The organism is Mycolicibacterium canariasense (assembly GCF_002101555.1).
GTDB lineage: Bacteria > Actinomycetota > Actinomycetes > Mycobacteriales > Mycobacteriaceae > Mycobacterium > Mycobacterium canariasense.
The window spans coordinates 55,386-112,313 of sequence record NZ_LQOL01000099.1; the positions used below are offsets into that span (position 1 = coordinate 55,386).

At 69.1% G+C, this 56,928-nt stretch carries 54 protein-coding genes (2 of these 54 running past the window's edge); 33 read left to right on the plus strand and 21 right to left on the minus strand.

What is annotated here, in order from left to right:
• On the plus strand, positions 1-483 hold the final stretch of the coding sequence (locus AWB94_RS31630) for a SulP family inorganic anion transporter (protein ID WP_062656995.1). It extends 1,113 nt beyond the left edge of the window; 483 of the gene's 1,596 nt are visible here — the last part of the coding sequence; the start codon falls outside the window, past its left edge; its stop codon occupies positions 481-483.
• Positions 484-531: 48 nt separating this feature from the next.
• Here AWB94_RS31630 and AWB94_RS31635 read toward each other — a convergent pair whose 3' ends face one another.
• On the minus strand, positions 532-957 hold the full coding sequence (locus AWB94_RS31635; protein ID WP_420092933.1) for a cupin domain-containing protein: 426 nt from the start codon (positions 955-957) through the stop codon (positions 532-534).
• Between the two features lie 48 nt (positions 958-1,005).
• Here AWB94_RS31635 and AWB94_RS31640 point away from each other — a divergent pair, with 48 nt between their 5' ends.
• The 7 genes from AWB94_RS31640 to AWB94_RS31670 all read left to right on the plus strand — a co-directional run bounded on the left by AWB94_RS31640 (position 1,006) and on the right by AWB94_RS31670 (position 9,645).
• A complete protein-coding gene (locus AWB94_RS31640) occupies positions 1,006-2,688 on the plus strand; it encodes a tetratricopeptide repeat protein (protein WP_062657059.1) in 1,683 nt (560 codons plus the stop codon).
• 117 nt (positions 2,689-2,805) lie between these two features.
• The gene (locus AWB94_RS31645; RefSeq protein WP_081664638.1) at positions 2,806-3,006 is read left to right on the plus strand and encodes a hypothetical protein; all 201 of its coding nucleotides are present in this window, start codon (positions 2,806-2,808) and stop codon (positions 3,004-3,006) included.
• A 36-nt stretch (positions 3,007-3,042) separates the two neighbouring features.
• Positions 3,043-3,522: a nucleoside deaminase gene (locus AWB94_RS31650; protein WP_062656993.1), complete on the plus strand. Its 480-nt coding sequence runs from the start codon at positions 3,043-3,045 to the stop codon at positions 3,520-3,522.
• Positions 3,519-4,808: an alpha-amylase family glycosyl hydrolase gene (locus AWB94_RS31655; RefSeq protein WP_062656992.1), complete on the plus strand. Its 1,290-nt coding sequence runs from the start codon at positions 3,519-3,521 to the stop codon at positions 4,806-4,808. Before AWB94_RS31650 ends, AWB94_RS31655 begins: the two co-directional genes overlap by 4 nt.
• 65 nt (positions 4,809-4,873) lie before the next feature.
• A complete protein-coding gene (locus AWB94_RS31660; RefSeq protein ID WP_084395168.1) occupies positions 4,874-7,048 on the plus strand; it encodes an adenylate/guanylate cyclase domain-containing protein in 2,175 nt (724 codons plus the stop codon).
• Entirely contained in the window at positions 7,045-8,442 is a 1,398-nt protein-coding gene (locus tag AWB94_RS31665; protein WP_062657057.1) for a mechanosensitive ion channel domain-containing protein, read from the plus strand. The genes AWB94_RS31660 and AWB94_RS31665 overlap by 4 nt, the downstream gene beginning before the upstream one ends.
• Before the next feature lie 207 nt (positions 8,443-8,649).
• Entirely contained in the window at positions 8,650-9,645 is a 996-nt protein-coding gene (locus tag AWB94_RS31670; protein WP_024455880.1) for an esterase family protein, read from the plus strand.
• 67 nt (positions 9,646-9,712) lie between these two features.
• On the opposite strand, the gene AWB94_RS31675 is transcribed toward AWB94_RS31670, so the two are convergent.
• Complete coding sequence (locus AWB94_RS31675; RefSeq protein ID WP_062656991.1) at positions 9,713-11,671, minus strand: YhgE/Pip domain-containing protein; 1,959 nt, start codon at positions 11,669-11,671, stop codon at positions 9,713-9,715.
• Positions 11,671-12,378: a hypothetical protein gene (locus AWB94_RS31680; protein WP_062656990.1), complete on the minus strand. Its 708-nt coding sequence runs from the start codon at positions 12,376-12,378 to the stop codon at positions 11,671-11,673. Before AWB94_RS31680 ends, AWB94_RS31675 begins: the two co-directional genes overlap by 1 nt.
• Positions 12,379-12,425: 47 nt before the next feature.
• Between AWB94_RS31680 and AWB94_RS31685 the strand changes: the two genes are divergently transcribed.
• Positions 12,426-13,043: a TetR/AcrR family transcriptional regulator gene (locus AWB94_RS31685; protein WP_062656989.1), complete on the plus strand. Its 618-nt coding sequence runs from the start codon at positions 12,426-12,428 to the stop codon at positions 13,041-13,043.
• A 4-nt stretch (positions 13,044-13,047) separates the two neighbouring features.
• Here AWB94_RS31685 and AWB94_RS31690 read toward each other — a convergent pair whose 3' ends face one another.
• Together AWB94_RS31690 and AWB94_RS31695 are read right to left on the minus strand one after the other, a co-directional pair.
• Entirely contained in the window at positions 13,048-13,770 is a 723-nt protein-coding gene (locus AWB94_RS31690) for an SDR family oxidoreductase (RefSeq protein WP_062656988.1), read from the minus strand.
• The gene (locus AWB94_RS31695) at positions 13,767-14,708 is read right to left on the minus strand and encodes an NADP-dependent oxidoreductase (protein WP_062656987.1); all 942 of its coding nucleotides are present in this window, start codon (positions 14,706-14,708) and stop codon (positions 13,767-13,769) included. The genes AWB94_RS31690 and AWB94_RS31695 overlap by 4 nt, the downstream gene beginning before the upstream one ends.
• Before the next feature lie 299 nt (positions 14,709-15,007).
• Here AWB94_RS31695 and AWB94_RS31700 point away from each other — a divergent pair, with 299 nt between their 5' ends.
• The 8 genes from AWB94_RS31700 to AWB94_RS31735 all read left to right on the plus strand — a co-directional run bounded on the left by AWB94_RS31700 (position 15,008) and on the right by AWB94_RS31735 (position 22,406).
• Complete coding sequence (locus tag AWB94_RS31700; RefSeq protein WP_064961302.1) at positions 15,008-15,592, plus strand: VC0807 family protein; 585 nt, start codon at positions 15,008-15,010, stop codon at positions 15,590-15,592.
• A gap of 30 nt (positions 15,593-15,622) precedes the next feature.
• Complete coding sequence (gene lon, locus AWB94_RS31705) at positions 15,623-17,956, plus strand: endopeptidase La (protein ID WP_062656986.1); 2,334 nt, start codon at positions 15,623-15,625, stop codon at positions 17,954-17,956.
• A gap of 84 nt (positions 17,957-18,040) precedes the next feature.
• On the plus strand, positions 18,041-19,045 hold the full coding sequence (locus AWB94_RS31710) for an LLM class flavin-dependent oxidoreductase (RefSeq protein ID WP_062656985.1): 1,005 nt from the start codon (positions 18,041-18,043) through the stop codon (positions 19,043-19,045).
• Positions 19,042-19,782 (plus strand): DUF72 domain-containing protein, encoded by a 741-nt coding sequence (locus AWB94_RS31715; protein WP_062656984.1) that lies wholly within the window; start codon positions 19,042-19,044, stop codon positions 19,780-19,782. Before AWB94_RS31710 ends, AWB94_RS31715 begins: the two co-directional genes overlap by 4 nt.
• Positions 19,783-19,792: 10 nt before the next feature.
• Entirely contained in the window at positions 19,793-20,179 is a 387-nt protein-coding gene (locus AWB94_RS31720) for a nitroreductase/quinone reductase family protein (RefSeq protein ID WP_062656983.1), read from the plus strand.
• 1 nt (position 20,180) lies between these two features.
• Positions 20,181-20,522 (plus strand): TfoX/Sxy family protein, encoded by a 342-nt coding sequence (locus tag AWB94_RS31725; protein WP_062656982.1) that lies wholly within the window; start codon positions 20,181-20,183, stop codon positions 20,520-20,522.
• A 30-nt stretch (positions 20,523-20,552) separates the two neighbouring features.
• Positions 20,553-21,188, plus strand: coding sequence for a hypothetical protein (locus AWB94_RS31730; RefSeq protein ID WP_062656981.1), 636 nt, complete (start codon positions 20,553-20,555; stop codon positions 21,186-21,188).
• Between the two features lie 27 nt (positions 21,189-21,215).
• Entirely contained in the window at positions 21,216-22,406 is a 1,191-nt protein-coding gene (locus AWB94_RS31735; RefSeq protein ID WP_062656980.1) for an NAD(P)/FAD-dependent oxidoreductase, read from the plus strand.
• A gap of 1 nt (position 22,407) precedes the next feature.
• Here the strand turns inward: AWB94_RS31735 and AWB94_RS31740 are convergent, their stop codons facing one another.
• Positions 22,408-23,883 carry an acetyl-CoA acetyltransferase gene (locus tag AWB94_RS31740; protein WP_062656979.1) on the minus strand — a complete coding sequence of 492 codons (1,476 nt, stop codon included), beginning with the start codon at positions 23,881-23,883 and terminating at the stop codon, positions 22,408-22,410.
• Positions 23,884-23,930: 47 nt separating this feature from the next.
• Here AWB94_RS31740 and AWB94_RS31745 point away from each other — a divergent pair, with 47 nt between their 5' ends.
• Complete coding sequence (locus AWB94_RS31745) at positions 23,931-24,707, plus strand: CPBP family intramembrane glutamic endopeptidase (RefSeq protein WP_062656978.1); 777 nt, start codon at positions 23,931-23,933, stop codon at positions 24,705-24,707.
• On the opposite strand, the gene AWB94_RS31750 is transcribed toward AWB94_RS31745, so the two are convergent.
• Positions 24,704-25,270: a CGNR zinc finger domain-containing protein gene (locus AWB94_RS31750; protein ID WP_062656977.1), complete on the minus strand. Its 567-nt coding sequence runs from the start codon at positions 25,268-25,270 to the stop codon at positions 24,704-24,706. The two genes, AWB94_RS31745 and AWB94_RS31750, sit on opposite strands and share 4 nt — an antisense overlap.
• A gap of 102 nt (positions 25,271-25,372) precedes the next feature.
• Between AWB94_RS31750 and AWB94_RS31755 the strand changes: the two genes are divergently transcribed.
• Complete coding sequence (locus AWB94_RS31755; RefSeq protein ID WP_064961307.1) at positions 25,373-25,801, plus strand: hypothetical protein; 429 nt, start codon at positions 25,373-25,375, stop codon at positions 25,799-25,801.
• A gap of 6 nt (positions 25,802-25,807) precedes the next feature.
• On the opposite strand, the gene AWB94_RS31760 is transcribed toward AWB94_RS31755, so the two are convergent.
• The 4 genes from AWB94_RS31760 to AWB94_RS31775 form a co-directional block, all read right to left on the minus strand.
• A complete protein-coding gene (locus AWB94_RS31760) occupies positions 25,808-26,107 on the minus strand; it encodes a GlsB/YeaQ/YmgE family stress response membrane protein (protein WP_062656975.1) in 300 nt (99 codons plus the stop codon).
• A gap of 107 nt (positions 26,108-26,214) precedes the next feature.
• On the minus strand, positions 26,215-27,174 hold the full coding sequence (locus AWB94_RS31765) for an APA family fibronectin-binding glycoprotein (protein WP_062656974.1): 960 nt from the start codon (positions 27,172-27,174) through the stop codon (positions 26,215-26,217).
• A 199-nt stretch (positions 27,175-27,373) separates the two neighbouring features.
• The gene (locus tag AWB94_RS31770; RefSeq protein WP_062656973.1) at positions 27,374-28,456 is read right to left on the minus strand and encodes a sulfate/molybdate ABC transporter ATP-binding protein; all 1,083 of its coding nucleotides are present in this window, start codon (positions 28,454-28,456) and stop codon (positions 27,374-27,376) included.
• Positions 28,453-29,241 carry an ABC transporter permease gene (locus tag AWB94_RS31775; RefSeq protein ID WP_062656972.1) on the minus strand — a complete coding sequence of 263 codons (789 nt, stop codon included), beginning with the start codon at positions 29,239-29,241 and terminating at the stop codon, positions 28,453-28,455. Before AWB94_RS31775 ends, AWB94_RS31770 begins: the two co-directional genes overlap by 4 nt.
• A gap of 147 nt (positions 29,242-29,388) precedes the next feature.
• Here AWB94_RS31775 and AWB94_RS31780 point away from each other — a divergent pair, with 147 nt between their 5' ends.
• The 3 genes from AWB94_RS31780 (at position 29,389) to AWB94_RS31790 (ending at position 32,552) form a co-directional block, all read left to right on the plus strand.
• The gene (locus tag AWB94_RS31780) at positions 29,389-30,060 is read left to right on the plus strand and encodes an SDR family oxidoreductase (RefSeq protein ID WP_062656971.1); all 672 of its coding nucleotides are present in this window, start codon (positions 29,389-29,391) and stop codon (positions 30,058-30,060) included.
• 67 nt (positions 30,061-30,127) lie between these two features.
• Positions 30,128-31,054, plus strand: coding sequence for an LLM class F420-dependent oxidoreductase (locus tag AWB94_RS31785; protein ID WP_062656970.1), 927 nt, complete (start codon positions 30,128-30,130; stop codon positions 31,052-31,054).
• A 103-nt stretch (positions 31,055-31,157) separates the two neighbouring features.
• Positions 31,158-32,552 carry a type II NADH:quinone oxidoreductase Ndh gene (locus AWB94_RS31790; protein ID WP_062656969.1) on the plus strand — a complete coding sequence of 465 codons (1,395 nt, stop codon included), beginning with the start codon at positions 31,158-31,160 and terminating at the stop codon, positions 32,550-32,552.
• A gap of 4 nt (positions 32,553-32,556) precedes the next feature.
• Here AWB94_RS31790 and AWB94_RS31795 read toward each other — a convergent pair whose 3' ends face one another.
• The 8 genes from AWB94_RS31795 to AWB94_RS31830 all read right to left on the minus strand — a co-directional run bounded on the left by AWB94_RS31795 (position 32,557) and on the right by AWB94_RS31830 (position 38,439).
• Positions 32,557-33,183, minus strand: coding sequence for an urease accessory protein UreD (locus AWB94_RS31795; RefSeq protein WP_062656968.1), 627 nt, complete (start codon positions 33,181-33,183; stop codon positions 32,557-32,559).
• Between the two features lie 4 nt (positions 33,184-33,187).
• Positions 33,188-33,868, minus strand: a complete 681-nt coding sequence (ureG, locus tag AWB94_RS31800) for an urease accessory protein UreG (RefSeq protein WP_062656967.1) — start codon at positions 33,866-33,868, stop codon at positions 33,188-33,190.
• 24 nt (positions 33,869-33,892) lie between these two features.
• A complete protein-coding gene (locus tag AWB94_RS31805; RefSeq protein WP_062657055.1) occupies positions 33,893-34,519 on the minus strand; it encodes an urease accessory protein UreF in 627 nt (208 codons plus the stop codon).
• A gap of 98 nt (positions 34,520-34,617) precedes the next feature.
• Entirely contained in the window at positions 34,618-36,339 is a 1,722-nt protein-coding gene (locus AWB94_RS31810) for an urease subunit alpha (protein WP_062656966.1), read from the minus strand.
• Positions 36,336-36,653, minus strand: a complete 318-nt coding sequence (locus tag AWB94_RS31815; protein WP_062657054.1) for an urease subunit beta — start codon at positions 36,651-36,653, stop codon at positions 36,336-36,338. The genes AWB94_RS31810 and AWB94_RS31815 overlap by 4 nt, the downstream gene beginning before the upstream one ends.
• A gap of 43 nt (positions 36,654-36,696) precedes the next feature.
• Positions 36,697-36,999, minus strand: a complete 303-nt coding sequence (locus AWB94_RS31820; RefSeq protein WP_024453684.1) for an urease subunit gamma — start codon at positions 36,997-36,999, stop codon at positions 36,697-36,699.
• 103 nt (positions 37,000-37,102) lie between these two features.
• Positions 37,103-37,504, minus strand: a complete 402-nt coding sequence (locus AWB94_RS31825; protein WP_062656965.1) for a PaaI family thioesterase — start codon at positions 37,502-37,504, stop codon at positions 37,103-37,105.
• A gap of 155 nt (positions 37,505-37,659) precedes the next feature.
• Positions 37,660-38,439 (minus strand): hypothetical protein, encoded by a 780-nt coding sequence (locus AWB94_RS31830; RefSeq protein ID WP_062656964.1) that lies wholly within the window; start codon positions 38,437-38,439, stop codon positions 37,660-37,662.
• 214 nt (positions 38,440-38,653) lie between these two features.
• Here AWB94_RS31830 and AWB94_RS31835 point away from each other — a divergent pair, with 214 nt between their 5' ends.
• The 11 genes from AWB94_RS31835 to AWB94_RS31885 all read left to right on the plus strand — a co-directional run bounded on the left by AWB94_RS31835 (position 38,654) and on the right by AWB94_RS31885 (position 53,319).
• The gene (locus AWB94_RS31835; protein WP_062656963.1) at positions 38,654-39,070 is read left to right on the plus strand and encodes a BlaI/MecI/CopY family transcriptional regulator; all 417 of its coding nucleotides are present in this window, start codon (positions 38,654-38,656) and stop codon (positions 39,068-39,070) included.
• A 14-nt stretch (positions 39,071-39,084) separates the two neighbouring features.
• Positions 39,085-40,032 carry a M56 family metallopeptidase gene (locus tag AWB94_RS31840; RefSeq protein WP_062656962.1) on the plus strand — a complete coding sequence of 316 codons (948 nt, stop codon included), beginning with the start codon at positions 39,085-39,087 and terminating at the stop codon, positions 40,030-40,032.
• A gap of 66 nt (positions 40,033-40,098) precedes the next feature.
• A complete protein-coding gene (gndA, locus tag AWB94_RS31845; protein WP_062656961.1) occupies positions 40,099-41,574 on the plus strand; it encodes an NADP-dependent phosphogluconate dehydrogenase in 1,476 nt (491 codons plus the stop codon).
• A 25-nt stretch (positions 41,575-41,599) separates the two neighbouring features.
• Positions 41,600-43,036, plus strand: a complete 1,437-nt coding sequence (locus AWB94_RS31850; protein WP_062656960.1) for a GuaB1 family IMP dehydrogenase-related protein — start codon at positions 41,600-41,602, stop codon at positions 43,034-43,036.
• A 254-nt stretch (positions 43,037-43,290) separates the two neighbouring features.
• Positions 43,291-44,619, plus strand: a complete 1,329-nt coding sequence (locus tag AWB94_RS31855; RefSeq protein WP_062657053.1) for a hemolysin family protein — start codon at positions 43,291-43,293, stop codon at positions 44,617-44,619.
• Positions 44,612-45,661: a hemolysin family protein gene (locus tag AWB94_RS31860; protein ID WP_062657052.1), complete on the plus strand. Its 1,050-nt coding sequence runs from the start codon at positions 44,612-44,614 to the stop codon at positions 45,659-45,661. Before AWB94_RS31855 ends, AWB94_RS31860 begins: the two co-directional genes overlap by 8 nt.
• Positions 45,654-46,532, plus strand: coding sequence for a hypothetical protein (locus AWB94_RS31865; RefSeq protein ID WP_062656959.1), 879 nt, complete (start codon positions 45,654-45,656; stop codon positions 46,530-46,532). The genes AWB94_RS31860 and AWB94_RS31865 overlap by 8 nt, the downstream gene beginning before the upstream one ends.
• Complete coding sequence (locus AWB94_RS31870; RefSeq protein WP_165605329.1) at positions 46,529-47,713, plus strand: lipase family protein; 1,185 nt, start codon at positions 46,529-46,531, stop codon at positions 47,711-47,713. The genes AWB94_RS31865 and AWB94_RS31870 overlap by 4 nt, the downstream gene beginning before the upstream one ends.
• A 36-nt stretch (positions 47,714-47,749) precedes the next feature.
• Positions 47,750-49,117, plus strand: coding sequence for an alpha/beta hydrolase (locus tag AWB94_RS31875; RefSeq protein ID WP_062656957.1), 1,368 nt, complete (start codon positions 47,750-47,752; stop codon positions 49,115-49,117).
• A 61-nt stretch (positions 49,118-49,178) separates the two neighbouring features.
• The gene (locus AWB94_RS31880) at positions 49,179-51,374 is read left to right on the plus strand and encodes a malate synthase G (protein WP_062656956.1); all 2,196 of its coding nucleotides are present in this window, start codon (positions 49,179-49,181) and stop codon (positions 51,372-51,374) included.
• A 46-nt stretch (positions 51,375-51,420) separates the two neighbouring features.
• Positions 51,421-53,319 (plus strand): hypothetical protein, encoded by a 1,899-nt coding sequence (locus tag AWB94_RS31885; protein ID WP_062656955.1) that lies wholly within the window; start codon positions 51,421-51,423, stop codon positions 53,317-53,319.
• On the opposite strand, the gene AWB94_RS31890 is transcribed toward AWB94_RS31885, so the two are convergent.
• Together AWB94_RS31890 and gcvP are read right to left on the minus strand one after the other, a co-directional pair.
• Positions 53,316-54,182, minus strand: a complete 867-nt coding sequence (locus AWB94_RS31890; protein WP_062656954.1) for an alpha/beta fold hydrolase — start codon at positions 54,180-54,182, stop codon at positions 53,316-53,318. The two genes, AWB94_RS31885 and AWB94_RS31890, sit on opposite strands and share 4 nt — an antisense overlap.
• An 85-nt stretch (positions 54,183-54,267) precedes the next feature.
• On the minus strand, positions 54,268-56,928 hold the 3' portion of the coding sequence (gene gcvP / locus AWB94_RS31895; protein WP_062656953.1) for an aminomethyl-transferring glycine dehydrogenase. Its footprint extends 165 nt past the window's final position; 2,661 of the gene's 2,826 nt are visible here — the last part of the coding sequence; its start codon lies beyond the right edge, outside the window — the gene reads right to left on this strand; it ends in the stop codon at positions 54,268-54,270.

Here is a 56,928-nt window from a genome sequence, read left to right on the forward strand (position 1 = left end):
TACATCGGTCTGCTGATCGGGGCGCAGGCGTTCCAGGCGGTGCCGCGACTGCACGCCGTCGCCGTCGTCGCCGCCATCCTGCCCAACCTGGCGCAGTGGGCCAGCGGGCTGATCGACAACGCCTTGAACGCGGCGGGCACGTCTGCATCGAAGGTCGGATTGGAGGCACTCAACGGTGCGGGTGTGGTCTACGACGGCCTGTTGACCCTCGGCGAGGGTGCGGTGCTGGTGGGCCTGATCCTGGGCACCATGGTGACGTTCATCCTGGAGAAGAAGTTCCTCTACGCGGCGATCGCCTCGGTGGTCGGTGCCGCCCTGTCCTTCATCGGGCTGATCCACGCCCCCGAGGTGGCCTGGGCGGCCAATCCGCAAGTCGCCCTGGGCTATCTGTTCTTCGGGATCGTCTGCGCGGCCTATGCGCTGCTGCCCGGCTCGAAGGACCCGGTCGAGGTCGACGAGTCCGATATCGTCGCCGGCCACTAGCGATCTGTGCACGTTCTGTCACGCTCACCGTTACCGAACGTGCACAACTCACGCCGGGACGAAGGGAACCTCGGCGCCGGGGGCGAGCACGACGTACATCCGGCGCCAGGGGTCCGTGCCGACGAGTTCCCATTGGTGGCCCGTCCCGGTGGTGTCCTCGGCCAGCAACACGTCGCCGGGGTGCAGCGTGAACGTCTCGTGGTCACGGGTCGAGAACCGCAAGGTGCCGGCCAGGGTCACCACCAGTTGGCGCACCGGCGCGGTATGCCAGGCCAGCGATCCGCCGCCGGCGGTCTCCTCCACCGTGACATGGGCGGCCGACATCGCCACCGACACCAGGTCCGCGTTGCGGCCGGGCGTCATGTCCAGCGTGCCGACATCCACATGCGAGCCGCCGTCGTCACCGGTCCACAACCGCACACATCGGATCATGGGGCTCACCGTAGTCGCCGGCCCGTCGTTCGGCTCACGCATCTGCACAACGCTTCTCGCCGCGCCCGCCACTGAATTAACGTGCGTGCGGTGAGCACAGCAACCGAGCCCTATTACGACCTGGGGTCCTACCACCGGCCCGTCGAGACACCCGATCCGCAGGCACAGGCGTGGTTCGACCGCGGCATGGTCTGGGCGTACGCCTTCAATCACGAAGAAGCGGTGCGCTGTTTCGAGCGTGCGCTCGCCCTCGACCCCGACCTGGCCATCGCCCGCTGGGGCATCGCCTACTCGGTCGGCCCGAACTACAACAAGGCGTGGGAGGCGTTCGATCCGGTGGACCTGGCTGCGTCCCTGCACCGCGCCCGCGCCGAATTGGCCCGGGCGTCCAGCGGGCGCGCGTCGGTGCCGGAGCGGGCGCTGATCGACGCGCTGAGCGTCCGCTTCCCCACCGACGATCCCGGTGACGCCGCGGCGCTGGAGGCCGGGCACGGCGCCTACGCCGACGCGATGACGCGGGTCGCCGCGGAGCACCCCGGCGATGTCGACGTCGCCGCGCTGACGGCCGACGCGCTGCTCAACGTCACCGCGTGGGCGCTGTGGGACGGCGCGACCGGGCGGCCCGCCCCCGGTTCCCGGGTGCTGGCCGCGGTGCACATCCTGGACGACGCGCTGAGCACCGACGCCGGACGGAGGCACCCGGGCGTACTGCACCTGTATCTGCATGCCCTGGAGATGTCGGCGCACCCGGAGGACGCGCTGCCCGCCGCCGATCTGCTGCGGGGCCTGGTGCCCGACGCCGGTCACCTGCAGCACATGCCCAGTCATATCGACGTGCTGTGCGGCGACTACCGCTCCTCGATCCTGGCCAACCAGGCCGCGGTGCGCGCCGATCGTCGATTCGTGCGGCGCGAGGGGCCGCTGAACTTCTACTCGCTGTACCGGGCGCACGATCTGCACTTCGTGGTCTATTCGGCGATGTTCGAGGGACGGTCGCAGGTGGCGCTGGACGCCGCCGACGAGTTGTCCGGTCAGCTGAGCCCCGAGCTGCTGGCGATCGAATCCCCGCCGATGGCCGATTGGCTGGAGGCATTCGTGCCGCTGCGGGTGCACGTGTTGGTGCGGTTCGGGCGCTGGGACGAACTGATCACCACACCACTGCCGGACGACCAGCAGCTGTACTGCACCACCACCGCCACCATCCACTACGGCCGCGGCGTCGCGCACGCCGCCAAGGGGCAGCTCCCTCAGGCCCACGCCGAGCGGGCCGCACTGGCGGCCGCCCACGACCGCATCCCGGACACCCGGTACCTGTTCAACAACACCAGCCGCGACATCCTGGCCATCGCGGTGGCCATGCTGGACGGCGAAATCGCCTACCGGGAAGGGCGTTTCGACGACGCGTTCACCCACCTGCGGGCGGCCATCGCGCTCGACGACGCGCTGCCCTACGACGAGCCGTGGGGCTGGATGCAGCCCACCCGGCACGCCTACGGGGCGTTGCTGCTGGAGCAGGGCCGGGTCGAGGAGGCCGCCGCGGTGTACGCGGCGGACCTGGGACTGGACGGCACACTGCGCCGGTCCTGTCAGCATCCCGGCAACGTGTGGAGCCTGCACGGCTACCACGAGTGCCTGCAGCGTCTGGGCCGCGACGCCGAGGCGGCGATCATCGGTCAGCAACTCACCCTGGCCATCGCCCGCGCCGACGTACCGGTACTGGCATCGTGTGCCTGCCGGCTGGAAGTGGTCACCACCGCGAAAGGCTGTCACTAAGGGCGCGTCCGCTGCGCGAAGCGAGCGTGGCAGTACTAAGGTGTTGGCAGGCAGGGGTTTCGCGACTCGCAACGGGGCGACGCGCGAGGGCCCCTGGCCGTTGGGGGAACAGTGACCATGTCCACTACGCACCGACCGGACGCACCCTTGTCGGCGCTCGTCGACATCATCAAGTTCGCGGTCGCGGAGTCGGTCCGGTCGGCCGGCGGAAACCAGCTCGATATCGATCGGGTGGCGGTCGCGGCCGCCTACGCGGCATGGTGTTGGGGTTCGGCGTCGGCATTCGAGACCGTCCCCCAGGTATGTCATCAGACCTAGCGGGTGCCTCCACCGGCGGTGAGTAGGCTCGCCAGGGTGTCCATCAGTGCGCAAGACATCGAATATCTGCGCCGCTGCGTCGAACTGGCCGGGTCGGCACTCGACGACGGCGACGAGCCGTTCGGCTCCGTCCTGGTCGACGCGACCGGTCGGACCCGTTTCGAGGACCGCAACAGAGTTGCCGGGGGTGACGCCACGCGGCACCCCGAGTTCGCCATCGCCCGGTGGGCCGTCGAGCATCTGACGCCCGAGGAGCGCCGCGCGGCCACGGTGTACACCTCGGGCGAGCACTGCCCGATGTGCGCGGCGGCCCATGCGTGGGTGGGGCTCGGGCGCATCGTGTACGCGGCCTCCTCGGCGCAGCTGAGCCGGTGGTGCACCGAGTGGGGTGCCCCGCCGGCGCCCGTGGCCCCGTTGCCGATCGGCACCGTCGCGCCCGGCCTGCGCACCGACGGTCCGGCCGACGAGCTCACCGAGCGGATGCGCGCCCTCTACGAAGCGAAGTTCCGGCCATGACCGATCCGGACTGGGTCACCCATGCCATCTGGTGGCAGATCTATCCGCTGGGGTTCGTCGGCGCCTTCCCGGCCGATCCGCCACCCCAGCCGGGTGAGCACCGGCTGTTGCGCATCGTGGACTGGCTGGACCACGCGGTAGAACTCGGCTGCTCGGGTATCGCGCTCGGACCCATCTTCGCCTCCCGCACGCACGGGTACGACACCACCGACCACTACCGGATCGACCCCCGCCTCGGCGACGACGCGGACTTCGACCGGCTCGTCGACGAAGCGCGCCGGCGCGGCTTGCGGGTGCTGCTCGACGGTGTCTTCAACCACGTCGGCACCGATTTCGCACACTATCGCCAAGCCCTGGACACGCCGGAGGGCGGTGACGCCCGCTGGTTCCGCCGGTCGCGCGACGGATTTGCGACCTTCGAGGGCCACGGCGAGCTGATCGCGCTCAACCACGGCAATCCCGAAGTGGTCGACTACACCGTCGACGTGATGACGCACTGGCTGGACCGCGGCGCCGATGGCTGGCGGTTGGACGCGGCATACGCGGTACCGGAACGGTTCTGGGCCGTCGTGCTACCCGCCGTCCGGGAACGCCATCCGCAGGCCTGGTTCGTCGGCGAGGTGATCCACGGCGACTACCCGGCGCAGGTACGGGCGGCAGGCTTCGACTCGGTGACACAGTACGAACTGTGGAAAGCCGTCTGGAGCAGCCTCAACGACGGCAACTTCCACGAACTGGACTGGGCGTTGCAGCGCCACAACGACTTCCTGGACACCTTCGTTCCGCTCACCTTCGTCGGCAACCACGACGTGACGCGGATCGCCAGCCGGCTCGACGACCCGCGCCACCTGGAACACGCCCTGGTGCTGTTGCTCACCACCGGCGGCACGCCCAGCATCTATGCCGGCGACGAATGGGCGTGGCAGGCCGTCAAAGAGGAGCGAGCCGGCGGCGACGACGCCATCCGGCCCGAATTCGGCGGGCGGCCAACGGATCACAACGACACCCTGCAGTTGCACCAATACCTCATCGGCTTGCGGCGCCGGCACCCGTGGTTGCACACCGCACGCACCGAACCCGTCGCGGTCAGCAACACCGGGTACATGTACCGCACCGCGGCCGACGACGGTGAGCTGACCGTCGCGCTCAACGTCGGCGCCGAGCCGTTGCGGGCCACCCTGCCCCGGCCGGGGCAGATCATCGCCGGGTCAGGTGCGCCGCCGCCGGATCTCGTCTCCGACATCGTGGTGCCGCCACACGGCTGGGTGATCGTCGCGCCCCGGTGAACGGCACGGGTGAATATCGGCCAACAACGAAAATGGAATGGTCGAGCGCCTAAGCTCTCGAACCGATGATCACGACAATGGAAAGCCCGGCGGATTCCGATTCGGGTGATGCAGCGGCACCGCCGAAGTTGAGCCGCCGGTTCCTTTCCCGCGTGAGCATCCAATCCAAACTTTTGGTGATGCTGCTGGCCACCAGCATCCTGTCGGCCGCCGTGGTCGGGGCCATCGGATACCAGTCCGGCCGACAATCGCTGCGCAATTCGGTATTCGACCGATTGACCGAAATCCGGCAATCGCAGAGCAGGCAACTGAGCGCCCAGATTTCCGATCTGAAGAATTCACTGGTCATCTACACCCGGGGTTCCACGACCACGCAAGCCTTGCAGGCGTTCACCGCGGGATTCGACCAGCTGGCCAATGCGACCATCACCCCGCAGCAACAACAGGCGATGACGGATTACTACGACAACCAATTCGCCAAGGTGGAGGACAACCAGACCGGCGACGAGGTCGACGTGTCGGCGCTGCTGCCGACGTCGAACGCGCAGAAGTACCTGCAGGCCAATTACACGACGCCGTTCACGGATTGGAACAAGTCGATCCAATTCGACGACGCCCGCGACGGCAGCGCATGGTCGGCAGCCAACGCCAGGTACAACGACTTCTTCCGCGAGATCGTCACCCGGTTCGAGTTCGAGGACGCCCTGTTGCTGGACGCCCGGGGAAATGTGGTCTATTCGGCGTACAAGGGCGTCGACCTGGGCACCAACATCCTCAACGGCCCGTACCGCGCCGGCAATCTCACCGACGCCTATCTCAAGGCGATGGCGTCCAACGCCGTCGACTACGTGGCGATCACCGATTTCGGTGACTACCAACCTGCGTCATCGCCCACCGCATGGCTGGTCTCCCCCGTCGGCGACGTCGGGCAGGTGCAGGGCGTGCTGGCCCTGCAGTTCCCGATCTCCAAGATCAATCGGTTGATGACGATGGACAAGCGCTGGGAAGAATCCGGTATGGGCAAAACCGGCGAAACGTACATCGTCGGGCCGGACGATCTGATGCGCTCGGATTCCCGGCTGTTCGTCGAGGATCCGGAGAAGTTCAAACGGGAGGTGATCGACGCCGGCACCCCGCCCGACGTCGCGCAGAACTCCATCCGCCAGGGCGGCACCACACTGGTGCAACCGGTGGGCAGTGAAGCCACCAAGTTGGCGCAGCGCGGCCAACGCGGCACGCTCATCGCGCGTGACTATCTGGGCAAGGAGACCCTGCAGGCCTATGCTCCCGTCGACATCGACGGCCTGCACTGGGCGATGATCGCCAAGATCGACACCGCCGAGGCTTTCGCCCCGGTATCCGCGTTCACCCGCAAGCTGGTGCTGTCCACCGCCGGCATCATCTTCGTGGTGTCCATCGCGGCGATGCTGCTCGCTCGGTTCTTCATCCGGCCGATCAGGCGCTTGGAGGCCGGTGCCCAACAGATCAGCTCCGGTGACTACGGGGTGACCGTGCCGGTGCAATCCAAGGACGAGTTCGGCGATCTGACAGTCGCTTTCAATGGGATGAGCCGCAACCTGGCCATCAAGGAGGACCTGCTCAATGAGCAGCGCAGGGAAAACGACCGGCTGTTGCTGTCGCTGATGCCCGAACCCGTGGCGGTCCGGTACCGGGAGGGCGAGGAGACCATCGCCCAGGATCACCAGGATGTCACGGTGATCTTCGCCGATATCGCCGGACTCGACGAGTTGTCGGCCCAGATGAGCTCGGACGCGGCGCTGGCCATCGTCAACCGTCTGGTGCGCCAGTTCGACGCGGCGGCAGAGAGCCTGGGGGTGGAACGGGTGCGCACCCTGCACAACGGCTACCTGGCCAGCTGCGGACTCAACATTCCCCGCCTCGACAATGTCCGCCGCACAGTCGATTTCGCCTTGGAAATGCAGCGCATCGTCGACCGCTACAACGGCGAGACCGGCAACAACCTGCAGCTGCGGGCCGGCATCGACACCGGAACCGTGACCAGCGGCCTGGTCGGCCGGTCCAGCCTGGCCTACGACATGTGGGGCGCCACGGTCGATCTGGCCAACCAGGTGCAGAGCGGCTCCGCGCAGCCCGGCGTCTACGTGACGGCACGGGTGCGCGATGCGGTGAGCGAGCCGAACCTGTTCGTGCCCGCAGGCGAGATCGCCGTCCCGGGCGGGACCGAGCCGGTGTGGCGGCTCACGGAGCGCCGGCCGTGACCGATCTGCTCGACGCGCCGTGGTTCTTCTGGTCCGTCGGCGTGTCGGTCGGGTTACCGGTCGCCCTGGTCATCCTGACCGAGGTGCGCAGCGCGTTGGCCCGCCGCGGCAGTGCGCTGGTTCGTGCGGTGAGTTTGCTGAGGAATTACATCCTGCCGCTCGGTGCCTTGTTGCTGCTGCTGACGAAGGCCACCGACGTCGACGCGGAAGCCACGCCGGTGCGCATCATCGCGACCGTTTTCGGCTTCGTCATCCTGATCCTGCTGTTGTCGGGTTTCAATGCCACGCTGTTCCAGGGCGCCCCGGAAGGCAGCTGGCGCAAGCGGATTCCGTCGATCTTCCTCGATGTCGCACGCTTCGCGGTGATCGCGGTGGGGCTGGCGCTGATTTTCTCCTACGTGTGGGGCGCCAACGTCGGCGGCCTGTTCACCGCACTGGGCATCACCTCGATCGTGCTGGGCCTGGCACTGCAGAACTCGGTGGGCCAGATCGTCTCTGGTCTGCTGTTGCTGTTCGAGCAGCCGTTCCAGCTGGGCGACTGGCTGGACACCCCGTCGGCACGCGGCCGGGTGGTCGAAGTGAACTGGCGTGCAACGCATATCGACACCGGTAGTGGTATGCAGATCATGCCGAACTCGGTGTTGGCCGGGGCGTCGTTCACCAACCAGAGCCGCCCGGCCGGTGACCATTCGATTTCGGTGGTCAGCGTGTTCGCCCTCGACGATGCACCAGACCAGGTCTGCGCCATGTTGACCCGGGTGGCGGCCAATCTGCCCCAACTGCGGCCCGAGGCGCGGCCGAAAGCCGTTGCCATGGGCGGCCTGCAGTACAAGACGACGATCCCGCTGCGCAGTCCGGCCGACGACGGTTCGGCCAGGGCAACGTTCCTGCGCTGGATCTGGTATGCCGCTCGGCGTGCGGACCTGCACCTGGACGAGGCCGAGGACGATTTCGCCACGCCGGACCGGATCGCCGATTCGTTGCACGTGGTGGCCGCCACCCTGCGCCTCACCGAGGCTGAGTTCGGCGACCTGCTGCCGTATCTGCGGTTGACCCGTTACGGGAGCGAGGAGACCCTGCAGACCCCCGGCCAGGTTCCGGACCGGATGACGTTCATCGTCAAGGGCCTGGTGCGGCTGACCGCGGTACGGCCGGACGGTTCGATCGTCACCGTCCGGACCGCCGAGACCGGGGATTTCCTGGGCCAGACCGCCCTGACCCGCGAGCCCGTGTCCGCGGGTGCACACGCCCTGGACGAGGTCACGGTGCTGCAGATCGGCCGCACCCACGTCGAGCAGTTGGTGGCACGAAAACCGCTGCTGCTCCAGGAGATCGGGCGTGCCATCGAAGAACGCCGCAGCGCGGTGCGCGAGGCGCTGGCCGGCGCCGGCTAGTCCCCGCCGGATCCTGACGTGGCCCCGGTCGGGTCACGACGCGGTCACATGCGGGTCTCCCCGACGAGTCCCAATCGTTGCCCAACCGCGACTGCACCGCACGGCCGTGTTACACGTGTGGCATTTGGGGCACGTGATTCACTTTCGACGAAGAAAGAGCAACGGCAATTGCTTGGATCTCTTACGAAAGGTGGGTTGGTTGCCGTTATGAAGTTCATCAGAAAGATTCGTGGTCAGTGGCTCCGTCGGGCGGCGGTGGTCGCCGCGACCGTCGCCGCACTGCCCGGGCTGATCGGCTTCGCGGGGGGTTCGGCGACCGCAGGGGCCTTCTCGCGGCCGGGCCTGCCCGTGGAATACCTGGATGTGCCCTCGGCGTCGATGGGCCGTGACATCCGCATCCAATTCCAGGGCGGTGGCCCACACGCGCTGTACCTGCTCGACGGTCTGCGCGCCCAGGACGACTACAACGGCTGGGATATCAACACCCCGGCATTCGAGTGGTACTACCAGTCCGGCCTGTCCACGATCATGCCGGTCGGCGGTCAGTCCAGCTTCTACACCGACTGGTACCAGCCGTCGAAGGGCAACGGGCAGAACTACACCTACAAGTGGGAGACGTTCCTGACCCAGGAGCTGCCGGCCTGGCTGGAAGCCAACAAGGGCGTGTCACGTACCGGCAACGCCGTGGTCGGTCTGTCGATGGCGGGCAGCGCCGCCCTGACCTACGCGATCTACCACCCGGATCAGTTCATCTACGCTGGCACGCTGTCGGGTTTCCTGAACCCGTCCGAGGGCTGGTGGCCGATGCTGATCGGGCTCGCCATGAACGACGCCGGTGGCTTCAACGCCGAAAGCATGTGGGGCCCTTCGTCGGATCCGGCGTGGCGGCGTAACGACCCGATGGTCAACATCAACCAGCTGGTGGCCAACAACACCCGCATCTGGATCTACTGCGGCACCGGCACGCCGTCCGAACTGGACACCTCCGGAGGCGGCGGCAACCTGATGGCGGCCCAGTTCCTCGAAGGGTTCACGCTGCGCACCAACATCACCTTCCGTGATCGCTACATCGCGGCCGGTGGCAACAACGGCGTGTTCAACTTCCCGCCGAACGGCACACACAGCTGGGGCTACTGGGGACAGCAGCTGCAGATGATGAAGCCGGACATCCAGCGGGTGCTGGGGGCGCAAGCCGCCGCCTGACGGATCCGTCCGACCCGAAACCACAGGGAGCCTGCCGCAACCCCCCGAGCGGCAGGCTCCCTGCTTTTCACGGTTTGACGGCCGGCATCAGGGTGGAGATGGTCCACATCCGATTGCGCCGCGCGCACAACGACGAGACCAGCAAGCCGAGCGCGCCGATGGCCACCAGGACCACGACGGCCTGCCACAGCCTGCCGTCCACACCGCCCAACACCAGCTGCCGTAACCCGTTGACGCCGAACGTCATCGGATCGTAGCGGTGGATGAACTGGAACGGTTTGGACGTCGTCTCCACCGGATACAGCCCACCCGCGCTCACCAACTGCACCATCAGCAGTGCCATCAACAGGACCCGGCCCAGCGTGGGACCGACCAGTGCGTTGACCGCCTGGGCGGCGGCCACGAAGGCGCACGCGATCAGCACCATGAACCCCAGCATCGCGACCGGGTGCTCGGCATGCATCCCGAGGGCGAAGCGCACCACCGCGTACAGGATGACGGCCTGACACGCGCCGATCGCGGCGGCGGGCAGGTAACTGGCCAACGCCACCCGCAGTGGGTGCACCTCCGCCGCGACCGCACGAGACTGCAACGGCCGCAGCACCATCCACAGCATCAACGCGCCGAAGAACAGCGCCAGCGTGAGGAAGAACGGGGCCATGCCGGTGCCGAAGTTCGGCGCGCCGTTCTCGTGCGAGGCCTGCAGGTGGACCGGGCCGCCGATGGTATCGGCGATCGCATCCTTCTGCTGGGCAGTCCACTGGGGGACGTGCTGGGCGCCGTCGGCCAACTTGCCGGCCAGTTCCGAGGCGCCGTCTCGTAGTTGCGTGGTACCGGACTTCAGCTGGTGCGCACCGTCGTCCAGCCGCACGAGGCCGCGGTTCAGGTCGGCACTGCCGGTGGCCACGCGGTCGGCGCCGTCGCGCAGCTCGGTGAGCTTGTCGGTGAGGTCCTGACCGCCGCGGCCCAGGTCGTCGAGCGAACGGCTCAGGGCACTGTCGGGTGTCCTCAGCACCGATGTCATGGCGATCGCGGAATCCTCGGCGCTGGACAGCTGTTGGCGGATCTGCGGGCTGAACTGGTGCGACTGCAACTGGTTCTGGATGTCGCGCAGCGAGTTCGCCGCACCGGCGGCCAGTGGATCCGGGCTGGCAGAGAGTTGGTCGATCACCGGTCCCAGGCCCTTGGCCGCGCGGTCCTGCGCGTCGGCGATGGTGTCGAGTTCATCGGTCGCCTGTCGCAATGCGGTCACCCCGGTGCGCAACTGCTCGTCGCTGCCGCCCAACTGCGACAGCGCCTTGCTGACCGTGATCATCGGATCGGTCGCCTTGTTGATGGCCGCGGACAGTTGCCGGGCGCCGGTGGCCAGCTCGGCCGAGCCGGTCTTGGCGCTGTCCAGGCCGGTGGCGAGTTGACCGGCGCCGTCGTCGGCCCGGACGGTTCCGTCGGCGAGTTGCCGGGCGCCGTTCGCCGCCTCCTTGATGCCCGAGCCGGAGGAAACCACCACGGAGAGCACCTGGTTCACCGACTGCCCGGCGATCCGTGCGGAGACGGCGTTGAGCACCTGCTCGATCGCGGTGTGCCCGATGCTGCTGGAAATGTAGTTGTTCGCGTCGTTGTAGACGGCGATCAGGTCGGCCTTCTTCGGGTTTCCGGTCACCGGAGAGGCCACCGCCGCACTGAAATCGGGCGGCAACTCCAGCATGAAGTAGTACTTGCCGTGTTCCACCCCGCTGCGCGCCTCGTCGGGATCGACCACGTGCCAATCCAATCCGCCGTCGGCGAGCAGGCTCTTGGCCACCTCGGCGCCCGCGTCGATGTGCTGCCCCGAAACCTCGGCTCCCCGATCGGAATTGACCAACGCCACCGGCATCTTGTCGACATGCCCGAACGGGTCCCAGTACGCCCACAGGTACAGCGCCCCGTACACCAGGGGCATGAGCATCAACACCGCGATGCCGATGCGCCCCAGCCGGCTTCGACCGAACCGCTTGGCTTCCGAACCGAAGGCGAACACGGCCGCCATCACAGGCCTCCCATCAAGGCGCGCACATCGTGCAGGTGGTGCTCGGCAGCGGTGCCGCCCAGCGGGTTGGTGACGCCGACGACCACGGTGCGCCGCGCGGCGAGCGCCGCGAGCCGGTCGACGGCCAGGGCGCGCTGTTGCTGGTCGCGTACCTGTTCCAGGTCGCCGACGATCAGGACGTCGCGATCGCTCATCAGGGCCAGGGTGACGCGCAACAGGAACAGCTCGATATCGGTCAGGTCGCCTATATAGGCATCCAGCCGGGGCGCGGCGAGGTCACCGAACACGTCGGTCAGTTGGTCGTACCCGGCGCCGGCGCCGACCTTGCGGTACCACGGGGACAGCCAGCGCCGCTGCTCGGCCAGCACCGTCGCGACCGTGACGGCGTCCTCGAGTTCGTCGATATCGCCGAACGCGGCGATGGCGCAGTGCCGCCGGATGCGTGGCGCAGTGGTGGCGCCGTAGACCGACACCGCCCCGGCACTCGGGGCCAGCCGGCCGGCCAGCGTCAGTAGCAGCGCGCTCTGCGGGTGACCGCCCGGCATCTGGATCGCGTGGAAGCCCGCGTCCAGGGACAGGTCGATCCCGGCGAACAGTGGACCGTGTTCGCCGTCCACGCCGAGCCCGTGTGCGGTGATGACGGGCGCGCCGTCGGTAGTGGTGGCCGGCTCGTCGGCCGGCGTGGTGTCGGAAAGGGTGCCGTTCAAGACCGTCTCTTTCGATACTCGTGAGTATCCATTGGATACCGACGAGTATGCTTTTGCGTATGAGGGCTGTCAAACGACGTGTTCGGCCCCGACGTGAAGACGTTCGGGACCGCATTCTGGACGCCGCGTTGGAGGTGTTCGCCGCGGCCGGGTTCGCCGGGGCGACCATCGACGCCATCGGACAGGCCGCCGGCTTCACCAAGGGTGCGGTGTACTCCAACTTCGGCTCGAAGGACGAACTGTTCCTGGCCCTGCTGGACCGACAGTTCGAACAACGCGGCGCGGTGATCGCCGGAGCGTTCGGCAGCGGTGCCGGCGACCTGGCCGCGACCACTGCTGCGGTGAGCCGGTCGATGCTCGACTCGATCCACGCCCAGCGGGCATATCACCTGGTCTATTTCGAGTACTGGCTACGCGCGGTGCGCGACCCGCACCTGCGCGACCAGCTGGTCGAGCGCAGCCGGGCGGCCGCCGACCAAGCCGTGCAGGTCGTGGCGCAGGCCGAGCCCACCTTGTCCGGCCATCAATTGACTGGGCTGGCAAAGCTTTTCGTGGCAATGACCACCGGCATCGCGATGGAGGAGATCCTGCAGCCGGGCGGTATCGCGGTCGCGGATCTGGAGCGGTTGCTCACTGCACTGCTGGCGGCGACGCCGGCGGAGTAGCCGCTCAGCCCTGCACGGTGGGGCGGATGGTCAGGTCGCCGATCTCGACGTCGCGGGGCTGCTCGATGGCGAAGGCCACCGCGCGGGCCACGGCCTCCGGGGCGATGGCGATCGCGTCCATCGTGGACCGGGTCTCGGCCGAACCACCGAGTTCGGTGCGCACATAGCCGGGGGAAATGCTGGTGGTGCGGATCACCCCGTCGGTGGACTCCTGCCGCAACGCCTCCAACAGCGTGCGGACCGCATTCTTGGTCGCCGCGTACACACCCATGTTCGGCACGATCTTCAGGCCCGCGGTCGACACCGTGGTGACGAAGTCGCCGTGCCCCTGGCGCAGAAACACCGGCATCGCGGCAGCGATCCCGTTGAGCACCCCGCGCAGATTGACGTCGATCATGTCCGACCACTCGGCCAGGGCACCGTCGGCCAGCGGACCGAGTGTGGCGACTCCGGCGTTGCCCACCAGCACATCCAGCCCGCCGTACGCGTCGACCGCCGTCGTCACCAACCGGCGCGCATCCTCGGCCCGGGTGATGTCGATGACCGCGTGGGCCACCTCCGCCCCGTCGGCACGCAGGGAATCCTGCAGCTGCGCCAGCCGATCGGCGCGCCGAGCTCCCAACACCACCCGTGCGCCGCGCTGCGCGAGCAACCGGGCGGTCGCCGCGCCGATCCCGCTGCTGGCACCGGTGATCGCGACCACTTTGCCGGTCAACGGATCCGTCATGGGCGCAGCACCAGCTTGCCGCGGGTGTGCCGCTCCTCCAGATCGCGGTACGCCGCGCGCACCTGATCCAGCGGGTACACCTTCGCGATGGGGACCTCCAGCTCACCGGCCGCAACCAAGTCGGCCAGTTCGGCCAGGACCGCCGCGGTGCTGGCCTCGGCGCTGCCCACACCCAGAACCCCGTACTGCTCGATCGCGGCGAAATCGATGATGGTGTCGACCCGTTCGGGGGCGACCCCCAATTCGTCGACCGCGAGGGCGACGTACCCGCCGCCGAAGAAGTCCAGGAACGCGTCGGCCGCTCCGCCCGGCGCTGCCGCCTTCAGTCGGCCGGCCAGCCCGTCACCGTAGTTCACCGGGACCGCCGCGTGCTCACGCAGCCACGCGTCATTTCCCGGCCCGGCGATGCCCAGCACCGTCGCGCCCTGCCGGGCGGCCAGTTGCACCGCGATGGAGCCCACGCCACCGGCCGCTCCGGCGATCGCCACGGTGTCACCGGCCTTGAGCCCGACCGACCGCACGGCGGCATACGCGGTGCAACCGGCGACGTACAGCGATCCGGCGACCTCCCAGGACACGCCGGCGGGTTTGATGGTGAGCTGGTCGGCGGGCACCGCCACGAACTCGGCATGACTGGAGCGGGCGAGCGAGAAGCCGAGCACCTCGTCACCGACCGCGAAGTCCGCGACGCCGGTCCGCCCGCCAGGGTCACCCACTTCGACGACGACACCGGCCAGGTCACTGCCCTGGCCGGACGGGAACGTCGCCGGCCAGCGGTCGTGTAGGACCCCGTGGCGGATCAACGCCTCGCCGGGGTTGATGCCGGCCGCCTTCACCTCGACGAGTACCTCCCCCTTTGCCGGGACGGGCCGGGGCACGTCGCGTACCTCCAGCACGTCGATGTCCCCATACTGGTCGAATTGCACGGCTTTGGCCATGAGAGTTACGACGAGGTGAGGTGCGCAGGTATTCCGCCGCACGGCGATCCACAGGTGCTGCTCGCCGGGTCCGACAACTCCTTACAAGCAACTTCACAGTTTCGCGACCTACCGTCGGCCCGGTGACCGAACCGGGGCGAGCGCAGCGACGGGAAAACGATCCGGGGCGAGCGCAGCGACGGGAGAACGATCCGGGGCGAGCGCAGCGACGGGAAGATGGCACGGGGCGAGCGCAGCGACGGGAAGACGATGAACCGCAGCCCACACGACCACATTCCCTGCGGCCGGTTCTGCGCGGCATGCTGCTGGACATCGCCCCGCCGCTGGTCGGCTACTACGGGCTACGTGCCCTCGGTGTCTCCGAGTACATCGCCCTGCTCACCGCGACCGTGCTGGCCGGCATCAAGGTGGGCTACGACGCGATCAAGGCGCGCCGGCTGGATCCCTTCGCCGGCTATCTGATGCTGAATTTCGGCCTGAGCCTGGCGGTCGGGCTGGCGACGTCGGATGCGCGCATGTTGATGGTGGGCGACACCCTGGTCGGGGGCATCGGCGCGCTGATCTTCCTGGGCAGCTGCGTGATCGGGAAGCCACTCACCCAGGTGGTCGCCGAACGCGTGCAACCAGATGACGGCTCCCCCGAGCCGGGCGAGGCGGCCTTCAAGCACCGGGTGCATGTTCTGCTCTCGGCGATATGGGGAGTCGGCCTGCTGATCGGCATGTTGGTCAGCTTGGGCATCATCTTCTCGTTCTCGGTCGACGTCGGGAAGGGCGTGAACACCGCGGTGTCCCTGGCCCTGACCGGGGTGCTGATCCTGGTGACGATCGTGATCGCGAAGCGGGCCGGAGCGCGGTGGGAACAAAGGAGCGCCACCCAGAGTTGAGCCCAGCAGGTTCAACTTTCTGGAGGATTGATGCCTGAAGCCATCGCAGTCCCGGTGTTGTTTGTCAGCGAGCCGATCGTGCTGCCCGGCATGGTCGTGCCCATCGAGCTCGACGAGGCCGCCCGCGCGGCCGTCGAAGCTGCCCAAGCCGCCGCCCAGGCAAACGAGTCCGGGAAACTGCTCATCGCCCCGCGCCTGGACGACCGCTACCCCACCTATGGGGTGATCGCGTCCATCGTGCAGGTCGGCCGGGTTCCCGGTGGCGGCGCTGCCGCCGTGGTGCGTGGCGAGCACCGTGCCCACATCGGTTCCGGTACCACCGGGCCGGGCGCGGCCCTGTGGGTCGAGGTCACCGAGGTGACCGCCACGGACACCACCGACGAGACCAAAGCGCTTGCCGCCGAATACAAGAAGCTGCTGCTGGCCATGCTGCAGCGTCGCGAGGCCTGGCAGATCGTCGACGTGGTCAACAAGATCACCGATCCGTCGCAGCTGGCCGACACGGCCGGGTACGCGTCGTACCTGACCGACGTGCAGAAGCGTCAACTGTTGGAGACCGAGGATGTGGCGGTCCGGTTGCGGCTGCTGATCGAACTGACCGGGGAACACCTGGCCGAGGTCGAGGTCAACGACAAGATCGCCGAGGACGTGCGGGCCGGAATGGACAAGCAGCAGAAGGAATTCCTGCTGCGCCAACAGCTCGCCGCGATCCGCAAGGAACTCGGAGAAGGTGAACCCGAAGGTTCCGACGATTACCGGGCCCGCGTCGAGGCCGCGGACTTGCCGGAGAAGGTCCGCGAGGCCGCTCTGCGCGAGGTCGGCAAGCTCGAGCGGTCCAGTGAGCAGAGCCCGGAGGGCGGCTGGATCCGCACCTGGCTGGACACCGTGCTGGACCTGCCGTGGAACGTCACCACCGAGGACTCGACCGACTTGAAGTCGGCTCGCGAGATCCTGGACGCCGATCACCACGGCCTGGACGACGTCAAGGACCGCATCGTGGAGTACCTGGCGGTGCGGGCGCGGCGCGCCCAGCGCGGTATGGCCGTCGTCGGCGGCCGTGGCTCCGGTGCGGTCATGGTGCTGGCCGGCCCGCCCGGAGTAGGCAAGACCTCGCTGGGTGAATCCGTCGCACGGGCCTTGGGCCGCAAGTTCGTTCGCGTCGCCCTGGGTGGTGTGCGGGACGAGGCCGAGATCCGCGGGCACCGGCGCACCTACGTCGGCGCGCTGCCGGGCCGCATCGTGCGGGCCATCGGCGAGGCGGGGTCGATGAATCCCGTGGTGCTGCTCGACGAGATCGACAAGGTGGGCTCGGACTACCGCGGCGACCCGTCCTCGGCCCTGCTCGAGGTGCTGGATCCGGCGCAGAACCACACGTTCCGCGACCACTACCTGGAGCTGGACCTGGACCTGAGCGACGTGGTGTTCCTGGCGACGGCCAACGTCATCGAGAACATCCCGTCGGCGCTGCTGGACCGCATGGAGTTGATCCAGATCGACGGCTACACCGAGGACGACAAGGTGGCCATCGCCCGGGATTACCTGCTGCCCCGGCAGGCCGAACGAGCGGCGCTGACATCGGAGGACGTCACGCTCAGCGACGCGGCGCTGCGCAAGATCGCCGCGGACTACACCCGCGAACCGGGCGTGCGGCAATTCGAGCGGCTGTTGGCCAAGGCGTTACGCAAGGTCACCACCAAATTGGATTCGACCGACGCCCCGATCGTGATCGACGAGCCGGATCTCGTCGACTACCTGGGCCGTCCGCGGTTCACCCCGGAGTCGAACGAGCGCACCGCGGTGCCGGGCGTGGCGACCGGGCTGGCCGTCACCGGGCTGGGCGGCGACGTCCTCTACATCGAGGCCGGCTCGGTCGATGCCGAACCCGGGTTGAAGCTGACCGGTCAGCTGGGCGACGTGATGAAGGAGTCGGCGCAGATCGCGCTGTCCTATGTGCGCGCCCATGCCGAACAGCTGGGTGTCGACCCGAAGTCGCTGGACCGGCAGATCCACGTGCACGTGCCCGCGGGCGCGGTGCCCAAGGACGGCCCGTCGGCCGGCGTCACGATGGTGACCGCGCTGGTCTCGATGGCCACCGGCCGCCAGGTGCGCGGTGACGTCGGCATGACCGGTGAGGTCACGCTGAACGGCCGGGTGCTGCCCATCGGCGGCGTCAAGCAGAAACTGCTTGCGGCGCAACGGGCCGGGCTGAAGACCGTCTTCATCCCGCAGCGCAACGAGCCCGACCTGGACGACGTGCCCGCCGAAGTGCTGGCCGCGCTGGAGGTCAAGCCGATGACCGACGTGGCCGAGATCGTCGCGCAGGCCCTCGACCCCGTTGGTGTCGCGGCCACCCAGGCCGCGTGACGGCATAATCCCGCGAGCGTGCGCGTTTGTACGGTCTGACACGGTGTGTCGCGTACAAACGCGCACGCTCGCGAGAGGACGAGGATGGACAAGCTCGGGTTCCTGACCATCGGCAGGTTCGACGTGGCCGACCCCGGCCCAGGCATCGAGGAAACCCTGCAGATCATCGAACGGGCCGAGCACCTCGGGTTCGACAGCGTGTGGTTGCGCTGCCGACATTTCCAGCCGGGCATCTCCTCCCCCGTGGCGATCATGGCCGCGGCCAGCCAGCGCACCAGCCGCATCGAGTTGGGCACCGCGGTCATCCCGCTGGGACTGGAGAATCCGATCCGCCTCGCCGAGGACCTGGCCACCGTCGACATCCTGTCCGGCGGCCGGATCAACCCCGGCGTGTCGGTGGGCACCCCGATGAACTACGACCACTACAAGACCGCGCTGTACCCGGATTCCCATGAGGTGCAGGACTTTTCGAAGGAGCGAGTGCTGCGGCTGCTGCGCGCCCTGCGCGGCGAGCCGGTCAGCGATTTCGCCGGCACCGCCGGGATCGAGCAGTTCGTGCGCGAGGTCCAGCCGCACTCCCCCGGCCTGGGCGACCGGGTCTGGTACGGCGGCGGCCACGAGTCGGCGATCTGGGCCGGGCTGCAGGGCATCAACTACCTGACCAGCTCGGTGGTGAGTATCGAGGGCACCGAGTCACGGGACTTCGCCACCATCCAGGCCGAGCACATCGACGCCTACCGCGCACACCATCCGCGACCCGAGAAAGCAAGGGTGTCACAGGGATTGGTGGTCATCCCGACCGACTCGGCCACCGACGACCAGATCCGCCGCTACCGCGAGTATGCGGCGAGCCGGTTCGAGCGCACCAAGACCCCACAGGGGCCCCGCGGGATGCTGTTCTCCCCCGACTACGTCGGCACCTCCGACGAACTCGCCGACCAGTTGTCCGCCCACGCCGGGTTCGTCCGCGCCGACGAGGTGACGTTCGCGTTGCCGTTCACCTTCGCCTCCGAGGACTACGCCCAGATCATCGAGGACATGGCGCAGAGGTTAGGACCGCGCCTGGGCTGGGAACCACCTACGGTATGACCGTGCGGATCGGCACCTCCGGTTGGTCCTATGACCACTGGACTTCGGTGCTGTATCCGCCGGGCACCCCAGTGGCCAAACGGCTGTTCTATTACGTCGGGGAATTCGACACCGTCGAACTCAACGCCAGCTTCTACCGCTGGCCCCGAGACGCCGTCTTCGAGGGCTGGCAACGGCGTCTGCCGGCCGGCTTCACCATGACCGTCAAGGCCCATCGCGGCCTGACCCATTTCCGCCGGCTCCGCAACCCGGAGCCCTGGGTGGATCGTTTCGAGCGGTGCTGGCGGGCGCTGGGCCCACGGCGCGAAGCGCTGCTGGTCCAGCTGCATCCCGAATTGTCCCGCGACGACGCGCTGCTCGACCATTTCCTGACGGTGATGCCGGACCGGATCCCGGTGGCCGTCGAATTCCGGCACGACTCGTGGCACACCGACGACGTGTACACCGTGCTGGAGCGCCACGGCGCCTCCTATGTGGTGACCAGCGGCGCCGGCCTGCCCTGCGTGCCACGGGCGACGAGCCGCCTGGTGTATGTGCGCATGCACGGACCCGATCACGAAAAACTTTATGCGGGTTCGTATTCCGACCATGCCCTGCAGTGGTGGGCGGACCGGATCGAGAACTGGCGCCGGGACGGCCGCGACGTCGTGGTGTACTTCAACAACGACGGCGAGGGCAACGCGGTGTACAACGCCCGTACGCTCAAACGGCTGGTCGGCGTGCAGACCCGCCCTTAAACTCGACCCCATGGTGGTCAACACCCTCAAACACCGCATCGTGCACACCGCCCAGCGCTATCTGGTGAATCCCGTGGGCCGCAAACTCCCGGTCACCATGCTGGAGACCATGGGGCGCACCTCCGGACAGCCCCGGCACACCGCCGTGGGTGGCCGCCTGGTCGACAACGCGTTCTGGCTGGTCTCCGAGCACGGGACGCAGTCGGACTACGTGAAGAACATCAAGGCCAATCCCGCGGTCCGCGTCCGGCTCAACGGGCGCTGGCGCACCGGCACGGCGCACCTGCTGCCCGACGACGACGCCACCGCCCGGCTGGCACAGCTACCCGCACTCAACAGCGCGGTGGTCCGGGTGATGGGCAGCGACCTGCTCACCATTCGCATCGATCTGGACTGAGATGGCCTACGACGAAGATCTGGCCAACCGGATCCGCGAGATCCTGGCCGGCACCGGCAATGTCGACGAAATGCGGATGTTCGGCGGCCTGGCGTTCCTGGTGCAGGGCAACATGGCGGTCGCCGTCAGCGGCCAGGGCGGCCTGATGGTGCGGGTACCACCCGAGGACACCGCGGCATTGCTGACCCGCGAGCATGTCGAGCCCATGGTGATGGCGGGCCGCGAAACCCGCGGGTGGCTGCGCGTGGGCGCCGACGGTGTCCGCACCCAGCGCCAACTCCGGCCGTGGGTGGCCCGCGGGCTGGATTACGCGACGGGACTGCCGGCCAAGAAGCGCCGTTAGCCCGGCGGCGAGAACGGGTATGCCTGGCTCATGTCCGGTGCTCCTGACCTGGCGGCGTGCCTGCTCCGGCAAGCCGGTACCACCTTCGCCGATGAAGCCGGTATCACGCTGCGTGACAAACCCAAACCGCTGTTCCAGCTGCTGATGCTGGCCATGTTGGCCAGCAAGCCGATCGGCGCCGAGGTCGCGATGGCCGCCGCCGCAGAGGTGTTCCGCAGCGGCCTGCGCACGCCCGACGCGGTGCGCGACGCCGACCGCGCGACGATGATCGACGCGTTCGGCCGCGCCGGCTACGCCCGCTACGACGAGAGTTCGGCGACGCGACTCACCGCGCTGGCCACCCGGGTGCGGGACCGCTACGGTGGCGATCTGCGCAGGCTGGCCGAGGAATCCGACGGTGATACCGGGGCGGCCGCCCGCGCATTACAGGAGTTCGACGGCATCGGCCCTACCGGCGCCGATATCTACCTGCGCGAGGTGCAGGACGTATGGCCTTGGGCGCAGCCCTATTTCGATGAACGTGCGGTCGCCGGGGCGCAGCAGGTCGGCCTGCCCACCGAGCCCGCACGGCTGCTCGAGTTGTCCGAGGGGCACCCCGCCCAGTTGGCCGCCGCGCTGGTCCGCGTCGCACTCGACGACGATCTGCGGCGCCGGGTCACCGCCTAGCACCTCCCCACTCAGAAGGAGAACACCATGGCCACCCTTCCCACATTCGTCATCATCGGCGCCGGACTGGCCGGCGCCAAGGCGGCAGAAGCCTTGCGTGGCAACGACTTCGGTGGGCAGATCATCCTGTTCGGCACCGAGGCGCGGCTGCCCTACGAGCGACCACCGTTGTCCAAGGACTATCTGGCCGGCAAAAAGGAATTCGACGAGTTCACCGTGCAGCCCGAAAGCTGGTACCGGGAACACGATGTCGACCTGCGGCTGAACACCACCGTCGCGACCATCGACCGCTCCGCCCACGCCGTCGGCCATTCCGAGGGTAAGCACGAGCATTACGACAAACTCCTGCTGGCCACCGGTTCGGTGGCCCGCCGACCGCCCATCCCGGGCTCCGACGCCGACGGGGTGCACGTACTACGGACCGTCGAGGATGCGGCGGCGCTGCGGTCCCGGCTCACCGACGGCACCCGACTGGCCATCATCGGCGCGGGGTGGATCGGTTTGGAGGTCGCCGCGGGTGCACGCCAGGCCGGTGCCGAGGTCACCGTGGTGGAATCCGCGGATCTGCCGCTCGCCGCGTTGGGGCGCGATGTCGCGCAGGTGTTCGCCGACCTGCATCGCGAGCACGGCGTCGACCTGCGACTCGGCGCCAAGGTCGAGCGGATCAGCACCGAGGGCGATCGCGCGACCGGAGTGCGGCTGGCCGACGGGTCCGGCGTGGACGCCGATCTGGTGCTCGTGGCGGTGGGCGCCCGTCCCAGCATCGAACTCGCCGAGGCGGCGGGCCTGGCGCTGGCCGACGGCGGCGTGGCCGTCGACGCCGCGTTGCGCACCAGCGATCCCGACATCTTCGCCGTGGGGGATATCGCCGCGGCCGAACATCCACTGCTGCACACCCGGATCCGTACCGAGCACTGGGCCAACGCGCTCAAACAACCCGCCGTCGCGGTGGCCGGCATGCTGGACTCGCCCGGTAGCTACGACGAGTTGCCGTACTTCTTCACCGACCAGTACGACCTCGGCATGGAGTATGTCGGCCACGCCCCGCCGGACGCCAAGGTGGTGTTCCGCGGCGACGTGCCCGGCCGCGAGTTCACCGCATTCTGGGTGGACGACGACGACCGCGTGCTGGCCGGCATGAACGTCAACATCTGGGAGGGTCTGGACGACATCAAGGCGATGGTGCGCGGCCGGCAGCCGCTCGGCGACGCCGTCTGAATCACTCCAGGGTGGCCACACCGTCCGCGCCGACCGTCGCCTTGGCACCGGCGATGTCCTCGGTGACGGTCGCCGCGGCTTGCGTGGGATCGGTGATCACGGCCAGCGCCCGGCTGCCCGTGGGCGTGCGCACCGCCAGGAACGTCTTTTCCGCGGTGCCGTCGCGGGTGAACGGCGTGGTCCAGGTTTCCACCGTGCCGACCCCGGCCCACCCGTCCTCGGCCACCACCGTCGGTTCCGCGTCGACGGCCGATTGCACGTCCTCCCAGCGGAACCCGCCGGCCGGTGGCTCGGTGCCGTACACGCCGAAGCTGTGCTTGGTCAGGTAACCACCGTTGGCGCTGACCAGCCCGACGGCGCCGGGCTGCGCGGTGAGCCGTTCGGCCATGGTGGCAATCGAGTGGGAGACATAGTTGTTCCACGGTCCGCCGGCGAACGTCAGCCCGCCGGTGACGGTCAGCGGACGCCGGGCGTCATCGGTGGGCAGTCCGAGTTCGTCGGCCGCGACCTGTACCGCGCACGGGAAGCAGGAGTACAGGTCCACCAGATCGATATCGTCGATCCCACGGCCGGCCAGGTCCAGCACCCGCCGGCCGGCGAGGCGAATGGCCGGTGAGCCGTCGAAGCGGGCCCGCTCCCCGATCAGATACGTGTCGTGGGCATCGGTGCCCGCGTACGGGAACACCCAGTGCTCGCGCGGAATCCGAAGGGCGTCGGCCTTTTCCGCCGAGGTGAGGATCAGGGCTGCGCCTTGGTCGACCATGTTGTTGGAGTTCATCAACTTGGTGTAGGGCCAGCTGATCATCCGGTTGTCCGGTCCCGGCCGCCAGATCTCCTCGGCGGTGCAGGCCGTGCGGTTCCAGGCGTGCGGATTGTCCCGGGCCACCTCGCTGAACCGGGCCCACAGCTGCCCGATTCGGCGGCGGTGCTGCTGCACGGGCTCCCCGGACGCGATGCGCAAGGCCTGCTCGAACATCGGATACACGTAGGCCGGGCGGTCCAACTTGATCCGGATCTCGGTGGGCCCGGCCATCACGAACTCGTCGTCGGCGCCCGGGGGTAGGGGCACCGACTCGTCCTGGATCGTGCCGACCAGCTTTTCGCCTCGCGCGCGCAACCGGGTGCGGCTGCGCCAGGTTTCCCCGCCGGCGATGAGCACCACGTCGTTGCGGCCGCGCTGGATGTCCAGGCAGGCCTGGTTCACCAGCGACTGCGGGACGTTGCCGCCGATGCTGGTGTACCGGGTGAGCGCGCCGGGGGCACCGATCCGCTGCGCCAACAGCAGACCAGGATCGCGGTAGCGCCAGGACAGCAGGTTCACGATGCGCACCGCGTCGACCGATTCCAGGACCCGAGGCCCGGCCGCGGCCCGGGCCGCCCGCTCCATCAGGTCGACCGGTTCGGTGGTGGCGCTCTCCTCGTGCTGGTTGATCTGGCCGTAGCCGACGAGGACCGGAGTGCGTGGATCAAGGGACATAGTTCTATAACTTAGATAGACAACCCTGGCACGTACACTGAGGGGCGATGTCTGACCTCGCCGCGGTGGCCGTACCGGATTCCCCGCCAGCCCACCCGCTGGTGGGCACCCTCGCGGCGCTGCACCACTTCCGCGTCTATGCCGATGTCGCGATCGTCGTCGTGGTGCTGGTCGCCACCAACCTCATCGCCCACTTCACCACCCCGTGGGCCAATATCGCGACGGTGCCCGCCGCGGCCATCGGGTTGGTGGCGCTGGTGCGCGCCCGCGGGCTGGGCTGGTCCGAACTGGGCCTGGGCCGGGAACATTGGCGCTCGGGCGCCGGGTACGCCGCCGCCGCCGTCGGCATCGTGGTGGCCGTGATCGCCGTCGGGGTGGTGTTGCCCTGGACGCGCCCGCTGTTCATGAACAACCACTACGCCACCCTGTCCGGTGCCCTGATCGCCTCGATGATCATCATCCCGCTGCAGACCGTCATCCCCGAAGAACTGGCGTTCCGTGGGGTGCTGCACGGTGCGCTGGACCGGGCCTGGGGTTTTCGCGGGGTGGCCGCCGCCGGCTCGTTGCTGTTCGGACTGTGGCATATCGCCAGCTCACTGGGACTGACCAGCGGTAACGCCGGCTTCACCCACATTTTGGGCGGTGGCGTGTTCGGCATGGTTGCAGGCGTGGTCGGGGCGGTGCTGGCGACGACGGCGGCGGGTTTCGTGTTCACCTGGCTGCGCCGCCGCAGCGGTAGCCTGCTTGCGCCGATCGCACTGCACTGGTCGCTGAACGGGTTGGGCGCGCTGGCTGCGGCCCTGGTCTGGCACGCGACGTTCTAAATCCGGCGCCGGGCCCGGAAGTCCCGGTTCTTCAGCTTGTTCCCGCAGGTGGCCATGTCGCACCAGGTGCCACCGTGGTTGCGGGACCGGTCGTAGAACACCCAGCGGCAGTCCTCGTTCGCGCATGCCTTCAGATGAGCCCAGCTGCCGCCGCACTGGGCATCCTTGACGATCAGGAGCAGGCCCAGCAGCCGGTCCGACATCGAGCTTGCGGCGGGTGCCACCCGGACGTCGCCGGCGCTGCCGACCTCGACCCTGGCCGGCGTGCCGGCCGTCAGCCGGTGCAGCGGTTCCAGCGTGCGGGCGTCCGGCGCGGGTCCGCCGCTGTTGTGGATCACCAACGCCCGCAAGCCTTCCCGCACGGCGACCAGGGTGTCGAGGTCGGCCTCGGTCAGCACCGCACCGGCGGGCAGCAGGCCATGCCGAGCCAGCCACTGAGCATTGCCGGCCGCATCGGCCAACCGGTCCCGCGCGCTCTCCCGGTCCAGCGTGTTGATGAACGCCTGCACCAGGCGTAGCGGCTCCGGCGCCGGCTTCGCCTCGTCGTCTCCGTAATCCGGCATGGCGACAAGCGTACCGATGATGACCAGTGAAATCTATTGACTGGTCATAGATGACCGGTATAGCCTTTTGATAGGTCACGAATGAATGAAGGGGTGGTGACCATGGCGCTATCGATGACGCCGCGCGGATATCAGTCCGCCGGGGCCCGGATCCGGGCCAGAATCTGCGCCGCCCGACTCGACCGGCAGATCGAGGCCGGCACCTGCGACATGGTGACTCCCACGCTCGCGACGCACATCGAGCGGATCACCTCCCGCGCCGAACGCGAAAAGCTGGCCACCGCGTTGCGCATCGCCCAGTCCGCACCGTCGGGCACAGTGGTGTTCCACGTCCCGGTGCATGCGGCGGCAGTGCGCGCCGCCGCCGAGTGGGTCGACGAGCTGATCGGCCGCCTGAGCGGGCCGTCTACCGTTTCGGCCCGCGGTATGGCCCGGCTACGCATCCTGCTCGCCGACGCCCGCGGGCCGCTGTACCGCCCGGGCCCCGGCACCCTGACCGCCGCACTGCGCGGCGTGCTGGCCGCGCTGTGACAAGGGTCAGTCCCGACGGACCAGCCCCACGATCCACAGCAGGATCACCGAACCGAGCACCGCGGTGAACAGGGTGAACCACCAACCCCCGGCAGCCGTGTCGAGGAAGAAACTCAACAGAAATCCGCCGATCAACGCGCCGACGATACCGATCACGATGTTCATCAGGATCCCGGAACCGCCACCCTTGACGAGCTTGCCGGCAATCCAGCCGGCGATCGCCCCGATGATGATGTAACCGATCCACCCCACGCTGGTCAGCGTGGTCGAACGGGCCAGAAAATCGGTCGCAGCAACGACGTCCATGTGCAAGGCCTCCCACCTACCACCGGTAGACCCGGCCCGATTGCCGGGTCACACCTCCGGTGTACCCGCCGCAGGTAACGATCGGACCCGCGAAACGGCCACAGATGTCAGCCTTGCGGCATCATCTCCGGCGGCGCATCGGTCACGGGCACGGGCACACCGACACCCGGGCGGGCCGGCGGCGCGTTCGGGTCCGCCGGCGGCGGTGGCGGAGCATTGGGGTCCGGCTCCGGCGGCGGGGGCGGGCTCCACGGCCGGATCGACTGCGCCAGCGTGACGGCGGCCGCCTTGTCCACCGGGTGATTGGCGGTGCCCAGCCACACCACGAACCACCGCGACGGTGCGCGCTGGCCGCGGGGCACACCGGCCGGTGTCGGCGCTCCGATCACCCCGGCCCAGATCTGGCCGGTGGGTTTGGTGGTGTCGGTGAACTTCACCTCGTAGTACGACGCGGAGCCGGTCAGGTCACCGGCGGCCAACGGCGTGGTCTCCTGGCCGACGCGGGTGCCCGGGAAGGGCATGAAGAACTCACCCATGTCCGAGGCGAGCCGGGCGGCCGCCTTGGCGTTGTCGGACTCGGCCCCGGCGAACAGCTTCAGATCCAGCCGTCCGAGCAGCACGCTGGTGTCATTGGGCGGCTGGGCGGTGCCGCCCTGCGCGGGGGCCGGCTCGGCTGGAGCGCCGGGCTGGATCTTGGTCAGCAACGCCTGGCCGTAGGACAGCTGGGTGGCGTCGGCAACCTTCCAGCCGGCGGGCACCACGTAGCTGAACCCACCGGCCGCGTTGTCCACCCGGCCGGGCTCGGGTGCGGGCGGGGGCGGTGGCGCGTTCGGATCGGGTGGCGGCGCGTTCGGATCGGGTGGCGGCGCATTGGGATCGGCGGGAGCCGGCGGCACCGGCGCGGGAGCCGGCGATGCGGGCGCCGGAGCCGGTGCGGGAGCCGGGGGCGCCGGGACCGGGTCGGCATGAGAAACCGCGATCGGCAGCGTCAGGGCGGCCGCAGCCGCAATCGCCATTGCGGTGGAGAGGCGCTTGCGGTGCGACGGGCGCACGTCCGGCTGGTCCATGGGGAAGAAAATACCGTGTTACAGCCGTGACGCAAGTGTGAGGTGCTCATAAAGTGCTCAGCTGGGAAGTAGCTGCACACAACGAATTTCGTGTAGAGGCGGATAAGCCCCGATTGCTGACCACGCGGGCCCACGACGGCGCCCACCCCGCGGTCCGGGGTGGCTGACATCCGGTATTTCGCCCGCGGCCGGCCCCGTGTTACGGCGCCGGTGAGATGGTGAGTTCCTGCGCCTTGACGGTGAAGAACACCCGTTCCCCTGGCGCCAGGCGCAGATCGGCGGCCGCCTCCGCCGTGATGTCGGCGGCCAATCCCGGCCCACCATCGGGTTGCGGTTCGGCGCGCACCCGGATGGCCGGTCCGCGGCTGTCCAACTCGGCCACCGTCACCTCCACCGCATTGCGCGGACTGCCGTGTGGCGCGTGCCGGTACACCGCCACCGCCGCCGGCGCGAACACCGCGACCGCCGGATCGCCGACGGCGACACTCGGCGCCGGACCGGCGTGCCACTGGGCGCCCCAGTCGGTGTGCAGCGCGCCGTCGGCGCCCAGCCGGCCGCTGACCAGATTCACCCCGGCGAATCGGGCGCCGAACCGACTGCGCGGCGCGGCCAGGATCTGCGCCGCCGGGCCGCTCTCCACGACGCGCCCGGACTCGAGCACCGCCACCCGGTCGGCCAGAGTCACCACGTCGAGCAGGTCATGGGTGACCAGGATCGCCGCGCGCCCGTCACGGGTGAGCACCCGCCGCAGCAGCGCCCGCATCGCGGTGGCCACCGCCACGTCCAGGCCTGTCATCGGCTCATCGAGCAGCAGCACATCGGGATCGGCGGCCAGCGCGCGGGCCAGCGCCACCCGCTGCGCCTGACCGCCGGACAGCTGGGCGGGCATCCGTTCGCCGAGCTCGGCCGCATCCACCTCAGCCAGCCAGCGCCGCGCAACCTCTCGGGAGTCCTTGCGACTCAAGCGCTTTCCACTGCGAGGGCCGAATGCCACGTTGTCCAGCACGCTCAGGTGCGGAAACAGCAACGGCTCTTGCATCAGCAACCCGACCCGGCGGTCATGGGTGGCGATGTGGATACCCGCGGCCCCGTCGACCACCGTGCGCTCCCCCACCAGCACCCTCCCCCGGTCGGGCCGGACGGTGCCGGCCAGCACGTGCAGCAATGTGGATTTCCCCGCCCCGTTGGGGCCCAGGACGGCGAGCACCTCACCGGGGGCCAGCTCGAGGTCGACGTGCACGCCCCGCTCGGCCACCTCGACACCGATCCGCAATCCGGTCACGTCGCCTGCCAGGATGCGGTCCGCAGCCGCCGCGCGCCCAGCCCGAGCACCACCACCGCGGCGACGATCACCAACAGGACCGACAGGGCGACCGCGGCGTCGGCGTCGGTCTCCCGCTGCAGATAGATCTCCAGGGGCAGGGTGCGAGTCACTCCTTCCCGCGATCCCGCGAAGGTCAGCGTCGCCCCGAACTCACCCAGCGAGCGGGCGAAAGCCAACACCGCGCCCGAGACCAGCCCGGGCGCCAGCAGCGGCAGCGTCACCCGGCGCCACACGGTGGTCGGGCGCGCGCCCAGCGTCGCCGCCACCACCTCGTGGTCGGCGCCCACGGTGCGCACCGCCCCCTCCAGGGCGATCACCAGGAACGGCAACGAGACGAACGTCTGGGCCAGCACCACGGCCACGGTGGTGAACGCGATCTGGATACCCACAGCCTCCAGATAGTGGCCGAGCAGCCCGAGCCTGCCGAACGCGTACAGCAGGGCGATGCCGCCCACCACCGGCGGCAACACCAGCGGCAGCAGGATCACCGGGCGCAGCGCGGCGATCGCGCGCGACCGGCTGCGGGCCAGCACCAGCGCCATGGGTACCCCGAGCGCGATGCACAGCAGGGTGCTCGCGGCCGAGGTGCGCAGGCTCAGTCCCAGCGCGGTCAGCGAAGCCGGACTGGTGATCAACGACCCGAACCGCGGCCAGTCGACCTTGACCGCCATGGCCAGCAGTGGCAGTACCACGAACAGGGTTCCCAGTGCCGCGGGCAGGTAGATCCAGCGGGGCAGCCCCATGGCAGAACCCTAGAGCACCCGTGATCACCCCGGGATCACCCCGGACCCGGCGCGGTCACCGCGGCGTGCCTGATTTCACCGCCTAGCTACCGTCCAGTAACGTGGTGCCGATCGGCTGTGTTCAGCGCTGAACAAGGAGGTAATCACATGGAGGTGCTGCTCACCGGCGGCGATACCGAGCTGGGCCGTGTGGTCGCCACCGGCTTCCGCGACGAGGGCCACACCGTGGTGCTCGCGGGCGCACGCCGCGACGACCTCGAAGTGATCGCCAAGGAGCTCGACGTCGACTACGTCGTCGTCGACAACACCGACGCCGCCGGCCTCGAGGCCGCCCGCGCATCCCTGCCGTCCCACCTCGACGCCATCGTCAACGTGCCCGCCCCGCGGGCGCAGGCACGAGACCCCCGCACCTTCACGCTCGCCGACCACGCCGACGCCTGGCGTCAGGCGCTGGACACCACGCTGCTGTCGGCGGTGCTGACCGTCCAGATCCTGGGCGACCAGTTGAGCTCCGGTGGCGCGATCATCAACGTCGTTCCCGGCCACCCGGCCGAGGGCAGCGTCGAGGCCGCCATCAAGGCCGCCCTGTCCAACTGGACAGCGGGCCAGGCCACCCACTTCGGGATCCGCGGCATCACCGTGAACACGGTGGCCACCGGCAAGGGCGCCGAACCCGGTTATGCGGGCGCGGCCAACCCCGCCCCCTCGGTGGCCGACGAGATCACCCGGCTGGCGTTGTTCCTGACCACCCAGTCCGCGCGGCACATCACCGGCCAGACCCTGCACGTCAGCCAGGGCGCACTCGCCGACTTCGGCTGAATATTCCCGCGTTCGCCCGAAGCTAAACGGGGTGCATACTCCGTTTAGGTGTGGTTACGTGAGTCGCGTGACGATTCGACTCGGACTCCAGATCCCCAACTTCTCCTACGGCACAAGCGTTTCCGAACTCTTCCCGACCGTCATCGCGCAGGCACGCGAGGCGGAGCAGGCGGGATACGACTCCGTCTTCGTGATGGACCACCTCTACCAACTCCCCGGCATCGGTGCGCCCGAGGAACCGATGCTCGAGGCCTACACCGCCCTCGGTGCGCTGGCCACCGCGACTGAGAAGGTGCAGCTGGGCACCCTGGTCACCGGCAACACCTACCGCAACCCGGCCCTGCTGGCCAAGGAGATCACCACACTGGACGTGATCAGCCAGGGTCGCGCCATCCTGGGCATCGGCACCGGCTGGTTCGAACTCGAGCACGACAGCCTCGGCTATGAGTTCGGCACCTTCACCGAGCGATTCAAGAAGCTCGGCGAGGCACTCGAGATCATCCTGCCGATGCTCAAGGGCGACCGGGTCACCTTCGACGGTGAGTACTACCGCACCAAGGAAGCCTTCGCCATTCCCCGCTTCCGCGACCACATTCCGCTGATGATCGGCGGCAGCGGCGAGAAGAAGACCATCCCGTTGGCCGCGCGGCACTTCGACCACCTCAACATCATCGCCGGCTTCGACGAGCTGCCCCGCAAGGTGGCCGTCGTCAAGGAGAACTGCGAGAAGATCGATCGCGACCCGGCCACGCTGGAGACCAGTGTGCTGGCCGTCGCGTTGATCGGTGAGCAGTACACCGCGGACGTCGTCCCCGACGAGTTCAAGCAGCAGGCGGTGTACGGCCGGCCCGAGCAGGTGGCCGAGCAGCTCAAGGAGAAGGTGTACGACGCCGGTGTCGACGGTGTCATCCTGAGCGCGTACACCGTCGGCGGGTACACGCCGGGCGGCGTTGCCGCGGTGGGTGAAGCTCTGCGGCCGGTGATCGCCGGATGAACAGGTAAACATTGAGTACGGTGCGCCATCTCACCGCACTGGTGAGATGGCCACCGACTACCCTAGAGGTTGTATTGACAAAGTACGTCCGCTAGGAGCAGCAATGAGCCACCCCGGCGCTACGGCAACGGATCGGCATAAGGTCGTCATCATCGGGTCGGGATTCGGCGGTTTGAACGCCGCCCAGGCGCTCAAGAACGCCGATGTCGACATCAAGCTGATCGCACGTACGACGCATCACCTTTTCCAGCCGCTGCTGTACCAGGTGGCCACCGGCATCATCTCCGAAGGCGAGATCGCCCCGCCCACCCGGCTGATCCTGCGTAAACAGCACAACGCCCAGGTTCTGCTCGGCGATGTCACCCACGTCGACCTGGAAAGCCAGACCGTCGACTCGGTGCTGCTCGGCCACACCTACCGCACGCCGTACGACACGTTGATCCTGGCGGCCGGCGCCGGGCAGTCCTATTTCGGCAACGACCACTTCGCCGAGTGGGCACCGGGCATGAAGACCATCGACGACGCCCTGGAGCTGCGCGGCCGCATCCTGGGCTCGTTCGAGCAGGCCGAGCGGTCCAGTGATCCCGAGCGCCGCAAGAAGCTGCTCACCTTCGTCGTCGTCGGCGCCGGACCCACCGGTGTCGAGATGGCCGGCCAGATCCAGGAGCTCTCCGACCAGACCCTCAAGGGCAGCTTCCGGCACATCGATCCGACCGAGGCGCACGTCATCCTGCTCGACGCCGCGCCGGCGGTGCTGCCGCCGATGGGTGAGAAGCTCGGCCTCAAGGCCAAGGAGCGGCTGGAGAAGATGGGCGTCGAGATCCAGCTCAACGCCATGGTCACCGATGTCGACCGCAACGGCATCACGGTGAAGGACAAGGACGGCACCATCCGCCGCATCGAATCGGCGTGCAAGGTGTGGTCGGCCGGTGTCCAGGCCAGCCCACTCGGCAAGGACCTCGCGGCCCAATCGGAGACCGAGATCGACCGCGCCGGCCGGGTGATCGTCAACCCTGACCTGTCGATCCCCGGGCACCCCAACGTGTTCGTGATCGGCGACATGGCTTTCGTCCCCGGTGTGCCGGGCATGGCGCAGGGCGCGATCCAGGGCGGCAAGTATGTCGCGGCGATCATCAAGAACGAGGACAAGGCCCGCCAGCACGGCACCAAGCCCAAGCCGCGCGAACCGTTCAAGTACTTCGACAAGGGCTCGATGGCCACCGTCTCGAAGTGGAACGCCGTGGCCCAGATCCCGCTCGGCGAGAAGACCAAGTTCGAGTTCGGCGGGTTCTTCGCCTGGCTGGCCTGGCTCGGGCTGCACCTGATCTATTTGGTCGGTTTCAAGACCAAGGTGGCCACGCTGCTGTCCTGGGCGGTGACGTTCCTGAGCCGCCAGCGCGGCCAGCTGACCATCACCGAACAGCAGGCCTACGCCAGGACCAGGATCGAGGAGCTCCAGGAGATCGCCGCCGCCGTCGAACAGGACCGGGCGAGCTGACTCCTCAGAGTCGCTCGCCCTGCCACGTCGCCAGGCAGCCACCCGCGGCGAGTTCGAGAACCATGCCCTGGCTCTCGAAACTCGTTTGCGGGTACCGCAATTCACTGATGCAGGCGCGGGGGCTGCCGAGGTCGTCGTCGGCCACCGTCCCGCCGCCGAGCTCGACGCGGTGCCGCAGCAGCGGCGTGCCGTCGACGTCGGCGTGCAAGGCGCCCGACCAGTAGCCCTGCGACTCGCCCGTGCGGCCGATCTGGACGCTTTCCCGCACCCTGGCCCGGCCCCCGCTCCCCAACCGCAGCCGCGTGCCGGTCAGGTGGCGGGAGCCGCCGGCGACCACGGTCGGTTCGACATCGAGGTCCAGTTCGCCGTCGACCTCCAGGTCCCAGGAACTGTGCGATTCCACGGTGGTCGCCCCGGGCAGTACCACGGTGGCCGCCGCCGAACGCACCCGCAGCCGGGCCCCGGCCTCGACCACGATCCGGATGGCGATGGCATCCCCGCCCAGTGGCGTGGCGGCCGCCGAGATCAGGTGCACGGTGTCGGGTCGGGTGCGCCGGGCCGCCAGTCCCCCGCTGCATTCGATGCGCGGGCTTCGGCCGGGTGCGGCCACCAACAGGACGTCGGAACGCACGGCGTCAGCCCGAGACCGGCACCCGCAGCTGCTCGTGCACCCACTGCAGCACCGGCCCCGCCGTCGGATCCTCGGTCAGCGAGATGAGCACGAACGGCCGGCCGTCGCGCACCTTGGCCGAGTCGCGACGCATGACGTCCAGGTCGGCGCCGACCAGCGGGGCCAGATCGGTCTTGTTGATCACCAACAGATCCGAGAACGTCACGCCCGGCCCACCCTTGCGCGGCACCTTGTCACCACCGGCCACGTCGACGACGAAGATCTGCACGTCGATGAGGCCGGACGAGAAGGTGGCGGTCAGGTTGTCGCCACCGGACTCCACGAGGATGAGATCGAGAGCCGGGTTGGCCTCGATCAGATCGTCGATGGCATCGAGATTGGCGGTGATGTCGTCGCGGATGGCGGTGTGCGGGCAACCGCCGGTCTGTACCGCGGCGATCCGTTCGTCGGGCAGCACCGCGTGCCGGCGCAGGAAGTCGGCGTCCTCGGTGGTGTAGATGTCGTTGGTCAGCACGGCCAGCGACAGTTCGTCGCGAAGCTGCCGGCACAGCGCGGCGGTCAGCGCGGTCTTGCCGGAACCGACCGGTCCGCCGATGCCGATGCGCAGCGGCTCCCCCGGCCGTCGGACCCGCTTGGGCCGGTCGGTGTGGGAGTGCGGCTGGCCGTCAATGAAATGTGGTGGCATATCGGTCCTTTTCAGCTCTGGAACTCATGAGACAAATAGCGGCCGCTCACGTGCCGCGTGGTCCTGGGCCAGCACGTCGAGCAGCGGGTCGGACAAGTCGGCGAGTTCCTTGACCGCCGCCGCGGCGGTCTGCTCGCACAGCGGGGAGAGTTCGAAGGTCAGGGCCGCGACATCGGCGGGATCCAGCGCCAGCAGTCGCTGCGCGGCCGTCGCCGAGCCGGTCATCGTCGTGTACACCATCGACAACGCGGTGTGCTCGGGCGCCACCGCACTGGCCAGACCGACCGCGCCGGCGGCCACCGCGAGATGGGGTTTGGCGCCCAGCGGCACCCAATCATGTTCCGGCCACACCCGTTTGGCCAGCCTGACCAGTCCGCGCCCCTGGGCCCGCGAAGCGGCCCGGGCGGCCGGCGCCGGGGTGCGGGCATCGGTCTCGGCGTCGGCCGTCGCGACGGACAACGTGCCGGTGTGCACGGCGGCCGCCACGGATGCGGTGACCAGCCCCTGGGTGCGGATCCGGCGGCACAGAAAAGCCCGCAGGCTCGCCAGGCCGGTGACCAGCCCGGCGGTGATCGCCTCCTCCATCCCGCCGGAGTGCACGTGCCCGCCGGTCGGTAAGCGCGAATCCGCCAGGGCCAGCAGCGTTGCCAGGCCCGCTGGCGAGCGAAGCGACGGGGGCTGTATCACTGGCGAGCGAAGCGACGGGGGCTGTATCACTGGCGAGCGAAGCGACGGGGAGTCGAGATTCATCAGAACAGGAAGTAGCGCTGCGCCATCGGGAGTTCCGCAGCGGGCTGTTCGGCCCAGACGTCCCCGTCGATGCGCACGGTGAAGGTGTCCGGGTCCACTTCGATGCGCGGCAGCGCGTCGTTGTGCGGCATGTCCGATTTACCGATCTGGCGAACGTTCTTGACCGCCACCAGTTTCCGCCGGATGTCCAGGCGGTCGGCCAGTCCGTCCTCCAGGGCCGCCGGCGCGACGAAGTGCACCGAGGTGGCCGCGGCTGCGGCCGGGGTGGCACCGAACATCGGGCGCGGAAGCACCGGCTGCGGGGTGGGAATCGAGGCGTTGGCGTCGCCCATCGCCGCCCAGGCGATCATGCCGCCTTTGAGCACTGCGTGGGGGCGCACCCCGAAGAACGCCGGCTCCCACAACACCAGGTCGGCCAGCTTGCCGACCTCGACCGAGCCGATCTCGTGGTCGAGACCGTGGGCGACCGCGGGGCAGATCGTGTACTTGGCGACATAGCGCTGGGCGCGGTTGTTGTCGGCGCCGGTGTCGCCTGCCAAGAAGCCGCGGCGTTTCTTCATCACGTGCGCGGTCTGCCAGGTACGCAGCACCACCTCGCCGATCCGGCCCATCGCCTGCGCGTCGCTGCCGATCATCGAGATCGCGCCGATATCGTGCAGCAGGTCCTCGGCGGCGATCGTCGAGGGGCGAATCCGGCTCTCCGCGAACGCCAGATCCTCGGGGATGCTGGGATTCAGGTGGTGGCACACCATGAGCATGTCGAGGTGCTCGTCGAGGGTGTTGACCGTGTGCGGGCGGGTCGGATTGGTGGAACTGGGCAGCACGTTCGGGTGCGAGGCGACGGTGATGATGTCGGGTGCGTGGCCGCCTCCGGCGCCTTCGGTGTGATAGGCGTGGATACCGCGACCCTTGATGGCAGCCAGCGTGTCCTCGACGAATCCGGCCTCGTTGAGGGTGTCGGTGTGGATGTTGGCCTGCACACCGGCCGCCTCGGACACCGTCAGGCAGGCGTCGATGGCCGCCGGCGTGGTACCCCAGTCCTCGTGCAGTTTGAATCCCGCTGCGCCGCCGCGTAATTGCTCCCACATGGCCTCGGCGCTGACGGTATTGCCCTTACCCAGCAGGGCGACGTTGAGCGGCCAGGAGTCCAGCGACTCCAGCATCCGGGCCAGATGCCAGGAGCCCGGGGTCACGGTGGTGGCCTTGCTGCCCTCGGCCGGTCCGGTGCCGCCGGCGACGATGGTGGTGATGCCGCCGCCGAGGGCTTCCTCCATGATCTGCGGGCAGATCAGGTGCACGTGGCAGTCGATGGCGCCGGCGGTGACGATGCGGCCGTTCCCGGCGATGATCTCGGTGGACGGGCCAACGACGAGGTCGGGGTGCACCCCGGACATGATGTCGGGATTACCGGCCTTGCCGATCGCGACGATGCGCCCGTCACGAATGCCGATGTCGGCCTTGATGATTCCCCAGTAATCGAGGATGACCGCACCGGTGATGACGGTGTCGGGGGCGCCGTCGGCCCTGGTCGCCCGGGACTGCCCCATCGATTCGCGCAGCACCTTGCCGCCGCCGAAGACGGCCTCGTCGCCGGCCAGGCCCGGCCCGCCGCTGCGATCCTCGGTGATCTCGACGAGCAGGTCGGTGTCGGCCAACCGGATCCGGTCGCCGGTGGTGGGGCCGAACAGGGCCGCGTAGCGGTCACGGGACAGGGAGGTCACTGGGGCGGGTCCAATCTGCCGGGCGGATTCAGCGACAACCCGTGGACCTCACGGGTGCCGCTCAGCGGGACCAGTGAGACCCGCTGGGCGATACCGGGTTCGAAGCGCACGGCGGTGCCCGCCGGGATGTCGAGGCGATGCCCGTGCGCGGCGGCGCGGTCGAAGTCGAGCGCGGCATTGGCCTGCGGCAGGTGCACGTGACTACCCACCTGCACCGGACGGTCGCCGGTGTTCACCACATCCAGCACCACGCGCGGCGCACCGGCGTTGAGCGCGATTTCGCCCTCGCCGTAGAAGATTTCGCCGGGCACGATCGGCGCGCGGTCCGCCTCCGGCTGCTGGCTGGTCATCGGCGCCTCACGGGATCGGGTGGTGGACGGTGACGAGCTTGGTGCCGTCCGGGAACGTGGCCTCGACCTGCACGTCGTGCAGCATCTCCGGAACGCCGGCCATCACCTGGTCGCGGGTCAGCACATCGCGGCCGCTGACCATCAGCTCGGCGACCGACCGCCCGTCGCGGGCGCCCTCCAAGATGTGATCGGTGATGAGCGCGACGGCCTCGGGATGGTTGAGTTTCAACCCACGGGCCTGGCGGCGACGAGCCAGGTCCGCGGCGTAGGAGATCAGCAACCGCTCTTGTTCATGCGGCGTTAAACGCATAGTGCGCGATATTGCCACGGCCCGCTGCATTAAGCAGCACGTACGCCTGCCCGCTGTGTCTAACCGTCTGTGTCTAACCGTCTGTGTCTTAACCGTCTGTGTCTTAACCGTCGATGTTCTGCAACCGGACCTGGCCGCGCGCGACGAGGCGATCGTCCTCGTCGGTGATGGTGATCAGCCACAGCTGCTGACGGCGGCCGCGGTGGACCGGCTCGGAGACGGCCGTCACCGTGCCGCTCTTGATGGCGCGCAGGAAGTCGGTGTTGTTGTTCACGCCCACGACGGTGCCGCCGCCGTGCTCGCTGAGCCAGACGTGCCCGCACACACTGGCCAGGCTTTCCACGATGGCGCAGTACACCCCGCCGTGCACGATCCCCCAGGGCTGCAGCACCTTGTCGGTGATGGTCAGCTGGGCTCGCCCGCCGTCCGGCGTGACGTCCAGATACTTCAGTCCCAGTTCGGCATCGAAGCCCTTGCCGAGATCGGCGAGTTCAGGTGCGGTCACAGCACTGATGTTTACACGCGGGATCGACCATAAGAGCGGGCGGGCCCCGCGCTGTTGCGCGGGACCCGCCCTTCGAGTGGACCGGGGGTCTCTGCAGCCCTCAGGACTCCGGCTCGGTCCGTTAGCCTCGCACCTAGAGAGTAGGCAAGGCTTGCCTAATTTAGCAAGACCTTCCCCATCGGGATCCGGCCCGTGCCGCGAACCGGCAGCCCGAATCCCACCAGTGCATCGAGGATCGCCTGGCTGCGGCGCATGCTCGTCAGCTCGCTGGAGCCGGCCAGCAGCGGCACCTGGGTGGCGGCGCCGACCACGGCCGCCCCCACCACGTTCCACATCGCGGCAACCGACATCACGCCGTCGGTGACCTCGTGGAGCTTGGCGAACAACGGCGCCAACGCGCGATGGCTGCGATGGGCCACCCACGTCGTCAGCGCCGCCTCACTGGGCAGCGCGACGATCCCGTCGCGAGTGGTGCGCACGGTGCCCACGCTGGCGCGGGTGGCCAGGTGCGGGTCGTCGGGCAGCGCCCGCAGTGTCGGATCCACCACACCGACCCAGTCGATGGCACCTTCGGAGTCGACGTGTACCCAGAGGTTCTCCAGGCCGGTATCCCAGGCCCGGCCCTCCAGCACGATCAGCGGCACCACCCGGCCGACCACGACGTGCGCCAGCGTGGCGGCCAATTGCTGGGCCACGGCGGCGTGACTGTCGGTCTCGGCGATCGCGATGTCGAACATGGTGCGCAGTCGGTCGGTGGTGAGCACCTCGGCCAGCGGCCACCAGCGCCTCCGGGACAGATCGCCCATCACCGCGACGCCGTACACGCGCGGACATTCGGGATACAACTCGCGAAGCCGCCGGCTCGACTCGTGTAGCGGTAGGGCCCGCCGAATCGACATCCGGGCAATCAGCGGGTCGTCGATCACGACCGTCATCCGCACCTCCTCGATCAGTTAGGTTAGCCTTACTATAGTCACGGTGGCCACGGCGGCCAAAACCTGTGACTCGACTCACAGACAACCCAGAAAGGCACGTTGACCGGGAACGAAGGGCACGCACTCGCACGTTGGACCGGTCACGGAAACTCGATACGACGCACGGTAGTAAGCGCGTGTAGGCTTCATTTATTGCTCAGGAGATGAACGGGATATGGCCAAGTTGACGCGGCTCGGGGAACTCGAGCGTGAGGTGATGGATCACCTCTGGACCTCGTCCGAGCCGCAGACGGTGCGGCAGGTACACGAGGCGTTGGCAGCACGCCGAGACCTCGCCTACACGACGATCATGACGGTGCTGCAGCGGCTCGCGAAGAAGAATCTGGTGGTCCAGCACCGCGACGACCGGGCACACCGCTATGCCCCCACCCACGGCCGCGACGAGCTGGTGGCCGGCCTCATGGTCGACGCCCTGGATCAGGCCGCCGACTCCGGAAGTCGGGAGGCCGCGCTGGTGCACTTCGTCGAGCGCGTCGGCGCCGACGAGGCCGCCGCGCTGCGCCGCGCGCTGGCCGAGTTGGAGGCCAAGCACCAGATCGCGCCGCCCGCTGGTAATTCGGCCACCAGCTGAGGGACACTAGCGGCGTGTCCGCGCTGGCCTTCTCCATCGTCGCGTTACTGCTCGTCGGCCCCGTGCCGGCGCTGCTCGCGCGCGCGACGTGGCCCCAGCGCGCCCCCCGCGCCGCCATCGTGCTCTGGCAGGCCATCGCGTTGGCCGCGGTGTTGTCGGCCTTCTCCGCCGGGATCGCCATCGCCAGCAGGTTGCTGGTGCCGGGCCCGGACGGCAAACCCACCGCCACCCTGACCAGCGAGATCGGCGTGCTGGGCTGGCCCTTGTGGCTGCTCTATGTCTGCGTGTTCGCCGTGACCCTGATGATCGGCGGCCGGCTCATCGTGTCGGTGCTGGCGGTGGCCGTGGCCACCCGGCGCCGGCGCGCCCACCACCGCATGCTGGTCGACCTGCTGGGCATGTCCCGCGACGAGGTGCCCGCCCCGGCGCGGCGCCGCAGCGGCCTGCGGGTGCTCGACATCGCCCAGCCGATGGCGTATTGCCTGCCGGGCGTGCGCAGCCGCGTCGTCGTCAGCGAGGGCACCCTGACCACCCTCTCGGCCGCCGAGATCGAGGCCATCCTCAGCCACGAACGCGCCCACCTGCGCGCCCGCCACGACCTGGTGCTGGAGATGTTCACCGCGGTGCACGCCGCCTTCCCGCGGTTCGTCCGCAGCGGCAACGCCCTGGACGCGGTCCGGCTGCTCATCGAGCTGCTCGCCGACGACGCCGCCGTCCGCGTCACCGGCCCCACTCCCCTGGCCCGCGCCCTGGTGGCGTGCGCGGCCGGCCGTCCCCCGTCGGGTGCGCTGGCCGCCGGCGGCCCGACCACGGTGCTGCGGGTTCGGCGCCTCGGCGGCGAGGGCAATAGTCTGGTCCTCGCGGTGGGCGCATACCTCACGGCCGCAGCCATCCTGGTGCTGCCCACACTCGCGTTGGCCATCCCTTGGCTCACCGAGTTGCACCGGTTGTTCGCCAACTAGGCATGAAATCTCGCACGCACGGCGCTGTACAAGGCGACCGACAACAAAACAACGAAAGGCGTCTGCATGACCGAAACCGGCACCGCCCAGATCGGAGTCACCGGCCTCGCCGTGATGGGCTCCAATCTCGCCCGTAACTTCGCCAGGCACGGGTACACCGTGGCCCTGCACAACCGGTCCATCGCCAAGACCGATGCGCTGCTGGCCGAGCACGGTTCCGAGGGAAAGTTCGTGCGCAGCGAGACGATCGCGGAATTCCTTGACGCACTGGAGAAGCCACGCCGGGTGATCATCATGGTCAAGGCCGGTGACCCGACCGACGCCGTCATCAACGAGCTGGCCGACGCCATGGAGCCCGGCGACATCATCATCGACGGCGGCAACGCGCTCTACACCGACACCATCCGACGGGAGAAGGCGATCCGCGAGCGCGGTCTGCACTTCGTCGGCGCCGGCATCTCCGGCGGCGAGGAGGGCGCGCTCAACGGTCCGTCGATCATGCCCGGCGGCCCGGCGGAGTCCTACGAGAGCCTCGGTCCGCTGCTCGAGGAGATCTCGGCACACGTCGACGGAGTGCCGTGCTGCACCCACGTCGGGCCCGACGGCGCCGGTCACTTCGTCAAGATGGTGCACAACGGTATCGAGTACTCCGACATGCAGCTCATCGGCGAGGCCTACCAACTGCTGCGTGACGGGCTGGGCAAGACCGCCCCGGAGATCGCCGACGTGTTCGCCGAATGGAACTCCGGCGACCTGGACAGCTTCCTGATCGAGATCACCGCCGAGGTGCTGCGCCAGACCGACGCCAAGACCGGCAAGCCGTTGGTCGACGTGATCGTGGACGAGGCCGAGCAGAAGGGCACCGGCCGCTGGACGGTGAAGTCAGCGCTCGATCTCGGCGTGCCGGTGACCGGTATCGCCGAGGCCGTCTTCGCCCGTGCGCTGTCCGGATCGGTGGCCCAGCGCAAGGCCGCGTTCCGGGGCGAGCGAAGCGACGGGAAAGGGCAGGGCCTCGCCTCCGGCACCCTCGGAGAGAAGCCCAGCGACGCAACACAATTCATCGACGACGTGGCCAAGGCGCTATACGCCTCGAAGATCATCGCCTACGCCCAGGGGTTCAACCAGATCCAGGCCGGCAGCGCCGAGTACGACTGGGGCATCGCGCCGGGCGACATGGCCAGGATCTGGCGCGGCGGCTGCATCATCCGGGCCAAGTTCCTCAACCGGATCACCGAGGCCTTCGACGAGAACCCGGACCTGCCGACGCTCATCGCCGCACCATACTTCCGCGACGCGATCGAATCGGGCATCGACAGCTGGCGCCGTGTGGTGGTCACCGCCACCCAGCTGGGCATCCCGATCCCGGGGTTCTCCTCGGCGCTGTCCTACTACGACGCGCTGCGCACCGAACGGCTGCCCGCAGCCCTCACCCAGGGCCTGCGCGACTTCTTCGGGGCCCACACCTACGGTCGCACCGACGCCCCCGAGGGCACCAAGTTCCACACCTTGTGGAGCGGAGACCGCAGCGAAGTGCCGGCTTGACCGCACGGAAACCTAGACTGACGTTGTGAGGTTCCTTGACGGGCACACCCCGCCCTATGACTTGACCTACAACGACGTCTTCGTGGTGCCCGGCCGTTCGGAGGTGGCGTCCCGGTTCGACGTCGACCTGTCCACGGTGGACGGCTCGGGCACCACCATCCCGGTGGTGGTCGCCAACATGACCGCGGTGGCCGGGCGCCGGATGGCCGAGACGGTGGCCCGCCGCGGCGGCATCGTGGTGCTGCCGCAGGACCTGCCGCTGTCGGCGGTCGCCGAGACCGTCGACTTCGTCAAGAGCCGTGACCTGGTTGCCGACACCCCGGTGACGCTGGCTCCCGACAGCGCGGTCTCCGATGCGCTGGCGTTGATCAACAAACGGGCGCACGGCGCGGCCGTGGTCACCTTCGAGGGCCGTCCCGTCGGGCTGATCACCGAGGCCGCCTGCGCCGGGGTGGACCGGTTCGCCAGGGTGCGCGACGTCGCGCTCACCGATTTCGTCACCGCCCCGGCCGGCACCGACCCGCGCAAGGTGTTCGACCTGCTCGAGCACGCGCCCGTCGGCGTGGCGGTCCTCACCGGCCCCGACGGCGAACTGGCCGGCGTGCTGACCCGCACCGGCAGCATCCGCGCCGGGCTCTACACCCCCGCCGTCGACGCGCAGGGCCGGTTGCGCATCGCCGCCGCCGTCGGGATCAACGGCGACGTCGGGGCCAAGGCCCGCGGACTGGTCGAGACCGGCGCCGACCTGCTGGTCATCGACACCGCGCACGGGCACCAAGCCAAGATGCTCGACGCGATCGCCACGGTCGCGGCGCTGGAGCTGGGGGTGCCGCTCGCCGCGGGCAACGTGGTGTCCGCGGCGGGCACCCGGGATCTGATCGCCGCGGGGGCCACCATCGTCAAGGTGGGGGTCGGCCCCGGCGCCATGTGCACCACCCGGATGATGACCGGCGTCGGCCGCCCACAGTTCTCTGCCGTGGTCGAATGTGCGGCTGCAGCAAAGGAACTCGGGGCGCACGTGTGGGCCGACGGCGGCGTGCGGCACCCCCGCGACGTGGCGCTCGCACTGGCCGCCGGAGCGTCGAACGTGATGATCGGATCCTGGTTCGCGGGCACTTACGAGTCGCCGGGTGACCTGCTGCGCGACCGCGACGGCCTGCCCTACAAGGAGAGCTACGGTATGGCCTCCAAGCGCGCGGTCGCGGCCCGCACCGCCGCCGACAGCGCCTTCGACCGGGCCCGCAAAGCGCTCTTCGAAGAGGGCATCTCGACGTCACGGATGGCGCTCGACCCGGCACGCGGAGGTGTCGAGGACCTGCTGGACCACATCACCTCGGGAGTGCGCAGCACCTGCACGTACGTGGGTGCGGTCAGCCTGCCCGAGCTGCACGAGAAGGTGATCCTCGGGGTCCAGTCGGCCGCCGGGTTCGCCGAGGGGCACCCGCTGCCCAGCGGTTGGTGAGGCCACCGGCCCGGCGGCGCAAGCTACCATTGAGGCTTCCCGGCGTCCTGCACCGTGCAACGCCGATCTAGCGAAAGGGATCCCGTGCCACAGGCACCCGTGGAAAACCACGGTGAGTCCGGCGACGCCGACCCCTCCACTAGTCGGCCGGGCTGGCGGCCCGGCATCCGTGTGGTGAGTGCGCGATTGAGCCCCGCAGCTGATCGAGCGAAGCGACGGCGAACGTGACGACCCTGCTGTCCCTGCTGGCGTTCATGGCGCTGACCGCGGGCACCGCCTTGTTCGTGGCGGCCGAGTTCTCCCTGACCGCGTTGGAGCGCAGCACCGTCGAGGCCAATGCCCGTACCGGCGGCAAGCGCGACGAGTTCATCCGCAAGGCGCACCGCACCCTGTCCTTCCAGCTCTCCGGTGCCCAGCTCGGCATCTCGATCACCACCCTGGCCACCGGTTACCTGGCCGAACCGGTGGTGGCCCGGCTGCTGCACGCCCCGCTGGCCGCGATCCGCGTCCCGGCGACCATGATCGACGGCATCGCGCTGGTGCTGGCCCTGCTGATCGCCACGTCGGTCTCGATGATCTTCGGCGAACTGGTCCCCAAGAACCTGGCCGTCGCCAAACCGCTGCCCACCGCCCGGTTCGCCGCGGCCCCGCAGTGGTACTTCGCCAAGCTGCTCACCCCGGTCATCAACGCGACCAACGGCACCGCCAACTGGATCCTGCGCCGGCTCGGCATCGAACCGGCCGAGGAGCTGCGCTCGGCGCGCTCCCCGCAGGAACTGGTCTCGCTGGTGCGTAATTCCGCGCGCAGCGGGTCGCTGGACCAAGCCACCGCGGTGCTGGTCGACCGGTCCCTGCAATTCGGTGAACGCTCGGCCGAGGAGCTGATGACCCCGCGATCGCTGATCGAGACGCTGGAGGCCGACGACACGGTGGCCGATCTCATCGACGCGGCGATGCGCAGCGGGCACTCCCGCTTCCCGATCGTCGAGGGTGACCTCGACGAGACCATCGGCATGGTGCACGTCAAGCAGGTGTTCGAGGTACCGCCCGCCGAACGATCCCGGACCCGGCTGGCCACGCTGGCGTTGCCGGTCCCGACCGTGCCGTCGACCCTGGACGGTGATTCCGTGATGACGCAGATCCGCGCCAACGGCCTGCAGACCGCGATGGTCGTCGACGAGTACGGCGGCACCGCGGGCATGGTCACCGTGGAGGACCTCATCGAGGAGATCGTCGGCGACGTCCGCGACGAACACGACGACGCCACCCCCGATGTGGTGCATGTCCGCACCGGCTGGCAGGTCTCCGGGCTGCTGCGTATCGACGAGGTCGACTCCGAGACGCCGTTCCGCGCTCCCGAGGGCGATTACGAAACCATCGGCGGCCTGGTGCTGCAGGAGCTCGGCCACATTCCCGAGGTCGGCGAGACGGTGGAGCTGCGCGCCTTCGACCCCGACAGCGTCGACGACCCGGTGCGCTGGCAGGCCACCGTGCTGCGGATGGACGGCCGGCGCATCGACCTGCTGGAGCTGACCGAGCTGGGCCACCACGACGGTGCCGACCGGGAGCGCCACGATGGGTGATCTGCTGGCCGTCGCGCTCACCGTGCTGCTGCTGGGCGCCAACGCGTTCTTCGTCGGCGCCGAGTTCGCGCTCATCTCGGCGCGCCGTGACCGCCTGGAGGCGCTCGCCGAACAGGGCAAGAAGCGCGCCGTCACGGTGATGCACGCGGCGGAGAACCTGTCGCTGATGCTGGCCGGCGCCCAGCTGGGCATCACGATCTGCTCGATCCTGCTGGGCCGGGTCGGCGAGCCCGCCGTCGCGCACCTGCTGGAGAAACCGTTCGCGCTGGTCGGCGTCGACGACGCGGTGCTGCACACCGTCTCGTTCGTGGTGGCGCTGGCGGTGGTGGTGACCCTGCACGTGCTGCTCGGCGAGATGGTGCCCAAGAACATCGCGATCGCCGGGCCGGAGACCGCGGCCATGCTGTTGGTGCCGCCGTACCTGGCCTATATCCGGCTGGCCAAACCGTTCATCGCGTTCTACAACTGGGCGGCCAACACCACCCTGCGCATGCTGCGGGTGGAGCCCAAGGACGAGCTCGACGTCGCGGTGTCGACCGTCGAGCTCTCGGAGATGATCGCCGAATCCCGTTCCGAGGGCCTGCTCGACCACGAGGAGCACACCCGGCTTACCCGGGCGCTGCAGATCCGGGACCGCTTCGTGGCCGATATCGCCATCCCGCTCAGCCGGATCCACGCGATACCGGTGGCCCGGCCCGGCGCCGGACCCACCGTCGGCGCCGTGCAGAGCGCACTGGCCGAGACGGGTTACTCGCGCTTCCCGGTCACCGATCCCGACGGTGCGATGCTCGGCTACCTGCACATCAAGGACGTGCTGGCCCTGGTCGACGATCCGGATGCGGTGCTCGACGCCACCATGGTGCGCCCGCTGATCAAGGTGCCCGCCGCGCTGCCGGTGCCCGACGCGCTGTCCCGGATGCGCCGCAACAACAGCCATTTGGCCCTGGTCACCAGCGACGACAAGATCACCGCGATGGTGGCGCTGGAAGACCTGGTCGAGGACCTCGTCGGTACCGTGCGCGACGGAACCCACCGTGTCTGACGGTGTCGTGCTGTCCGAAGCGCAGTGGTCCGAACGGGAGCGCAGGCACACCGAACGGGCCGAGCAGGTACTGCGCCCGCACCGCGTCCGGGCGCAAGCCGGCCAACCACATCCGGTGTGGGACTTCCTGTTCACCTACTACAGCTTCAAGCCGCGCCAGTTGGCCCAGTGGCACCCCGGGTTCGGGACCGCGCTCGAGGGCCCGGCGGCCGAGAAGTTCCTGCGGCGCACCGGATACGGCCGCCATGGGTCGACCGTCACGGTCGACCCCGACCATCTGCTGTCGCGGCTGGACACGGTGCGTTTCATCGCCGAGCTGCTGTCTGCCACCGCCGCCCGCCCCGCCCGGCTGAACTGCTTCGGCATGCACGAGTGGGCCATGGTGTACCGGGCCCGCGAGATACGCCACCGCGGTGTGCCGCTGCGTCTGGGCCCGGCCGGCACCGATGCGGTGCTGGAGTCGATGCCGTTGCGCTGCAGCCACTTCGACGCCTACCGGTTCTTCACCGACGCCGCCGTCGGACGTAATGCCGAGCCGTTGAGCCGGGACGCCCAGGTGCGCCACGAGCAGCCCGGCTGTGTGCACGCCAACATGGATCTGTACAAGTGGTGCTACAAGTTGGGCCCGCTGGTGGCCTCCGAACTGCTCATGGATTGTCTCGACCTGGCGCTGACCGCCCGACTGCTGGACATGCGGGCCAGCCCGTACGACCTGAGTGAGTTCGGCATCGCGCCCATCGAGGTGGAAACCGCGGCCGGGCGGACCACCTATGTGCGGCAACAGCAGGAGGTGGCGCGGCGCGCAAGTGAGCTCAGGTCGGCGCTGCACGAGCACTGCCGCCACCTCCTGGCCGCGAAGGCGGTTCGGTGAGACGCACACTCGCGGCGGCGGCCGTGCTGGCCTCGGTGGCCGGGCTGCTGGGTGGCTGCGCCGACCGGCCCGCGCCCACCCCGGCGCCGACCTTCGGCCCCGCGCTGCCCGGCGATTTCGGCGGCTCCGGGCCGGGCACACTGGTGTCGGCCAACGCGCTGGACGACCTCGATCCCGACCTGGCGGGCAAGACGTCGGTCGCCGCCCGTGTCGTCTACCTGTCGACGTCGGGCATCAGCGACACCCAGGTGAAGGTCAGCGGCACCGTGTTCGTCCCCAAGGGCGCCCCACCGCCGGGCGGCTGGCTGCTGGTCGTGCTGGGACACCCCAACACCGGCAGCGAAACACCTTGCGCGCCTTCGCTATCCCCCACCCTGCGCGGGTTGGCGCCGACGGTCGAGACCTTCCTGGACGCCGGGTACGTCGTCGCCGTCCCCGACTACCAGGGCCTAGGCCTCGACGATGCCCCGCACCCGTTCCTGGATTCCACCACCGCCGGCTACAACGTGCTGGACGCGGTGCGTGCCACCGGAAAACTGGTGCCCGGGCTCGCCGGCCGGTGGGCCGGCTACGGCACCGGGCAGGGCGGCCAGGCGGTGTGGGCGGCCAACGAACTGGCGGCCGACTACGGCGGTACGACACAGCTGGCCGGTGTGGTGGCGGCCGCGCCCACCGCCGCCGTCGAGGGGCTGGCCGACGCCGCGGCCGCCGGCACGCTGACCGACGAGCAGATGCTCACCCTGCACCAGTACCTGTCCGCGCTGGCCAACGAATACACCGATTTCCGGATCGACGATTACCGGCACGGCGTGGTCAAGGCCAACTGGGACGCGCTGAGCGGCTGCATCGGCGGATCCTCCGCCCAGCGCACCACGGTGCTCGCCGAGATGACGCCCGCGGACCTGCGGCCGTCGACCCCGGAAGCGACCGACACGCTGCGCGGCTACCTGAAGAAGACCGCCTTGCCGCAAGGCCCCACCGCGGCGCCGATGCTGGTGACCGCCGACCGGCCGGGCGGCCTGATACCTCAGGTGTGGACCGATCGCGCACTGTCGCGAGCGTGTGGCCTCGGCGACACTGTGGCGTTCGGCACACAGGCCGAAGGCGACCCGGACGGGGCCGTTGGCTGGATCACCGACCGATTCAATTCGATTGCCGCCCAGAACGATTGCCCGCGGTAAACCGGAGCCGCGCGGAGCTCAGGCTATGTTGGGAACGTGACCGGGTGGGCGTTGACGCATGGCTGGCTGCCGATCGCCATCCAGGCGATCACGGTGGCGGTCATCATCGTCGTGCTGTGCCGGGCCTCGGGCAGGTTCTGGCTGCGCTGGGTCCCGCTGGGGCTGGCCTGTGGCGCTCTACTGGCCGGACTGGCGTACTGGTACGTCGAATTCCAGGCCCTCGCCGACGAACCGGCGAGTCCGGCGCTGTGGCTGTGGATCGCCGCCACCGGGCTGACGGCGGTGCTGGCGATCGCCGGCTGGCGCGCCTCGGGCTGGGGCCGGCGCGGCGCCGCCCTGGCCGCCGTCCCGCTGAGCGTGCTTTGTGTGGCGATCACCGTCAACGCCTGGACCGAGTACCTGCCGACGGTGGGCGCGGTGTCCGATCGGGTCACCGACGCCCGGTTGGCCAATCAGGTCGACGAGGCCACGGTGCGTGACATGGTGCGCCGCGGCGAACGGCCGGCGCACGGCGTCGTGGTGTCGGTCACCATCCCCAGCGACGCGCCGGGTGCGTCCGGCTTCCGGCATCGCGACGAACTCGTCTACCTGCCGCCGGCATGGTTCGCCAGCGACCCACCCCCGCCGCTACCGGCGGTGGTGATGGCCGGTGGCGAGTTCGGCACCCCGCGGGACTGGCCCACCACCGGCAACGCCCGGGTGACCGCCGACGCGTTCGCCGCGGCACACGGCGGTAACGCCCCCATCCTGGTGTTCATCGACACCAGCGGCGATTTCACCAACGACACCGAATGCGTCAACGGTCCGCGCGGTAACGCGGCCGATCACATCACCAAGGATGTCGTGCCGTATGTCACCTCTCGGTTCGGTGCCAGCCCGCGACCCGCGCAATGGGGTTTCGCCGGCTGGTCGGCCGGTGGCACCTGTGCGCTCACCATGACGTTGATGCACCCTGAGTTGTTCACCACATTCCTCGACATCGACGGGCAGATCGGGCCCAACGCGGGCTCCAAGAACCAGACCGTCGCGCGGCTGTTCGGCGGCGACCTGGACGCCTATCTGGCCTTCGATCCGCAGACCGTGATGGCCACGCACGGCCGCTACGACGGCATCGCCGCCTGGTTCGCGGTATCTGGACCGGGCGGGCCGACCTACCGCGCCCCAACCGACACGCCACCGGCAGCGGTCGACCCGGACTCGCTGGACCCCGAACACGGTGCGGTGGCGCAGCACCTGTGCGCGATGGCCAGCGGTTACGGCATCGAGTGCGCTGTCGTCCCGGACAACGGCGACCACGGATTCGCCACCGCGGCGCGGGTATTCACCGAGGCATTGCCCTGGCTGGCCGGACGGTTGGGGACACCGCAAGTGCCGGCCGTCCCGCTTCCCGGCGCGGCACCGTGACACCACCGATCTGAGTGCAGTTACCCACGGGTAAACTCGGTCGACGTTCAAGGGAGGAAATATGACCGAGCGCGTGACCGTCGGGAATCTTCGGGTCGCCAAGGTGCTGCACGACTTCATCACCAACGAGGCGCTGCCCGGTACCGGCGTAGACCCCGACAGCTTCTGGGCGGGTGTGGACAAGGTCGTCACCGACCTGGCCCCGCAGAACCAGGACCTGCTGGCCCGCCGCGACGATCTGCAGGCCCAGATCGACAAGTGGCACCGGGCCCGGCTGATCGGTGAATTCGACGCCGCCGGATACAAGACCTTCCTCAGCGAAATCGGTTACCTGCAGCCCGAACCCGCGGAGTTCACCATCACCACCTCGGGGGTGGACGCCGAGATCACCAGCACCGCGGGCCCGCAGTTGGTGGTGCCGATCCTCAACGCGCGCTTCGCGCTGAACGCCGCCAACGCCCGCTGGGGTTCGCTGTACGACGCGCTGTACGGCACCGATGTGATCAGTGAGGACGACGGCGCCGAGAAGGGCACCGGTTACAACCGGGTTCGCGGCGACAAGGTGATCGCCTACGCCCGCAACTTCCTCGACGAGGCGGCACCGCTGGCGTCGGGGTCGTGGTCGGAGATCACCGGTCTGCGCATCGACGACGAGCACCGGTTGGTGGTCACGTTGGGCGACGGCCTCGAGGCCGGGCTGGCCGACGCCGACCAGTTCGTCGGCTACACCGGCGAACTCGGATCCCCGTCCTGGTCGGTGCTGCTGGTCAACCACGGGCTGCACATCGAGATCCTCGTCGACCCGCAATCCCCCGTCGGCGCCACCGACAAGGCCGGCATCAAGGATGTCGTGTTGGAGTCGGCGATCACCACGATCATGGACTTCGAGGACTCCGTCGCCGCCGTCGACGCCGAGGACAAGGTGCTCGGTTACCGCAACTGGCTCGGCCTGAACAGGGGCGACCTGGCCGAAGAGGTCAGCAAGGGCGGCAAGTCCTTCACCCGGGTGCTCAACCCGGACCGCGTCTTCACCACCCCGGACGGCGAGGGTGAGCTCACCCTGCCCGGGCGCAGCCTGCTGTTCGTCCGCAACGTCGGGCACCTGATGACCAACGACGCCATCGTGGATGCCGAAGGCAACGAGATCCCCGAAGGTATCCAGGACGCGTTGTTCACCAGCCTGATCGCCATGCACGGCTTGAAGACCGGTGACGCGAACGGCCCGTACCAGAACAGCCGCACCGGTTCGGTGTACATCGTCAAGCCGAAGATGCACGGCCCCGACGAGGTGGCGTTCACCTGTGAGCTGTTCAGCCGCGTCGAGGACGTGCTCGGTCTGCCGCAGGCCACCCTCAAGGTCGGCATCATGGACGAGGAGCGGCGGACCACGCTGAACCTCAAGGCCTGCATCAAGGCCGCCGCCGACCGGGTGGTGTTCATCAACACCGGCTTCCTGGACCGCACCGGCGACGAGATCCACACCTCGATGGAGGCCGGGCCGATGATCCGCAAGGGCGCGATGAAGTCGCAGCCGTGGATCAAGGCGTACGAGGACAACAATGTCGACGTCGGCCTGGCGACCGGGCTGTCCGGCCGCGCCCAGATCGGCAAGGGTATGTGGGCGATGACCGATCTGATGGCCGACATGGTCGAGCAGAAGATCGGCCAGCCCAAGGCGGGCGCCACCACCGCGTGGGTACCGTCGCCGACCGCGGCCACGCTGCACGCCATGCACTACCACCAGGTGGACGTGTACGCCGTGCAGGCCGAGCTGCAGGGCAAGAGCCGCGCCACCATCGACGAGCTGCTCACCATCCCGCTGTCCGGCGAGCTGGCCTGGGCCCCGGAGGAGATCCGCGAGGAGGTGGACAACAACTGCCAGTCCATCCTCGGCTACGTGGTGCGTTGGATCGACGCCGGCGTCGGCTGCTCCAAGGTGCCCGACATCCACAACGTCGCGCTGATGGAGGACCGCGCCACCCTGCGCATCTCCAGCCAGCTGCTGGCCAACTGGCTGCGGCACGCCGTCATCACCGAGGAGGACGTGAAGGCCAGCCTGCGGCGGATGGCCGCCGTGGTCGACGCGCAGAATGCCGGTGACGCCGACTATCTGCCGATGGCTCCCGACCCGGAGGCGAGCATCGCCTTCCAGGCCGCGCAGGAACTCATCCTGTCCGGCGCCCAGCAGCCCAACGGCTACACCGAGCCGATCCTGCACCGGCGCCGCCGGGAGTTCAAAGCCCGCGCCGCCCAGTAACCTGATCCGGCGGGGCCGACCGACACGACGAGCACGAAGGTGAGGGATGGGCAGGCACAGCATTCCCGGACCGGACGAACCCGCTGACGACGATGCCGATGCACTGCGTCGGTTCGGGTACGGCACCGAACCCGAGGAACCGGCCGACGACGAGCCGCCCACCCGTGCGTTGCCGACAACCGGATCGCAGCGCACCTGGGATTCCGGCGAGTGGACCGGCAGCCACCGGGCGATCACGCCAGGCCGGCGCAAGGTCAGCCCGGCGGTGATCGCCGCCCTGGTCACCGTCGTCGTGGTGGTCGGGGCGTTCATCCTGTGGCGCTTCTTCGGCGATGCCCTGTCCAGCCGCAGCCACGAGGCCGCGGCCCGCTGCGTCGAAGGTGAGGTCACCGTCGCGGTGCTCGCCGACCCGAGCATCGCCGACCAGGTCCGCACGCTGGCCGACAGCTACAGCAAGACCGCCGCCCCTGTCGGTGACAAATGCGTGAAAGTGGCTGTGCGCCCGGCCGGTTCGGATGCCGTGGTGAACGGTTTCGTCGGGCAGTGGCCGGGCGATCTGGGTGACCGGCCGGCGTTGTGGATCCCGGCCAGCACGGTTTCCGAGGCCCGGCTGGAAAGCGCGGCCGGCGCCAAGACGGTGAGCAACAGCCGGCCGCTGGTCACCTCGCCGGTGCTGCTGGCCATCCGTCCCGAACTGAAAGCGGCGCTGTCCCAGCAGAACTGGTCGACACTGCCCACACTGCAGAACAACCCGGCCGGACTGGACGAACTGAACCTCCCGGGCTGGGGCTCGCTGAAACTGTCCCTGCCGCTGGGCGGTAACGCCGATGCGACCTATCTGGCCGCCGAAGCGGTGGCGGCCGCGTCGGCGCCGCAGGGCGCCCCGGCCACCGCCGGGGTGAACGCGGTGCAGTCGCTGTTGGCCGGTCAGCCCAAGCTCGCCGACACCAACGCCGACACGGCACTGGACGCGCTCGTCAACGCGGCCGATCCGGCGGCCGCCCCGGTGCACGCCGTGGTCACCACCGAGCAGCAGCTGTTCAAGCGCGGCGCCGACCTGGCCGATGCCGCGCAGAAGCTGACCTCGTGGACGCCGCCGGGCCCGGTGGCCATCGCCGACTATCCGGCCGTGCTGCTCAGCGGTGATTGGTTGTCGCAGGAACAGATCGGCGCCGCCAGCGAGTTCGACCGGTTCATGCGTAAACCCGAGCAGCTGGCCGAATTCGCCAAGGCCGGTTTCCGCGCCGACGGCGCGCCGGCGCCGCAGAGCCCGGTGACCGACTTCGCACCGCTGGGGCAGCCGCTGTCGGTGGGCGACAACGAGACCCGGGCCACCATGGCGGCCGGTCTGACCGCACCGGCGCAGGGACAGACCGTCACCATCATGCTGGACCAGTCGATGACCACCGACGAGGGCGGCAAGAGCCGGCTGGCCAATGTCGTCACCGCCCTCAACGCCCGGCTGCAGGCGCTGCCGCCGACGGCCGCGGTCGGCTTGTGGACGTTCGACGGGGTGGCGGGCCGGTCGGAGGTCAGCACCGGGCCGCTCGGCGACCCGGTGGCCGGGCAGCCACGGTCGGCGGTGCTCAAATCCAGCCTGGACGCCCAGTCCGCATCCGGCGGCGGCGCGGTGTCCTTCACCACGCTGCGCCTGGTCTACGGCGACGCGTTGACGGCCTTCCGTGACGGACAGACCAATTCGGTGCTGGTGATCACCGCGGGCCCGCACACCGACCAGAGCCTGGACGGGCCGGGGCTGGTGGATTACATCAAGGGCGCGGCGAACCCGGCCAAGCCGGTGGCGGTCAACGTCGTCGATTTCGGCGCCGACTCCGACCGCGCCACCTGGGAGGCGGTCGCGCAGGCCAGCGGCGGTCAATACCAGAACGTGGCCAACTCGGCCGGGCCGGAGCTGGCGGCCGCACTCGCCGCGATGCTGGGTTAGCCGCCCAGCAGGTCCAGCGCGCCGCGGACGAACAGATCCGGCACCTCGACCTGCGGATAGTGCCCGACGCCGGGCAGTTCGACGACCGCCGCGGCCGGCCGCAGTTCCCGGAGCCCGTCGAGCACGTTGACGGTGGCCACCGGATCTTGCAGGCCCCACAGGAAACTCAGCGGCTTGGGCCAGTCGGCCACGGCGCCGTGCCAGCGCTGCGCATACCGCACCCGCTCGTCCAGATACGCGCAGAGCAGGTGGGCGATGCGGTGTCCGTCGTTGTAGGACAACAGTTCCCATTGCGCCTGCGCCTCGGCCGGGGTCAGCGGGTGGTCCGCGCCGAACAGCCGGCCGAACCCGCGGATGAAGCCGGAACGATTGGTCAACCGGGACACCACCGGTCCGAGCGGGCTGCGCAACAACTTCTGGGCGGGACGCAGGCTGGCGCGTTCCAGGATGACGCTGCCGTTGGTCAGCACCGCCCGCTGCAGATCGAATCCCAGCCTGCCGTCGATATCGCGGGCCAGCAGTTCGGTGGCCACCGAGGTGCCCATGTCGTGGGCGATGAGCACGATCGGCCCCTGGACGGTCGCGTCGACCACCCGCTCCACGAGATCGGCCTGGTCCAGCAGCGAGTAGCGATGCGGCCGGGGTTTGTCCGACAGTCCGAACCCGAGGAAGTCCAGCGTCAGCCAGGCGCGGCCGGCCAGCCGGGTGACGATCTCGCGGTAGTCGAACGAGCTGGACGGGAAACCGTGCAGCAGAAGGATCGTCGGGCCGCCGCCCGCCGCCGAACGCACGAACACCCGGCCGGCAGCGGTGTCGAGGAACTCGCCGCCGTCCCGCCATTCCCGCACGATCGGCGACAGCATGGGCCCGACCCTAGCCCGCGAACGTCGACCACCGCGCTAAAAAAGGGCGAAAAGTCCAGCGGTGGTCAACGTTCGCGGGGAAGAACTAGGCGAAGGCCTCCACGGGCGGGCAGGAGCACACCAGGTTGCGGTCGCCGTACGCGGCGTCGATCCGGCGCACCGGCGGCCATACCTTGGGCCGGAAGTCCTTGCCCAGCGGGTAGGCGGCCTGCTCGCGGGTGTAGGGGTGTGCCCAATCGTCGACCAGCAGGCTCTCGGCGGTGTGCGGGGCACCGCGCAGGGGGTTGTCGTCCGCCGGCCACACCCCCGACCCGACCTTGTCGATCTCGGCGCGGATGGCGATCATGGCGTCGCAGAACGCGTCGACCTCGTCGAGGTTCTCGCTCTCGGTGGGCTCCACCATCAGCGTGCCGGCCACCGGGAAGCTCATCGTCGGGGCGTGGAAGCCGAAGTCGGCCAACCGTTTCGCCACGTCGTCGACGGTGACGCCGGTGGTCTTGGTGATCGTGGTCAGGTCCAGGATGCACTCGTGGGCGACCATGCCGTTCTCCCCGGTGTAGAGCACCGGGTAGTACTCGTCGAGCCGGCGGGCCACGTAGTTGGCCGACGCGATCGCGGTGAGCGACGCCTTGCGCAGACCCACCCCACCCATCATCCGGATGTAGGCCCAGGTGATCGGCAGGATCGAGGCCGACCCGTACGGCGCCGCCGAGACGGTCAGCGCGTCCCCGAGTTCCTCGGCCAGCGGATGCCCCGGCAGGTACGGGGCCAGGTGCGAGCGCACCGCCACCGGCCCCACCCCGGGGCCGCCACCGCCGTGCGGGATGCAGAACGTCTTGTGCAGGTTCAGGTGGCTGACGTCGCCGCCGAACCGGCCCGGCCGGGCCAGCCCGACCAGCGCGTTGAGATTGGCCCCGTCGATGTACACCTGGCCGCCGGCGTCATGAACCGCGGCGCAGATTTCGGCGACGTCGTGCTCGTACACCCCGTGCGTGGATGGGTACGTGATCATCAGGGCGGCAAGGTTTTCCGCGTGGTGGGCGATCTTGGCCCGCAGATCGTCGAGGTCGACGTCGCCGTTGGCGCGGCAGGCCACCACCACGACGCGCATCCCGGCCAGGGCGGCCGAGGCCGCGTTGGTGCCGTGCGCACTGGACGGGATCAGGCAGACGTCACGCTGCCCCTGGCCACGGTCGGCGTGGTAGGCCTGGATGGCCAGCAGCCCGGCATATTCGCCCTGGGATCCGGCGTTGGGCTGCAACGAGATCCGGTCATAACCGGTGACCGCCGTCAGCCAGTCCTGCAGGTCGGCGATCAGCTTGCGCAGTCCCGGGGTATCCGACGCCGGCGCGAACGGGTGCTGGCGGGCGAACTCGGGCCAGGTGATCGGCTCCATCTCGGCGGCCGCGTTCAGCTTCATGGTGCAGGAACCCAGCGGGATCATCGTCCGGTCCAGAGCCAGGTCCTTGTCGGCCAGCGAGCGCAGGTACCGCATCATGGCGGTCTCGGTGCGGTAGCGGGTGAAGGCCGGGTGGGTGAGGTACACGCTGGCACGATCGGCGATATCGGTGTCCCTCGGCTCGGCGGCCGCCACCCCGAACGACTCCAGCACCGCGGCCACGTGGGCCTCGGTGGTGGCCTCGTCGCAGGCCACCGACACGTGGTCGGCGTCCACCCGCCACAGGTTGATGCCGCGGGCCTTGGCCGCCGCCACGATCTCGTCGGCGCGACCGGGCACGCGGGCCAGCACGGTGTCGAAGAACCGGTCGTGCACCACCGCATCACCGAGCGCGGCGGCGATCGCGGCGGCGCGGCCGTGCACCCGGCGCGCGATGGCGGCCAGCCCGTCGGCGCCGTGATAGCTGGCGTACATCGCGGCCATCACCGCCAGCAGCACCTGGGCGGTACAGATATTGCTGGTCGCCTTGTCCCGGCGGATGTGCTGTTCGCGGGTCTGCAGACTCAGCCGGTAGGCCGGGTTGCCGTCAGCGTCCTGAGACACGCCGACCAGCCGGCCGGGCAGCTGCCGGGCATGCTTGGTGTGCACCGCCAGGTAGCCGGCGTGCGGGCCGCCGAAGCCCATCGGCACGCCGAACCGCTGGGTGGTGCCGAAGGCGACGTCGGCCCCGATGTCCCCGGGCGCGGCCACCAGCGTGAGCGCCAGCAGATCGGCACCGACTGCCACCAGGGCGCCGCGGTCGTGCGCCTGCCCGATCAGGTCGGTCCAGTCGACCAGTGCACCACTGGCCCCGGGCTGCTGCACGACGACACCGAAGAAATCGCCGTCGGGCAGGCCGGCGCGCAGGTCGGCGGTGACGATCTCGATGCCCAGCGGTTCGGCCCGGGTCGCCAGTACCGCCGCCGTCTGCGCGTACACGTCGGCGTCGACGGCCAGCCGGTTCGACGGGCCCTTCACCGCGCGGTGCATCAGCGTCATCGCCTCGGCGGCGGCGGTGCCCTCGTCGAGCATGGACGCGTTCGCCACGTCGAGCCCGGTCAGATCGCTGACCATGGTCTGGAAGTTGAGCAGCGCTTCCAGGCGGCCTTGGCTGATCTCCGGCTGATACGGGGTGTAGGCGGTGTACCAGGCCGGGTTCTCCAGGATGTTGCGGCGCAACACCGGCGGGGTCAGCGTGTCGTAGTAGCCCTGACCGATCATCGAGACGGCGACGGTGTTGGAGTCGGCCAGCGCCCGCAGCTCGGCCAGCGACTCCTCCTCGGTGGCCGGCGGGGGCAGCAGGTCGAG

What these genes read in the sequence shown, in the direction of transcription:
- AWB94_RS31755 (WP_064961307.1), top strand. Translation starts at nt 25,373, where the DNA reads ATGGCGCTATCGATGACGCCGCGCGGATATCAGTCCGCCGGGGCCCGG.
- AWB94_RS31660 (WP_084395168.1), top strand. Translation starts at nt 4,874, where the DNA reads ATGATCACGACAATGGAAAGCCCGGCGGATTCCGATTCGGGTGATGCA.
- AWB94_RS31890 (WP_062656954.1), bottom strand. Translation starts at nt 54,182, where the DNA reads ATGCTGTCGCCGATCGTGCGGGAATGGCGGGACGGCGGCGAGTTCCTC.
- AWB94_RS31790 (WP_062656969.1), top strand. Translation starts at nt 31,158, where the DNA reads ATGAGCCACCCCGGCGCTACGGCAACGGATCGGCATAAGGTCGTCATC.
- AWB94_RS31730 (WP_062656981.1), top strand. Translation starts at nt 20,553, where the DNA reads ATGTCCGGTGCTCCTGACCTGGCGGCGTGCCTGCTCCGGCAAGCCGGT.
- AWB94_RS31740 (WP_062656979.1), bottom strand. Translation starts at nt 23,883, where the DNA reads ATGTCCCTTGATCCACGCACTCCGGTCCTCGTCGGCTACGGCCAGATC.
- ureG (WP_062656967.1), bottom strand. Translation starts at nt 33,868, where the DNA reads ATGCCACCACATTTCATTGACGGCCAGCCGCACTCCCACACCGACCGG.
- AWB94_RS31835 (WP_062656963.1), top strand. Translation starts at nt 38,654, where the DNA reads ATGGCCAAGTTGACGCGGCTCGGGGAACTCGAGCGTGAGGTGATGGAT.
- AWB94_RS31780 (WP_062656971.1), top strand. Translation starts at nt 29,389, where the DNA reads ATGGAGGTGCTGCTCACCGGCGGCGATACCGAGCTGGGCCGTGTGGTC.
- AWB94_RS31670 (WP_024455880.1), top strand. Translation starts at nt 8,650, where the DNA reads ATGAAGTTCATCAGAAAGATTCGTGGTCAGTGGCTCCGTCGGGCGGCG.
- AWB94_RS31655 (WP_062656992.1), top strand. Translation starts at nt 3,519, where the DNA reads ATGACCGATCCGGACTGGGTCACCCATGCCATCTGGTGGCAGATCTAT.
- AWB94_RS31855 (WP_062657053.1), top strand. Translation starts at nt 43,291, where the DNA reads ATGGCGCTGACCGCGGGCACCGCCTTGTTCGTGGCGGCCGAGTTCTCC.
- AWB94_RS31775 (WP_062656972.1), bottom strand. Translation starts at nt 29,241, where the DNA reads ATGGGGCTGCCCCGCTGGATCTACCTGCCCGCGGCACTGGGAACCCTG.
- AWB94_RS31750 (WP_062656977.1), bottom strand. Translation starts at nt 25,270, where the DNA reads ATGCCGGATTACGGAGACGACGAGGCGAAGCCGGCGCCGGAGCCGCTA.
- AWB94_RS31735 (WP_062656980.1), top strand. Translation starts at nt 21,216, where the DNA reads ATGGCCACCCTTCCCACATTCGTCATCATCGGCGCCGGACTGGCCGGC.
- AWB94_RS31645 (WP_081664638.1), top strand. Translation starts at nt 2,806, where the DNA reads ATGTCCACTACGCACCGACCGGACGCACCCTTGTCGGCGCTCGTCGAC.
- AWB94_RS31765 (WP_062656974.1), bottom strand. Translation starts at nt 27,174, where the DNA reads ATGGACCAGCCGGACGTGCGCCCGTCGCACCGCAAGCGCCTCTCCACC.
- AWB94_RS31675 (WP_062656991.1), bottom strand. Translation starts at nt 11,671, where the DNA reads ATGGCGGCCGTGTTCGCCTTCGGTTCGGAAGCCAAGCGGTTCGGTCGA.
- AWB94_RS31880 (WP_062656956.1), top strand. Translation starts at nt 49,179, where the DNA reads ATGACCGAGCGCGTGACCGTCGGGAATCTTCGGGTCGCCAAGGTGCTG.
- AWB94_RS31745 (WP_062656978.1), top strand. Translation starts at nt 23,931, where the DNA reads ATGTCTGACCTCGCCGCGGTGGCCGTACCGGATTCCCCGCCAGCCCAC.
- AWB94_RS31885 (WP_062656955.1), top strand. Translation starts at nt 51,421, where the DNA reads ATGGGCAGGCACAGCATTCCCGGACCGGACGAACCCGCTGACGACGAT.
- AWB94_RS31700 (WP_064961302.1), top strand. Translation starts at nt 15,008, where the DNA reads ATGCTGCTGGACATCGCCCCGCCGCTGGTCGGCTACTACGGGCTACGT.
- lon (WP_062656986.1), top strand. Translation starts at nt 15,623, where the DNA reads ATGCCTGAAGCCATCGCAGTCCCGGTGTTGTTTGTCAGCGAGCCGATC.
- AWB94_RS31830 (WP_062656964.1), bottom strand. Translation starts at nt 38,439, where the DNA reads ATGACGGTCGTGATCGACGACCCGCTGATTGCCCGGATGTCGATTCGG.
- AWB94_RS31720 (WP_062656983.1), top strand. Translation starts at nt 19,793, where the DNA reads ATGGTGGTCAACACCCTCAAACACCGCATCGTGCACACCGCCCAGCGC.
- AWB94_RS31715 (WP_062656984.1), top strand. Translation starts at nt 19,042, where the DNA reads ATGACCGTGCGGATCGGCACCTCCGGTTGGTCCTATGACCACTGGACT.
- AWB94_RS31635 (WP_420092933.1), bottom strand. Translation starts at nt 957, where the DNA reads ATGCGTGAGCCGAACGACGGGCCGGCGACTACGGTGAGCCCCATGATC.
- AWB94_RS31760 (WP_062656975.1), bottom strand. Translation starts at nt 26,107, where the DNA reads ATGGACGTCGTTGCTGCGACCGATTTTCTGGCCCGTTCGACCACGCTG.
- AWB94_RS31725 (WP_062656982.1), top strand. Translation starts at nt 20,181, where the DNA reads ATGGCCTACGACGAAGATCTGGCCAACCGGATCCGCGAGATCCTGGCC.
- AWB94_RS31685 (WP_062656989.1), top strand. Translation starts at nt 12,426, where the DNA reads ATGCTTTTGCGTATGAGGGCTGTCAAACGACGTGTTCGGCCCCGACGT.
- AWB94_RS31710 (WP_062656985.1), top strand. Translation starts at nt 18,041, where the DNA reads ATGGACAAGCTCGGGTTCCTGACCATCGGCAGGTTCGACGTGGCCGAC.
- AWB94_RS31860 (WP_062657052.1), top strand. Translation starts at nt 44,612, where the DNA reads ATGGGTGATCTGCTGGCCGTCGCGCTCACCGTGCTGCTGCTGGGCGCC.
- gndA (WP_062656961.1), top strand. Translation starts at nt 40,099, where the DNA reads ATGACCGAAACCGGCACCGCCCAGATCGGAGTCACCGGCCTCGCCGTG.
- AWB94_RS31695 (WP_062656987.1), bottom strand. Translation starts at nt 14,708, where the DNA reads ATGGCCAAAGCCGTGCAATTCGACCAGTATGGGGACATCGACGTGCTG.
- AWB94_RS31820 (WP_024453684.1), bottom strand. Translation starts at nt 36,999, where the DNA reads ATGCGTTTAACGCCGCATGAACAAGAGCGGTTGCTGATCTCCTACGCC.
- AWB94_RS31690 (WP_062656988.1), bottom strand. Translation starts at nt 13,770, where the DNA reads ATGACGGATCCGTTGACCGGCAAAGTGGTCGCGATCACCGGTGCCAGC.